This is a genomic window from Amycolatopsis sp. NPDC102389, from assembly GCF_044765885.1.
In the GTDB taxonomy this organism is placed as follows: domain Bacteria; phylum Actinomycetota; class Actinomycetes; order Mycobacteriales; family Pseudonocardiaceae; genus Amycolatopsis.
The window spans coordinates 16,605-71,974 of record NZ_JBIWKX010000035.1; the positions used below are offsets into that span (position 1 = coordinate 16,605).

At 68.9% G+C, this 55,370-nt stretch carries 52 protein-coding genes (1 of these 52 only partly in view); 29 read left to right on the top strand and 23 right to left on the bottom strand.

Going from position 1 to position 55,370, the window contains the following annotated elements:
- Positions 1–220 precede the first annotated feature (220 nt).
- The 3 genes from ACIRGA_RS26420 to gcl are packed head-to-tail and all read left to right on the top strand — an operon-like array spanning position 221 to position 3,630.
- Positions 221–1,048 carry a hydroxypyruvate isomerase family protein gene (locus ACIRGA_RS26420; RefSeq protein WP_400945485.1) on the top strand — a complete coding sequence of 276 codons (828 nt, stop codon included), beginning with the start codon at positions 221–223 and terminating at the stop codon, positions 1,046–1,048.
- A complete protein-coding gene (locus tag ACIRGA_RS26425) occupies positions 1,045–1,932 on the top strand; it encodes a 2-hydroxy-3-oxopropionate reductase (protein WP_400945487.1) in 888 nt (295 codons plus the stop codon). Before ACIRGA_RS26420 ends, ACIRGA_RS26425 begins: the two co-directional genes overlap by 4 nt.
- 3 nt (positions 1,933–1,935) lie before the next feature.
- Entirely contained in the window at positions 1,936–3,630 is a 1,695-nt protein-coding gene (gene gcl / locus ACIRGA_RS26430) for a glyoxylate carboligase (protein ID WP_400945490.1), read from the top strand.
- A 45-nt stretch (positions 3,631–3,675) separates the two neighbouring features.
- Here gcl and ACIRGA_RS26435 read toward each other — a convergent pair whose 3' ends face one another.
- Both ACIRGA_RS26435 and ACIRGA_RS26440 read right to left on the bottom strand, forming a co-directional pair.
- A complete protein-coding gene (locus ACIRGA_RS26435; protein WP_016334712.1) occupies positions 3,676–4,104 on the bottom strand; it encodes a pyridoxamine 5'-phosphate oxidase family protein in 429 nt (142 codons plus the stop codon).
- 73 nt (positions 4,105–4,177) lie between these two features.
- Positions 4,178–5,383, bottom strand: a complete 1,206-nt coding sequence (locus ACIRGA_RS26440) for a lytic transglycosylase domain-containing protein (protein ID WP_400945492.1) — start codon at positions 5,381–5,383, stop codon at positions 4,178–4,180.
- 249 nt (positions 5,384–5,632) lie between these two features.
- Here ACIRGA_RS26440 and ACIRGA_RS26445 point away from each other — a divergent pair, with 249 nt between their 5' ends.
- From ACIRGA_RS26445 to ACIRGA_RS26455, 3 genes are all read left to right on the top strand, one after another.
- Positions 5,633–6,211: an ArsR/SmtB family transcription factor gene (locus ACIRGA_RS26445; RefSeq protein WP_400945495.1), complete on the top strand. Its 579-nt coding sequence runs from the start codon at positions 5,633–5,635 to the stop codon at positions 6,209–6,211.
- 98 nt (positions 6,212–6,309) lie between these two features.
- Positions 6,310–8,631: a penicillin acylase family protein gene (locus ACIRGA_RS26450; protein ID WP_400945498.1), complete on the top strand. Its 2,322-nt coding sequence runs from the start codon at positions 6,310–6,312 to the stop codon at positions 8,629–8,631.
- A complete protein-coding gene (locus ACIRGA_RS26455; RefSeq protein WP_400945500.1) occupies positions 8,628–9,953 on the top strand; it encodes an alpha/beta hydrolase family protein in 1,326 nt (441 codons plus the stop codon). The genes ACIRGA_RS26450 and ACIRGA_RS26455 overlap by 4 nt, the downstream gene beginning before the upstream one ends.
- Before the next feature lie 107 nt (positions 9,954–10,060).
- On the opposite strand, the gene ACIRGA_RS26460 is transcribed toward ACIRGA_RS26455, so the two are convergent.
- Positions 10,061–10,861, bottom strand: a complete 801-nt coding sequence (locus ACIRGA_RS26460; protein WP_400945503.1) for a carbon-nitrogen hydrolase family protein — start codon at positions 10,859–10,861, stop codon at positions 10,061–10,063.
- A gap of 103 nt (positions 10,862–10,964) precedes the next feature.
- Between ACIRGA_RS26460 and ACIRGA_RS26465 the strand changes: the two genes are divergently transcribed.
- Positions 10,965–11,624: a GntR family transcriptional regulator gene (locus ACIRGA_RS26465; RefSeq protein WP_400945505.1), complete on the top strand. Its 660-nt coding sequence runs from the start codon at positions 10,965–10,967 to the stop codon at positions 11,622–11,624.
- A gap of 5 nt (positions 11,625–11,629) precedes the next feature.
- The gene (locus tag ACIRGA_RS26470) at positions 11,630–11,965 is read left to right on the top strand and encodes a sporulation protein (protein WP_400945507.1); all 336 of its coding nucleotides are present in this window, start codon (positions 11,630–11,632) and stop codon (positions 11,963–11,965) included.
- Here the strand turns inward: ACIRGA_RS26470 and ACIRGA_RS26475 are convergent.
- Positions 11,916–12,584 (bottom strand): TetR/AcrR family transcriptional regulator, encoded by a 669-nt coding sequence (locus ACIRGA_RS26475; RefSeq protein ID WP_400945509.1) that lies wholly within the window; start codon positions 12,582–12,584, stop codon positions 11,916–11,918. The genes ACIRGA_RS26470 and ACIRGA_RS26475 overlap by 50 nt on opposite strands.
- A 53-nt stretch (positions 12,585–12,637) precedes the next feature.
- On the opposite strand from ACIRGA_RS26475, the gene ligD reads away from it, so the two are divergent.
- The gene (ligD, locus tag ACIRGA_RS26480; protein WP_400945511.1) at positions 12,638–13,576 is read left to right on the top strand and encodes a non-homologous end-joining DNA ligase; all 939 of its coding nucleotides are present in this window, start codon (positions 12,638–12,640) and stop codon (positions 13,574–13,576) included.
- Between the two features lie 333 nt (positions 13,577–13,909).
- Here ligD and ACIRGA_RS26485 read toward each other — a convergent pair whose 3' ends face one another.
- From ACIRGA_RS26485 to ACIRGA_RS26495, 3 genes are all read right to left on the bottom strand, one after another.
- Entirely contained in the window at positions 13,910–16,294 is a 2,385-nt protein-coding gene (locus ACIRGA_RS26485; protein ID WP_400945514.1) for an ATP-binding cassette domain-containing protein, read from the bottom strand.
- A 98-nt stretch (positions 16,295–16,392) separates the two neighbouring features.
- Positions 16,393–16,956, bottom strand: coding sequence for an RBBP9/YdeN family alpha/beta hydrolase (locus ACIRGA_RS26490; protein WP_400945517.1), 564 nt, complete (start codon positions 16,954–16,956; stop codon positions 16,393–16,395).
- An 11-nt stretch (positions 16,957–16,967) separates the two neighbouring features.
- Positions 16,968–17,471: an Lrp/AsnC family transcriptional regulator gene (locus tag ACIRGA_RS26495; RefSeq protein ID WP_400945519.1), complete on the bottom strand. Its 504-nt coding sequence runs from the start codon at positions 17,469–17,471 to the stop codon at positions 16,968–16,970.
- 93 nt (positions 17,472–17,564) lie between these two features.
- On the opposite strand from ACIRGA_RS26495, the gene ACIRGA_RS26500 reads away from it, so the two are divergent.
- The 7 genes from ACIRGA_RS26500 (at position 17,565) to ACIRGA_RS26530 (ending at position 23,023) form a co-directional block, all read left to right on the top strand.
- Positions 17,565–18,749 (top strand): MFS transporter, encoded by a 1,185-nt coding sequence (locus ACIRGA_RS26500; RefSeq protein ID WP_400945522.1) that lies wholly within the window; start codon positions 17,565–17,567, stop codon positions 18,747–18,749.
- 138 nt (positions 18,750–18,887) lie between these two features.
- On the top strand, positions 18,888–19,076 hold the full coding sequence (locus ACIRGA_RS26505) for a hypothetical protein (protein WP_400945524.1): 189 nt from the start codon (positions 18,888–18,890) through the stop codon (positions 19,074–19,076).
- A gap of 45 nt (positions 19,077–19,121) precedes the next feature.
- A complete protein-coding gene (locus ACIRGA_RS26510; protein ID WP_400945527.1) occupies positions 19,122–20,264 on the top strand; it encodes a type III PLP-dependent enzyme in 1,143 nt (380 codons plus the stop codon).
- Positions 20,254–20,625 carry an adenosylmethionine decarboxylase gene (gene speD / locus ACIRGA_RS26515; RefSeq protein WP_400945529.1) on the top strand — a complete coding sequence of 124 codons (372 nt, stop codon included), beginning with the start codon at positions 20,254–20,256 and terminating at the stop codon, positions 20,623–20,625. Before ACIRGA_RS26510 ends, speD begins: the two co-directional genes overlap by 11 nt.
- A complete protein-coding gene (locus tag ACIRGA_RS26520; protein ID WP_400945531.1) occupies positions 20,625–21,485 on the top strand; it encodes a spermidine synthase in 861 nt (286 codons plus the stop codon). Before speD ends, ACIRGA_RS26520 begins: the two co-directional genes overlap by 1 nt.
- A 114-nt stretch (positions 21,486–21,599) precedes the next feature.
- Positions 21,600–22,319, top strand: coding sequence for an ANTAR domain-containing protein (locus tag ACIRGA_RS26525; RefSeq protein ID WP_400945534.1), 720 nt, complete (start codon positions 21,600–21,602; stop codon positions 22,317–22,319).
- A gap of 146 nt (positions 22,320–22,465) precedes the next feature.
- On the top strand, positions 22,466–23,023 hold the full coding sequence (locus ACIRGA_RS26530) for a hypothetical protein (RefSeq protein WP_400945536.1): 558 nt from the start codon (positions 22,466–22,468) through the stop codon (positions 23,021–23,023).
- Between the two features lie 15 nt (positions 23,024–23,038).
- Here ACIRGA_RS26530 and ACIRGA_RS26535 read toward each other — a convergent pair whose 3' ends face one another.
- Entirely contained in the window at positions 23,039–23,308 is a 270-nt protein-coding gene (locus tag ACIRGA_RS26535) for a hypothetical protein (protein WP_400945539.1), read from the bottom strand.
- A 321-nt stretch (positions 23,309–23,629) separates the two neighbouring features.
- Here ACIRGA_RS26535 and ACIRGA_RS26540 point away from each other — a divergent pair, with 321 nt between their 5' ends.
- The 3 genes from ACIRGA_RS26540 (at position 23,630) to ACIRGA_RS26550 (ending at position 29,938) form a co-directional block, all read left to right on the top strand.
- Positions 23,630–24,310, top strand: coding sequence for a response regulator (locus ACIRGA_RS26540; RefSeq protein WP_400945541.1), 681 nt, complete (start codon positions 23,630–23,632; stop codon positions 24,308–24,310).
- 77 nt (positions 24,311–24,387) lie between these two features.
- Positions 24,388–25,422, top strand: a complete 1,035-nt coding sequence (locus tag ACIRGA_RS26545) for a PAS domain S-box protein (protein WP_400945543.1) — start codon at positions 24,388–24,390, stop codon at positions 25,420–25,422.
- Between the two features lie 16 nt (positions 25,423–25,438).
- Positions 25,439–29,938 carry a HAMP domain-containing protein gene (locus ACIRGA_RS26550; protein WP_400945545.1) on the top strand — a complete coding sequence of 1,500 codons (4,500 nt, stop codon included), beginning with the start codon at positions 25,439–25,441 and terminating at the stop codon, positions 29,936–29,938.
- Between the two features lie 8 nt (positions 29,939–29,946).
- On the opposite strand, the gene ACIRGA_RS26555 is transcribed toward ACIRGA_RS26550, so the two are convergent.
- Both ACIRGA_RS26555 and ACIRGA_RS26560 read right to left on the bottom strand, forming a co-directional pair.
- Positions 29,947–30,321, bottom strand: coding sequence for a response regulator transcription factor (locus ACIRGA_RS26555; protein WP_400945644.1), 375 nt, complete (start codon positions 30,319–30,321; stop codon positions 29,947–29,949).
- A 101-nt stretch (positions 30,322–30,422) separates the two neighbouring features.
- On the bottom strand, positions 30,423–30,728 hold the full coding sequence (locus ACIRGA_RS26560; protein ID WP_400945548.1) for an ANTAR domain-containing protein: 306 nt from the start codon (positions 30,726–30,728) through the stop codon (positions 30,423–30,425).
- 187 nt (positions 30,729–30,915) lie between these two features.
- On the opposite strand from ACIRGA_RS26560, the gene ACIRGA_RS26565 reads away from it, so the two are divergent.
- Entirely contained in the window at positions 30,916–31,548 is a 633-nt protein-coding gene (locus tag ACIRGA_RS26565) for a response regulator (protein WP_400945550.1), read from the top strand.
- 15 nt (positions 31,549–31,563) lie between these two features.
- Here ACIRGA_RS26565 and ACIRGA_RS26570 read toward each other — a convergent pair whose 3' ends face one another.
- Positions 31,564–32,541, bottom strand: coding sequence for an Acg family FMN-binding oxidoreductase (locus ACIRGA_RS26570; protein WP_400945553.1), 978 nt, complete (start codon positions 32,539–32,541; stop codon positions 31,564–31,566).
- A 130-nt stretch (positions 32,542–32,671) separates the two neighbouring features.
- Between ACIRGA_RS26570 and ACIRGA_RS26575 the strand changes: the two genes are divergently transcribed.
- Positions 32,672–34,396, top strand: a complete 1,725-nt coding sequence (locus tag ACIRGA_RS26575; RefSeq protein WP_400945555.1) for a GAF domain-containing sensor histidine kinase — start codon at positions 32,672–32,674, stop codon at positions 34,394–34,396.
- Between the two features lie 6 nt (positions 34,397–34,402).
- On the opposite strand, the gene ACIRGA_RS26580 is transcribed toward ACIRGA_RS26575, so the two are convergent.
- Complete coding sequence (locus ACIRGA_RS26580; RefSeq protein WP_400945558.1) at positions 34,403–34,690, bottom strand: dsRBD fold-containing protein; 288 nt, start codon at positions 34,688–34,690, stop codon at positions 34,403–34,405.
- Positions 34,691–34,846: 156 nt separating this feature from the next.
- Here ACIRGA_RS26580 and ACIRGA_RS26585 point away from each other — a divergent pair, with 156 nt between their 5' ends.
- A complete protein-coding gene (locus tag ACIRGA_RS26585; RefSeq protein ID WP_400945560.1) occupies positions 34,847–35,803 on the top strand; it encodes an Acg family FMN-binding oxidoreductase in 957 nt (318 codons plus the stop codon).
- Between the two features lie 77 nt (positions 35,804–35,880).
- Entirely contained in the window at positions 35,881–36,840 is a 960-nt protein-coding gene (locus ACIRGA_RS26590) for a DUF6528 family protein (RefSeq protein WP_400945562.1), read from the top strand.
- Positions 36,841–37,008: 168 nt separating this feature from the next.
- On the opposite strand, the gene ACIRGA_RS26595 is transcribed toward ACIRGA_RS26590, so the two are convergent.
- The 3 genes from ACIRGA_RS26595 to ACIRGA_RS26605 all read right to left on the bottom strand — a co-directional run bounded on the left by ACIRGA_RS26595 (position 37,009) and on the right by ACIRGA_RS26605 (position 40,457).
- Positions 37,009–37,998 (bottom strand): alpha/beta fold hydrolase, encoded by a 990-nt coding sequence (locus ACIRGA_RS26595; protein WP_400945564.1) that lies wholly within the window; start codon positions 37,996–37,998, stop codon positions 37,009–37,011.
- 64 nt (positions 37,999–38,062) lie between these two features.
- The gene (locus tag ACIRGA_RS26600; protein ID WP_400945566.1) at positions 38,063–39,040 is read right to left on the bottom strand and encodes a GlxA family transcriptional regulator; all 978 of its coding nucleotides are present in this window, start codon (positions 39,038–39,040) and stop codon (positions 38,063–38,065) included.
- Between the two features lie 601 nt (positions 39,041–39,641).
- Positions 39,642–40,457 carry a response regulator transcription factor gene (locus tag ACIRGA_RS26605; RefSeq protein WP_400945568.1) on the bottom strand — a complete coding sequence of 272 codons (816 nt, stop codon included), beginning with the start codon at positions 40,455–40,457 and terminating at the stop codon, positions 39,642–39,644.
- A 107-nt stretch (positions 40,458–40,564) separates the two neighbouring features.
- Between ACIRGA_RS26605 and ACIRGA_RS26610 the strand changes: the two genes are divergently transcribed.
- Complete coding sequence (locus ACIRGA_RS26610) at positions 40,565–42,214, top strand: AMP-binding protein (protein WP_400945570.1); 1,650 nt, start codon at positions 40,565–40,567, stop codon at positions 42,212–42,214.
- Here ACIRGA_RS26610 and ACIRGA_RS26615 read toward each other — a convergent pair.
- On the bottom strand, positions 42,171–44,240 hold the full coding sequence (locus tag ACIRGA_RS26615; RefSeq protein ID WP_400945572.1) for an AMP-binding protein: 2,070 nt from the start codon (positions 44,238–44,240) through the stop codon (positions 42,171–42,173). The genes ACIRGA_RS26610 and ACIRGA_RS26615 overlap by 44 nt on opposite strands.
- A 330-nt stretch (positions 44,241–44,570) precedes the next feature.
- Between ACIRGA_RS26615 and ACIRGA_RS26620 the strand changes: the two genes are divergently transcribed.
- Entirely contained in the window at positions 44,571–45,221 is a 651-nt protein-coding gene (locus ACIRGA_RS26620) for a flavin reductase family protein (RefSeq protein ID WP_400945646.1), read from the top strand.
- Here the strand turns inward: ACIRGA_RS26620 and ACIRGA_RS26625 are convergent.
- A complete protein-coding gene (locus tag ACIRGA_RS26625; protein WP_400945574.1) occupies positions 45,152–47,707 on the bottom strand; it encodes a P-loop NTPase fold protein in 2,556 nt (851 codons plus the stop codon). The genes ACIRGA_RS26620 and ACIRGA_RS26625 overlap by 70 nt on opposite strands.
- A gap of 107 nt (positions 47,708–47,814) precedes the next feature.
- On the opposite strand from ACIRGA_RS26625, the gene ACIRGA_RS26630 reads away from it, so the two are divergent.
- A complete protein-coding gene (locus tag ACIRGA_RS26630; RefSeq protein WP_400945576.1) occupies positions 47,815–49,065 on the top strand; it encodes an MFS transporter in 1,251 nt (416 codons plus the stop codon).
- Here the strand turns inward: ACIRGA_RS26630 and folE are convergent.
- Entirely contained in the window at positions 49,055–49,651 is a 597-nt protein-coding gene (folE, locus tag ACIRGA_RS26635; protein ID WP_400945578.1) for a GTP cyclohydrolase I FolE, read from the bottom strand. The genes ACIRGA_RS26630 and folE overlap by 11 nt on opposite strands.
- A gap of 132 nt (positions 49,652–49,783) precedes the next feature.
- Between folE and ACIRGA_RS26640 the strand changes: the two genes are divergently transcribed.
- Positions 49,784–50,512 carry a helix-turn-helix transcriptional regulator gene (locus ACIRGA_RS26640; protein WP_400945580.1) on the top strand — a complete coding sequence of 243 codons (729 nt, stop codon included), beginning with the start codon at positions 49,784–49,786 and terminating at the stop codon, positions 50,510–50,512.
- A gap of 5 nt (positions 50,513–50,517) precedes the next feature.
- Here the strand turns inward: ACIRGA_RS26640 and ACIRGA_RS26645 are convergent, their stop codons facing one another.
- Positions 50,518–50,970, bottom strand: a complete 453-nt coding sequence (locus ACIRGA_RS26645; RefSeq protein WP_400945582.1) for a carboxymuconolactone decarboxylase family protein — start codon at positions 50,968–50,970, stop codon at positions 50,518–50,520.
- A 33-nt stretch (positions 50,971–51,003) separates the two neighbouring features.
- Positions 51,004–51,699 (bottom strand): SDR family NAD(P)-dependent oxidoreductase, encoded by a 696-nt coding sequence (locus tag ACIRGA_RS26650; RefSeq protein WP_400945585.1) that lies wholly within the window; start codon positions 51,697–51,699, stop codon positions 51,004–51,006.
- A 106-nt stretch (positions 51,700–51,805) separates the two neighbouring features.
- Between ACIRGA_RS26650 and ACIRGA_RS26655 the strand changes: the two genes are divergently transcribed.
- The gene (locus ACIRGA_RS26655; protein ID WP_400945587.1) at positions 51,806–52,384 is read left to right on the top strand and encodes a TetR/AcrR family transcriptional regulator; all 579 of its coding nucleotides are present in this window, start codon (positions 51,806–51,808) and stop codon (positions 52,382–52,384) included.
- Here ACIRGA_RS26655 and ACIRGA_RS26660 read toward each other — a convergent pair.
- Positions 52,381–53,757 carry a cytochrome P450 gene (locus ACIRGA_RS26660; RefSeq protein WP_400945589.1) on the bottom strand — a complete coding sequence of 459 codons (1,377 nt, stop codon included), beginning with the start codon at positions 53,755–53,757 and terminating at the stop codon, positions 52,381–52,383. The two genes, ACIRGA_RS26655 and ACIRGA_RS26660, sit on opposite strands and share 4 nt — an antisense overlap.
- Before the next feature lie 91 nt (positions 53,758–53,848).
- Here ACIRGA_RS26660 and ACIRGA_RS26665 point away from each other — a divergent pair, with 91 nt between their 5' ends.
- Positions 53,849–54,445 (top strand): TetR/AcrR family transcriptional regulator, encoded by a 597-nt coding sequence (locus tag ACIRGA_RS26665; protein WP_400945591.1) that lies wholly within the window; start codon positions 53,849–53,851, stop codon positions 54,443–54,445.
- Here ACIRGA_RS26665 and ACIRGA_RS26670 read toward each other — a convergent pair.
- Positions 54,363–55,157, bottom strand: coding sequence for a glycosyltransferase (locus ACIRGA_RS26670; protein ID WP_400945593.1), 795 nt, complete (start codon positions 55,155–55,157; stop codon positions 54,363–54,365). The two genes, ACIRGA_RS26665 and ACIRGA_RS26670, sit on opposite strands and share 83 nt — an antisense overlap.
- 2 nt (positions 55,158–55,159) lie before the next feature.
- On the bottom strand, positions 55,160–55,370 hold the 3' portion of the coding sequence (locus ACIRGA_RS26675; protein WP_400945595.1) for a class I SAM-dependent DNA methyltransferase. The gene runs 419 nt beyond the window's last position; the window shows 211 of its 630 coding nt (coding positions 420–630); its start codon lies beyond the right edge, outside the window — the gene reads right to left on this strand; it ends in the stop codon at positions 55,160–55,162.

Consider the following 55,370-nt stretch of genomic DNA (forward strand, 5'->3'; position numbering starts at 1 on the left):
GTCGGGCTCCTCCCCCACGCGGCGGGCCCGCTGTGGGGTCGTCCGCCCCACCCCCCCCCCCCCCCCCCCCCCCCCCCCCCCCCCCCCACCACCTGTACCGAACGGACACCCGCGCTCGATGCCCCTCTGCCGGTATACCGCCCGTTGACCTGGACAGGTCAGCGGGCTATTCTCGATATACGAAAGAAAGTTTCCGCAGAGCGAAATTGCAGAGGTTTCGATGGCTGATCTTGCCGGTTCGCGTCACGCGCTGCCCTACGTGCTGAACCTGTCGCTCGTCTTCACCGAGTTGCCGCTGCTCGACCGGGCGGAGGCGGCGCGCGCGGCGGGCTTCACCGCGGTCGAGTACTGGTGGCCCTTCGAGACACCGGTACCGGACGCCGCCGAGGTCGACGCGTTCGTGGCGTCGGTCGAGCGGGCGGGCGTCGCGGTGACCGGGCTGAACTTCTTCCCCGGCGACATGGCGGGCGGTGATCGTGGCCTGGTCACCTGGCCAGGTCGCGAGGACGAGTTCGCCCGCGGCATCGCGTCCGCGATCGACCTCGGCGAGCGGCTCGGCTGCCGCCGGTTCAACGCGCTCTACGGCAACCGGATCGACGGCGCGGATCCGGCCGGGCAGGACAAGCTCGGCCTGTCGAACCTGGCGCTCGCGTCGGACGCGGCCGCGCGGATCGGCGCGGAGATCGTCCTCGAGCCGTTGTCGGGGGCGGAGAAGTACCCGCTCAAGACCGCGGACGACGTACTGAAGGTGCTCGACGAACTCGGGCGGGACAACGTGAAGCTGCTGGCCGACCTGTACCACCTGGCGGTCAACGGTGACGACCTCGACACGGTCACGACCGTCCACACCGGACGGATCGGCCATGTGCAGATCGCCGATGCCCCAGGGCGCCACCAGCCGGGGACCGGAACGCTGGACATCGAGGGATACCTGGAAAAGCTGCAGACGGCGGGCTACCGCGGGCAGGTCGGCGTGGAGTACAAACCCGACGGGCCGAGCGCGGATTCGCTGTCGTGGCTGCCTTTCGAACGAAGGGGACTGGCATGACCAAGCTGGGATTCATCGGCCTGGGGATCATGGGCGGGCCGATGGCGGGACATCTCGTCGCCGCCGGCCACGAGGTGAGCGGATTCGACACGAACGCCGACGCGCTCGCGAGGCTGGAAGCCGCGGGCGGCCGGGCCGCGAACGGGGTGACCGACGCCGTGGCGGACGCGGAAGTCGTCATCACCATGCTGCCGAACCACCCGCAGGTCGAGGCTGTCGTGCTGGCGGCGGGCGGAGTGCTGGAATCGGCGAAGCCGGGCACACTGCTGATCGACATGAGCACCATCCGGCCGGAGACCTCCATCGAGGTCGCCGAGCGGGCGGGCGAACGCGAGATCCGGGTGCTCGACGCACCCGTTTCCGGTGGCCAGGCCGGCGCCGAGCAGGCTTCACTGTCCATTATGGTCGGTGGGGAGGACGAGGACTTCGCCGCCGGGCTCCCGATCCTGGAGGCGGTCGGCAAGACGATCGTGCACGTCGGGCCGCACGGCGCCGGTCAGGTCGTCAAGGCCGCGAACCAGCTGGTCGTCGGCGGAACCTACGGACTGATCGCCGAAGCCATCGTGCTGCTCGAAGCCTCCGGCGTGGACGCCGGTGTCGGGCTGGACGTCCTCGCGGGCGGCCTCGCGGGCAGCCGGATCCTCGAACTCAAGCGGAAGTCCATGGTGGCGAGGGAATTCGCGCCGGGCTTCCGGATCGACCTGCACCACAAGGACATGGGTATCGCGCTCGCCGCCGCCAGGCAGGCCGACGTCGCGCTGCCGCTCACCGGGCTGGTCGCCCAGCTCGTCGCCGCCGGACGGGCGATGGGCCACGGCTCGCTCGATCACTCCGCCCTGCTGAAGGTCGTCGAATCGCTGTCCGGCGCGGAAAACAAGGAGTGAGGAATGCCCAGAATCCCCGCCATGCAGGCCGTCGTCGACGTCCTGGTCAGTGAGGGCGTCGACACCGCGTTCGGTTGTCCGGGCGCCGCGATCCTCCCGCTGTACCACGCGATGCAGGACAGCGGCATCGAGCATCTGATCGTGCGCCACGAGGAAGGCGCGACCCATATGGCCGACGGCTGGGCGAGGACCACCGGCAACGTCGGCGTCGCGATCGGCACCTCCGGGCCCGCCGGGACGAACATGATCACCGGCCTCTACACCGCGCAGGCCGACTCGATCCCGATCCTGTGCATCACCGGGCAGGCCGACTCGCGGAAGCTGCACACCGAGGCGTTCCAGGCGGTCGACATCGTCGAGATCGCCAAGCCGGTGACCAAATGGGCGGTGCAGGTCAAGGAGGCGGCCCAGCTGCCGTGGGTGTTCCGGGAGGCGTTCCGGATCGCGCGGTCCGGCCGCCCGGGGCCGGTGCTGATCGACCTGCCGATCGACGTCCAGCGGCAGGAGATCGAATGGGACTCCAGTATCGATTCGTCGCTGCCGGTCACCAAGGCGACGCCGTCGCCGGCCAGGGTCGAGCGAGCGCTGGATCTCCTGCTGGCCGCCGAACGGCCGCTGATCCTCGCGGGCGGCGGCGTGGTGCTCGGCGACGCGAGCGACCGGCTGCGGACCGCTTCCGAATTGCTCGGTGTCCCGGTCGGCGTGACGTTGATGGGCAAGGGGAGCTTCCCCGAGGACCACGAACTGTTCGCCGGCATGGCGGGGATCCAGACCTCGCAGCGTTGGGCGAACGCCGCCTTCCTCGAAGCTGATCTCGTGCTGGCGCTGGGTGCGCGGTTCGGCGACCGGCACACCGGTGACCTCGACGTCTACCGGGGGACCCGGAAGTTCATCCACGTCGACATCGAGCCGACACAGCTGGGCAAGGTGTTCGGGCCGGACCTGGGCATCGTGTCGGACACGGGTGCTTTCCTGGACGCGCTGATCGAGGCGGCGTCGAAGCGCTCTCCGGCGCGGGATCGTGCGTGGCCGCAGCGTATCGGCGAGCTCAAGGAGACCCTGCCGCGGCGCGAGGACTTCGAGGACACGCCGATCAAGGCGCCGCGGGTGTTCAAGGAGATCAACGAGTTCTACGGCGAGGACGCCTACTTCGTCACCGCGATCGGGCTCTACCAGATCTGGTCCGGGCAGTTTCAGCGCGCGCACAAGCCGCGGCACTACCAGGTGTGCGGCCAAGCGGGCCCGCTCGGCTGGGAGATCCCGGCGGCGATCGGGGTCAAGAAGGCGAAACCGGAGGCCGAGGTCGTCGGCGTCGTCGGGGACTACTCGTTCCAGTTCCTGGTCGAAGAGCTGGCGGTGGCCGCGCAGTACGACGTCGGGTTCGTGCTGATCATGCTGAACAACGAGTACCTCGGGCTCATCCGGCAGGCTGAAACCGGCTACGAGATGAACTTCGAGGTCGACATCCACTACGACAAGATCGGCACGGACAACGTGAAGGTCATGGAGGCCTACGGCTGCTCCGGCACCCGCGTCACCGAGCCCGCCGAGATCCGGGCTTCGCTGGAGTGGGCTCGCAAGGAGGCCGAGCGGACGTCGCGGCCGGTCCTCGTGGAGATCATGATCGAACGTGAAGGGAACGCCGCGATGGGCAAGGCGCTCGACAGCGTGGTCGAGTTCGAGCCGATCGCGGGCTGAACGACGGTGTCCCGGTGGCTCGCCCACCGGGACACCGTCGTACGGTCAGGCCTTGCCCTGGTCGTTGCTCAGCCACTTCTCCGGCCGGACACGGACCAGCACGGAGTTGTCGCTGAGCGCGCCGTCGACGTACTTCGTGCCCTCGTCCTCCGGCAGGTAGCGGTGCGCGATCTTCAGCGCCTGCTCCCGGGTCGGCGGTGTGTCGTTCGCGATGACCGGACCCTCGGCCGTCACGTACTTGTACGGCAGCGTCTCCGACTGTGCGACCAGGCTGAGCCTGCCCGCCTTCTTGATCGCCTTGTCCTTGACCGAACCGCCGTCCATCCAGATCAGGAGCTCGCCGCCGGGCTCGTAGTCGTACCAGACCGGCACGGCCAGCGGGGCCCGCCCTTCCCGCTCCACGGCCAGGACCCCGATGTGGACCTCGCTCAGGAAGGCTTCCCGTTCCTCGGCGGTCATGACGAAAGACGACATCCGTGTCTCGCTTCTCTCGGTTGGTGATCTACGAGAAGCGACAACGCGGCTCGCCTTCAGGACATTCCGGGCATCACGGGGTGGGCGAGGTGGTGGTGCTGGTCGGAGACGTCTCGCCGGTGTTCCCGGCCGGGGTCGAGGACGGCGCCGCGGAAGACGTGCTGGACGGCGGGGGCGTGGAGGACGGCGGGGTGCTCGACGGCGGTGTCGAGGAAGGCGGCGTGGACGAGGGAGGCGTCGACGAAGGCGGTGTGCTGGACGGCTTCGAGGGCGAACTGCTGCTCGGCGGGGTGCTGCTGCTCGGCGGCAACGACGTGCCGGGCAACGGGGTCGGCCCCGGCGTGGTCGTGCCGGGCGGGGGAGTGCCGGGCAGGGTCGGCACCGGAACCTGCCCGCCGGGCGTGCCGGCGGCGACGTCCTGCGAGTCGGGGGCGCCGACGGGGACCTGGCTGTCCGGCATCGTCGCGACACCGCCGCGGTACGCGACCGCCCACCGGATCACGGTGTCCACATAGGACAGCGAGTGGTTGTAGCGGTACACGGCCACGCGCTGGGTCTGCTCGGACGTCAGGTCGACGCCGCCGGAGCAGAGGTAGCGACCCGAGCCCAGCGTCGCGTCGTAGATGTTGTTCGGGTTGGACTCGCCGTCGCCGTTGCCGTCGGAGGCGTAGCCCTTCCATGTGGACGGGATGAACTGCGTCGGGCCGACGGCGCGGTCCCACACCGCGTCGCCGTCGTACTTGCCGCCGTCGGTGTCGGGGATCGCGGCGAACGGTCCGGCGCCGTTGAGCTGCGGGCCGAGGATCGGTTCGAGGGTGTTCCCCTTCGCGTCCACATAACCACCGCGCGCGTGGTTGGACTCGATGCGGCCGATACTGGCGATCAGCGCCCAGTCGATATGGCAGCCGGGCAGTTCCTTCGCGAGGATGTCGGCCGCGTTCTTGTACGCCTTCATCATGCTGGCGGGGATGCCGAGCGCGCCCGACGGCGCGAACGACCCGCCGAAGTTGCCGGAGTGACCGGGGACGGTCAGCGGGTCCGGGGTGGGCGGCTCGGGGAGGCTGCCGTCGACGGCGATCTCCGGGACCGTGCCCGCCGGCGGCTGCCAGGCCGCGGCCTGGTTCTGCGGCGCCGCCGGTTTCGGCGCGGCGATCGGCGTGTCGGGGCCTGCCGACGCGGTGACCGCGGGCAGCACGGCGAGCGCGCCGCCGGCGAGCGCGAAGGCCGTCCGGTGCCGGGCGGACAACTTGTCCGTCTGTCGGGGGCGGTGCTTCGGCATGTTCTCTCCCGCAAGGTCGACTCCGGGCAAAACTATCCGATACAACCGATTTTCGGGGACGACGCAACGAAAAACCCGCGAACCTGTCGAGTTTTCGTCCGCCCGGCACAAGACCTTCGTAGTGAAGTTGTCAATTTCACGCTGAGTTCACCGAATGGCCAGCAGAATCCCCGGTCGCCTCGCGGAGTGGTCTGAACCGCGTGCAAAGAGACCTTTGCACAATCTCCTTTGCACGGCTACCTTGGTGGCATGACCGGTCCGCCGCCACCCGAAGAGATCGCCGACGCCGCCGTGCTGAAGGCGGTGATGCACCCGCTGCGCCGCCGGATCATGGAGGCGTTGGGCCGCGGCCCCGCGACGGCGACGAAGCTGGCCAAGGAGCTGGGGGAGAGCTCGGGCGCGACCAGCTATCACCTGCGAGAACTGGCGAAGTACGACTTCGTCGACGAGGCGCCGGAACTCGCGCACGGCAAGGAGCGCTGGTGGCGCGCCCGGTCCCGCGACATCCGCTGGCCCCGGCACAGTGAGCAGAACGACGAGATGCGCGCCGTGTTCGACGAGGCGCAGCGAGCCGCGTTCACCGAAGACCTCGAACAGCTGGCGCGTTTCCTCGAGCGTCGCGGTGAGCTGGGCGAATGGGGCGACGCGCTGGTGTTCTCGCGCGGCTCGGTCCACCTGAACCTCGAAGAGCTCAAGGAGTTCTTCGACGAGTACCTGGACCTGCTGCGCCGTTATTGGCGGCCGGAACCCGGCCCGGACGCGCGGAAGGTGCTCGTGCGCTGGACGGCGTTCCCGGACCCGGAGGGGGAGGTGGGCGAAGGGAAGTGAAACCCGGTGGAAGAGCGGCCACTCGGCCACCGGTATCGCGTCACCACGCCGGACGGCGTGTCTTCATGAACGACTCCACACGCAAAGGGGGGAGCAGCATGCTGCTCTGGAAGAGAATCGCGGCCGTCTGCGCCGCGGCGAGCCTGCTCGCGGCGGGGACCGCGGCGGCCGCGCAACCGCCGGATGGGGTATCCCGGCCGGACGCCACCATCCGCTACACCGAATACGGCGTCCCGCATATCGTCGCGAACGACTGGGTGAGCCTGGGCTTCGGGCAGGGATTCGCCGCGGCCAAGGACAACATCTGCGATATCGCGGACGTCGCGGTCACGACACGGGCCGAACGGTCCCGCTGGCTCGGGCCGGACACGCCGCCGACGAGCGGGGTGAGCCAGGCGAGCACGAACCTCGCGAGCGACCTGTACTTCCAAGGTCTCAACGAAAGCGGCGCCGTCGAGCGTCTCCTCTCGGAACCCGCGCCGCGCGGGCCGTACCGCGAGGTCCGCGAACTGGTCCGCGGTTACGTCGAGGGGGTCAACAAGTACCTGCGCGCCGGCGAGATCACCGATCCGGCCTGCCGGGGTGCGGGCTGGCTGAAGCCGATCACCGAACTCGACGTCTACCGGCACAGCCACGCGATCGGCATGATCTTCGGGCAGGGCGGCCTCGCGGACTCGATCAGCGCCTCCCTGCCGGGTGCCCCGCCGTCGGGCGGTGGCGGCGAACAGATGCTCGGGGAGACCGGGATCGGCAGCAACGCGATCGCGATCGGTTCGGCCGCGTCGGCGAACGGGCGAGGTGTTTCGCTGGCCAACCCGCACCTGCCGTGGCAGTTGACCGGGTCCAGGCTGTGGCAGTCGCAAGTGACGCTGCCGGGCAAGCTCGACGTCAGCGGTGCGGGCATTCCCGGCATCCCGTTGATGTGGCTGGGGCACAACGGAACCGCCGCTTGGAGCGGTACCGCCACCGACACCACCCGCACGTACACGTTGTTCGAACTGAAGCTCGTTCCGGGTTCTCCCACGACGTACCTGGTAGACGGGAAGCCCGAGCGGATGCGGCGTACCGACGTGAGTGTCCTGTCGCGTAAGGCGGACGGCTCCCTGGAGCGCGTCGTACGTCCACAGTGGACGACGAGGTACGGTCCGGTGACGACCCGGCTCGGGCAGCGGGAACTGCCGTGGAAGGCGTCGAGCGCGTTCGCCATCGCGGACGCCAACGCCACGAACCTCGGGATGACGAACTCGATGTTCGCGATCGCCCGCGGCCGGACGGCGGGGGAGATGATCGGCGCGGTCCGCGAGACACAAGGGCTGCCGTGGATGAACATCCTCGCCACCGACGACCGCGGCCGGGTGGAGTTCAGCCAGATCCACGGGGTCCCGCACGTCACCGACGAGAAGGCGGCGCGCTGCAACACGCCGCTGGGCAAGGAACTGTTCGACGCAGACGGGGTCGCCGTGCTCGACGGCTCCAAGACGTCCTGCGCCTGGGGCCGCGACCGTGACGCGCTGCGGCCGGGGGTCTTCGGCCCTTCGAGCCTGCCGAGCCTGAGCCGGTCCGACTACGTGGCGAATTCGAACGACAGTTACTGGTTGATCAACCCCGCCGAGCCGAAGACCGGCTATCCCAGGATCGTGGGCCCGGTCCGTTACGAGCAGAACATGCGGACGCGCGCGGGCGTCGTCGAGATCTCCGACCAGCTTAAGAAGGGCGGCTTCACCGGGCAGGCGATGCGGGACCTGATGTTCTCGAACCGGGACCACGCCGCCGAACTCGTGCGCGCCGACGTCATCGCGATGTGCCGCACGATGCCGGGAATGGCTGACGCGTGCGCGGCGCTCGAGAGCTGGGACGGTCGTTCGGACGCCGGCAGCCGGGGCGCGCTGCTGTTCGACAGGTTCTGGTCCGCGGTCGATCGCCTGGGGCCGGAGATCTGGAAAAACCCGTTCGACGTCAAGGATCCGGTCCACACGCCGAACACCCTGGACACGGGCAACGCGGCGATCCGCAAGGCGCTCTCGGGCGCCGTCGCCGAGCTGCGAGCGGCGAAGATCCCGCTCGACGCGCCATACGGCGACAACCATTACGTCGTCCGTGACGGCCGGAAGATCCCGCTGGGCGGTGGAACCGCGGGCCGCGGCGTCTACAACTCCTTGGGCGGGCCTTGGGATCCGGCCCGTGGCTACACCGAGTTCACGCATGGCGGGACGTACCTGCACGTCGTGGCCTTCAACGGTACGGGTTGCCCGGACACGACGACGCTGATGACCTACTCGCAGTCGGCGAATCCGAAGTCGGCGCACCATAGCGACCAGACGGAGCTGTACTCGCGCAAGCAGTGGGTCACCGAACGGTACTGCGAGAAGGACATCCTCGCGTCGCCGTCGCTCGAGGTGGTCCGGGTGAGCAGGCGATGATCGCCGCGTTGCTCGCGGCGGTCGTCGCGGTCTCGTCGCCGCTGCCCGCCGCGGCTCCGGACGGCGAAGTCTCGTTCACCAGCCACGGGGTCACCCTGCGGGGAACGGTGGTCGCGCCGCGGGGCGGTGGTCCGGCGCCGGGCATCGTCATGGTGCACGGGTCCGGCGAACACGACCGGGACGACTACCGTGCCGAGGCGGAATCCTTCGCCAAGGCCGGAATCGCGACCCTGATCTACGACAAGCGGACCGAAGGCTATTCACTGTTCGAAAGGGACTACTCGGTACTGGCCGACGACGCGCTCGCCGCCGTGCAGGCACTGCGCTCGCATCCCGGAGTGGATCCGGCCCGCGTCGGGGTGTGGGGCTTGAGCGAAGGAGGCTGGGTCGCGCCGTTGGCGGCGTCGAAGTCGAAGGACGTCGCTTTCGCGGTCACTGTCGGCGCCAACGGGGTTTCGCCGGATCGTCAGCAGGCATGGGCGCTCGAGACCTATCTACGTCGGGGCGGCGTGACCGGATCGATGGTGGACATGGTGTCGTCGACGAACATGCGGACCCTCGCCGGGGCCGGCGCGTTCCCCGAGGCGGGGTACGACCCGGTGCCGGTGCTGGAGAAGGTGCGGCAGCCGGTGCTCGGCCTGTGGGGTGAGCTGGACCGGCTGACCCCGCCCGGCGAGGCCGTCCGGATCTTCCGGGAAACGCTGGACCGAGCGGGGAACCGGCAGTACACGCTGAAGGTGTTCCCGCAGGCACAGCACGGGCTCCGGCGGACCACGGACGGTTTCGACAAGCTCGACGGTTTCGCCCCCGGGTACCTCGACCTCGTCGCGAACTGGGTGAACGGGGCGAAGAACGGGCCGTCCGCCGACCCGCCTCCGGTCCAGGCGAGCCAAAGTGCCGCATTGGCGCCGCTCGCCTGGTACGAGGAGCCGTGGATGCAGATCGGGGTCTGGGCGCTGGCGTTGCTCGCGTTCACGGCCTACCCGGTGACGGCGTTGTTCCGCCGCCGTAAGGAGGTTCCGCTCGCCGGGCCCGCACGCTGGCTGGCGTCGGCAGGGCTGCTCGGCACGGCGGGATTCCTCGTCTACTACGTCGCCCTGTCGATGGGCGCGGCGATGGCGCCGGGTCCAGTCCTTTTCGGACGGACGTTGCCGTGGCTCGCGTTGCAGCTGATCGCGGTCGGGGTCGTCGCCGCCGGGGTGGTGACCGCGGTTTCGTGGTGGCGGAAGAAGGAACGCGGGGGAGTCCGGGTCGGCCTGCTGCTGGCCGGGACCGTGCTGTTCGTCCCGTGGGCCGTCCACTGGGGACTGTTGGTGCCGTGAAATGAGCCTGGGTGCCGGGCGGCCACCCGGCACCCAGGCGAACGGAAGCCGCGTCACCACGCCCGAGGGCGTGTCTTCACGAACGGACCTCCGGGTCAGAAGATAGCTCAGGCCTTCGGGGTGACGGCGAACCGGCGCAGTTCCAGTGCCGGGTTCTTGGCGCGCACCTCGGAGATCCGTTCGGTGGAGACCTCGCCGGTCGCGGTCCCCGTGCGCTCGCCGAGCGAGGCGACGACGACGCCCATCGGGTCGACGATCATGCTGTGCCCAGAACCGGCGGGCGCGGCCTGACCCGCCGCGACGAGGTAGATCGTGTTCTCGATCGCCCTGGCCCGGACCAGGGTGGTCCAGTGGTCCTCCTTGAGCGGACCGGGCATCCACTCCGCGGGCAGCAGTACCGCGTCCGCGCCCGCGTCGACCAGGCGTCGGGTGACCTCAGGGAACCTGAGGTCGTAGCAGGTCTGGAGGCCGAAGGTGATCCCGTCGACCTCGAACGTCTCCGGCGCTTCGATGTCGCCGGGCCGGACCAGCTCGGACTCGCGGAAGCCGAAGGCGTCGTACAGGTGCAGCTTGCGGTAGAGCGCGGCGATCGCCCCGTCGGGGCCGGCCGCGACGAGCGTGTTCGAGATCCGCTCGCCGCCGGGGAGCGCTTCGTTGATGCCGGCGACGACGGTGATCTGCCGGTCCTTCGCGAGACCGCGCAGCTCGGTGACGAACGGGCCGTCGAGTTCTTCGGCCGAGGTCACGAATTCCCGGCTCATCGTCGGTACGGTGAACAACGAGTACTCGGGCAAGACGACCACCCGGGCGCCGCGGTCGGCCGCTTCGCCGACGAGGGCGGCGACTCGGGCGAGGTTGGCCTCTTTGTCGTTGCCGGGCGCGAACTGCGCCACCGCGACGTGCACCATGGGACCCCTTCCAATCAGTGGAACTCTTGTATACATGATGGATACTTGGCTGGTCCAGGTGTAGGCTCGGTCGCGGAAAGTAACGGCATAGAGGGGGAACGAGATGACTGTGACCGCCGAAGGGGGCGGCCCGGCGCGTGAGCGGGTCTACACGTGGCTACGCGACGGAATCATCTCGGGCGAGCTGGAAGGCGGCCGCTTCCTCGACGAGATGTGGGTTTCCGGCGTCGTCGGCGTGTCCAGGACGCCGGTGCGCGAGGCCTTCCATCGTCTCGCCGCCGAGCGGTTCATCAGCCTGCTGCCGCGCAAGGGCGCCCAGGTGCGCACTGTCACCGCCAGAGAGCTGGAAGAGGTCTACCAGAGCAGGCGGCTGATCGAAGGCCACGCGATCGCCACGCTGTGCGCGAACCGGGCGGGTGCGCCCGCCGAACTGCCGGAACTCATCGATGCGATGGCGAGCTCCGGCGCCGAACGCGACTGGTTCGCAGTTTCGGGGTTCGACCGCCGCTTCCATCGCGCCATCGTGAACGCCGCGGGCAACACCGTCCTGACCGAGCTGTACGACACCCTCCGTTCGAGGCAGCAGCGGGTCACGGTCCGCGCGCTGGAGGCACGCCCGGAACGGCTGACCGTGATCAACACGGAACACCGGGCGCTGGTCGCCGCCCTGAACGACCACGACGCGAAAGAGGCGTCAAGGTTGCTGGAGGAGCATTTGCGCCCGGTGTCCGAAGTGATGTCGGTGCTGCCTCAGGAAGGCTGAGCTCGATGGGACTCGAAAAGATCGTCGGTGTCATGCGCGACAACCTCACCGTCCGGCGTGTCTACGGCGAGCCGGTCGAGAAGGACGGCGTCGTGATCATCCCGGCCGCGAGCGTCATCGGCGGTGGAGGCGGCGGGCACGGCAGCGAACAGGGCAAGGAAGGCGAGGGCGGCGGGTTCATCCTCGCCGCGCGGCCCGTCGGGGCCTACGTGGTCAAGGGCGGTGACGTGCGCTGGGTGCCGGCGGTGGACGTGACCTTCCTCGGGGTGGTGTTCGCGGTCATGGCCGCGTCTATCCACCGGCGCCGGTCATCCCGGCGAGGATCAGATCGATCCCGGTGAGGAACTGCTCCCGGTCGTCGTGTTCTCGGGCCTCGTCGGCGATGGACCGGAGGAAGGGGAATTCGCCGGGGTCGAGGTCTCCCCACGCCTTCGCCGCCGCGCGGAGATATTCGGCGCGGTCCACCCCGAGCCCGAGCGCCCGGGAGTTCGCCGCGTTCTGGCCCGCGGCGCCGAAGATGTAGTGCACCAGCGCAGAGGTCGCGGTGAACCAGGTGGTTCGGGGGACGCCTAGCGCGCCGACCCGGCGGCCGACGCTCTCGAAGATCCGCGGGGTCACCGAGCTCGAAGGGCTGCGGGACAGCTGGAGGGTGAGTTGCGGGGAAAGCCACGGGTGCCGCTCGATCGCTTCGAACAGACCCAAGGCGATGGCGCGGATCTCGTCTTGGGGTGATCCCGCGGCCTCGACGGCCAGCGCGGTGGCGACGACGGACGCGGTCGCGGCATCGAGCAGGGCACCCTTGTTCGGCACATGCCAATAGATCGCCCCGGGGCCGGTGGAGAGGCGTTCGGTCAACGTCCGGAAGGTGAGCCCGCGTTCGCCGTCCGCGTCGAGAAGTCCGACGGCGGCCTCGACGATGCGCTCGCGGGACAATGCCTCCGCGCGTGTCCGTGGTGCCATGCCGTTCATCCTGGCAGAGCGCGGATCGGTGACTTTCGGGCTAGTTTCCGTGTATGGCGAAAAGCTCGGCGGTGGAGATCGAGGTCGGCGATCGGACGGTACGCGTCTCGAACCCGGATCGGGTCTATTTCCCGGCGCGGGGCGAGACGAAGCTCGACCTCGTCGAGTACTACCTCGCGGTCGGCGACGGGATCGTGCGGGCGTTGCGGGAACGGCCGTGCATGCTGCACCGGTTCCCGTCCGGGGTCTCGGGGGACAAGGTCCACCAGAAGCGGGTCCCGAACGGCGCCCCCGACTGGCTCCAGACCGTCCGCGTCGACTTCCCCTCCGGCAGACACGCCTACGAACTGTGCGTCACGCATCCCGCCGACGTGATCTGGGCGGTGCAGATGTCGACCGTCGAGTTCCATCCGTGGAACTCCCGCCGCGCCGACACCGAACGCCCCGACGAGTGGCGGATCGACCTCGACCCGATGCCCGACTGCCCGTTCTCGACCGTGCGGAAGGTCGCCCACACCGTTCGCGAGATCCTGGACGAACTCGGCATCACCGGCTGGCCGAAGACCTCCGGCGGGCACGGGATGCACGTCTACGTCCGGATCGAACCGCGGTGGGGTTTCCAGGAGGTGCGCCGGGCGGCGCTCGCCTTCGCGCACGAGGTCGAGCGCCGGCTGCCCGACGAGGTCACCACGACCTGGTGGCGTAAGGACCGCGATCCCTCGAAGCTGTTCGTCGATTACAACCAGAACGCCCGCGACCACACGATCGCGAGCGCCTACTCGGTCCGCGGCGTGCCCGAAGCCGTCGTCTCGACGCCGATCCGCTGGGACGAGATCGACGACGTCGAACCCCGTGACTTCACCATCGCCACCGTGCCCCCGCGCTTCGCCGAACTCGGCGACCTGCACGCGGGCATCGACGACACGGCGTACTCGCTCGACACCCTGCTCGAATGGGCCGACCGCGACGCCCTACCGCATTTAGAGGACTAAATGCGGTAGGGCAGATCGCGGCGAGGTGTGGGCGCCGACGGGGCCTGTCGCGTCCTGAGTGTCACAGGGGACGATTTTGGCGGCCGTATGTCCGTTTAATGCCCGTATGACCAGTCCCGCGTGGAGGCTCCAAATCGGGCAATTTGATCTGAGGAAGTGTCCCTTATGGACAGTCTCAGCGCGCCACTTTTGGCTTAGCCCTCGATAACTCACGTGATCAGGGGCGTAACTCACGTGCTTGCAGGCGTAACTCGCGTGATCGGAGACCGCACATGTGAGTGCGCTGCCCAGTCACGCGAGTTACGGCTCCAATCACGCGAGTTACGGCTCCGGTCACTTGCCGACGTAGGCCGCCAGGTGTTCGCCGGTGAGCGTCGAAGCGCTCGCGACGAGGTCGGACGGCGTGCCCTCGAAGACGATCTTGCCGCCGTCGTGGCCGGCGCCCGGGCCGAGGTCGATGATCCAGTCGGCGTGCGCCATGACCGCCTGGTGGTGCTCGATCACGATCACCGACTTGCCCGCGTCGACGAGCCGGTCCAGGAGGCCGAGCAGGTTCTCGACATCGGCGAGGTGCAGGCCGGTGGTCGGCTCGTCGAGGATGTAGACGCCGCCCTTGTCGCCCATGTGCGTCGCGAGCTTCAGCCGCTGCCGCTCGCCGCCGGAAAGCGTGGTGAGCGGCTGGCCGAGGCTGAGGTAGCCGAGCCCGACGTCGTCGAGCCTGCTGAGGATCGCGTGCGCGGCGGGAATGCGCCCTTCGCCCTCTCCGAAGAACTTCACGGCCTCGGACACCGGCATTTCGAGTGCCTCGCTGATGTTCTTGCCGCCGAAGGTGTACTCCAGCACCGAGGCCTGGAACCGCTTGCCTTCGCATTCCTCGCAGGTGGTCGCGGTACCCGCCATGATGCCGAGGTCGGTGTAGATGACGCCCGCGCCGTTGCAGGTCGGGCAGGCGCCCTCGGAGTTGGCGCTGAACAGCGCCGGCTTCACGCCGTTGGCCTTGGCGAAGGCCTTGCGGATCGGTTCGAGCAGGCCGGTGTAGGTGGCGGGGTTGCTCCGCCGCGAGCCCCGGATGGGGGTCTGGTCGACCGAGACCACGCCCTCGGCGGCCGGGATCGATCCGTGGAGGAGGGAACTCTTGCCGGAGCCCGCGACACCGGTGACCACGCAGAGGACGCCGAGCGGGACGTCGACGTCGACGTTCCGGAGGTTGTGCCGGTCCGCGCCGCGGATCTCCAGTTTGCCGGTGGGCTTGCGGACGCTGTCCTTGAGCGACGCCCGGTCGTCGAGGTGCCTGCCGGTGATGGTGTCGCTCGCGCGCAGTCCTTCGACGGTGCCCTCGAAGCAGATCGTCCCGCCCGCGGTGCCCGCGCCGGGGCCGAGGTCGACGACGTGGTCGGCGATGGCGATGGTCTCCGGCTTGTGCTCGACGACCAGCACCGTGTTGCCCTTGTCGCGCAACTGCTGGAGCAGGTTGTTCATCCGCTCGATGTCGTGCGGGTGCAGCCCGATGGTGGGCTCGTCGAACACGTAGGTGACGTCGGTGAGCGAGGACCCGAGGTGTCGGATCATCTTCGTACGCTGCGCCTCGCCACCCGAAAGGGTGCCGGACGGCCGGTCGAGGGAGAGGTAGCCGAGTCCGATGTCGACGAAGGAGTCGAGCGTGTGCTGGAGCTTCTCCAGCAGCGGCGCCACCGACGGCTCCTTGAGCCCGCGGACCCAGTCGGCGAGGTCGCTGATCTGCATCCGGCAGGCGTCGGCGATGTTGATCCGCTTGATCTTCGACGACCGCGCGAGCTCGCTGAGCCTGCTCCCGTCGCATTCCGGGCAGACCGCGAAGGTGACCGCCCGGTCCACGAACGTGCGGATATGCGGCTGCATCGCCTCGCGGTCCTTGGACAGGAACGACTTCTGGATCGTGGGGATCAGCCCCGAATAGGTCAGGTTGATGCCTTCGATCTTGAGTTTGACCGGCTCCTTGTAGAGCAGATCGTCCAGCTGCCGCTTGGTGTACTTCTTGATCGGCTTGTCGGGATCGAAGAAGCCGCAGCCGCGCAGGATGCGGCCGTACCAGCCCTCCATGGAGAAACCGGGGATCGTCAGCGCGCCCTCGTTGAGGGATTTGGTGTCGTCGTACAGCGCGGTGAGGTCGATGTCGTTGACCTTGCCCCGCCCCTCGCACCGGGCGCACATCCCGCCGGTGATGCTGAACTCGCGGCGCTCCTTCGTGGTCCGGCCGCCCTTTTCGACGGTCACGGCGCCCGCACCGGAGATCGAGGCGACGTTGAAGGAGAACGCCTGCGGCGAACCGATGTGCGGCTTCCCGATCCGGCTGAAGAGGATGCGCAGCATCGCGTACGCGTCGGTGGCGGTGCCGACCGTGGAGCGGGGGTCCGAGCCCATCCGCTGCTGGTCGACGATGATCGCGGTGGTCAGGCCGTCGAGCACGTCGACCTCGGGCCGGGCCAGCGTCGGCATGAAGCCCTGCACGAAGGTGCTGTACGTCTCGTTGATCAGCCGCTGCGACTCGGCCGCGATCGTGTCGAAGACCAGGGAGCTCTTGCCCGATCCGGAGACGCCGGTGAACACGGTCAGCCGTCGCTTCGGCAGCTCGACGGCGACGTCCTTGAGGTTGTTCTCGTTCGCGCCGACGACGCGGATCAGGTCGTGGCTGTCGGCGGGGTGTTCCTCGGGCGGCTGCGGCCGGGAGGTCTTGCGCATCGTTTCTCCATCCTCATGTGGGCCGCGTGTACGTTCCGTCAGCCTCACCGGGCTCGATCTAACCAGCTTCGAGCCGTTCGTCCTCGACGACGATCACGCTAGGTGAGTTCGGGGGACTTCCGCTTCTCGATTCCTGATCCGTCTCCGGAGAGCAGGGGCGCGACGAGCTTCTCGCCTTCGGGCCACGGCCCGTGTGCCCCCGTGAGGTGCCCGACGAAACCGATGTCCGAGAAGTCGGCGCCCCAGAGCCCGGCGAAGTACCGGGCGCGGGCCGGAGTCATCCAGCGGTCGTTCGCGCTCGCGGCGACGACGGCGGGGAAGGGGAGCCGGAGGCGGGGGATCGGGGCGAACCCGGCCAGCGCGGGCTCCGGGTTCTCCTCGACGTCGGGAGGCGTGACGAACAGGGCACCGCGCACCGGCCGGTCGCCCCCGGCCGCGAGCCAGTGCAACACCGTCAAGCAGCCGAGACTGTGTGCCACCAGCACGGGAGGGTCGGTCGCCTCCGCGAGCGCCTCGTCCAGCCGGGCGACCCAGTCCTCGCGGACGGGCGCGTCCCAGTCGTCCTGGACGAACCGCTTCGAACCCGGATAACGGTCGAGCCATACCGACTGCCAGTCCCCGGGCTCGGGACCGAACCAGCCGTCGGCGAAGAGCAATGCCATGGGCCCAGTATTCAGACGCTCCAGCCCTCGCTCTTGGTCGCCTTCAGGTAGTCCTCGACCGGCGGGCCGACCGGCCTGCCCTCGTACTGGGTCGACAGCACCACCGACGATCTGATCTCGCCGTGTTTGCCCAGCCGCTCGAAGAGGCCTTCGAGGTGTTCGAGCGATACGGCCCGCACCTTCAGCATCGTGCAGCGGTCGCCGCTGAGCCGGTGCAATTCGACCACCTCGGGGTAGTCGTCCGACTTGCTGGTGCGCAGGAGGCAGCTGCCGAGCGAGCACCGCATCTCGACGAACGCCTGCAGGCCGTATCCGGCGCGGTGCGCGTCGACCTGGGCGCGATACCCGGTGATGACGCCCGCCTCCTCCAGCCGCCGGACCCGCTCGGCGACGGCGGGCGCGGAGAGGTTCACGCGACGGCCCAGCTCCTTGAACGAAAGCCGTCCGTCGCCCTGGAGCGTTTCGAGGAGCCGCCAGTCGAGATCGTCCAGCGCCCTTTCCGATCGTAAGGTCATCGCGCCCGGATTCCTTCCATGATGCGCCCCGCACCCCCGCGAGGCCTTCGACAGCCTATTCGCCGCGGCGCCCGGAATCCCTAGGTTTGAATCATGAAACCGATGTTCGCGCTCTTCATGGGCGTCGCCTGTCTCAGTACCGCGGTCGTCGGGCTGTCCACCACGGCGGCGTTGATCGTGGTCGAGCACGCCGGCGCGGCGTGGAGCGGGTTGCCGAACGCCGTGCTGGTACTCGGTTCCGCCGTGGGCTCGCTGTCGTCGGGGGCGCTGGCCGCGCGCCGCGGCAGGCGGTTCGTCCTGGTGCTGATGTACGGCTCCGCGGTGATGGGCGCGCTGATCTCGTTCGCCGGTGTGCTCGGCGGATCCGTGCTCGCGCTGGTGGCGGGGATGCCCTTGATCGGCTTCGGCAACAGCGGGGCGCAGCTCTCCCGGTACACCGCGGCCGATCTGTCGCCCGAGCACCGCAAGGGTTTTGCACTGTCCACAATGGTCTGGGCGGGAACCGTCGGCGCGATCGCGGGGCCCGCCCTGATCGCCCCCGCCGCGGCGAGGGCGGAAGCCGCCGAGCTCCCCGCGTTGTCCGGTCCGATCGCGGCGGGGGCGATCGTCGTGGCCATCGCCGTGGCCGCCGTCGCCACCCTGCCGCGTGGCCTCGCCGCCCCGGAGGAGGGGGTGCCGAAGCGGGAGCGGATGTCCGTGCGGAACCCGGTGATCCTCGGGCCGCTCGTGGCGATGGCCGGCGCCCAGCTGGCGATGGTGGCGGTGATGACGATGACCCCGGTCCAGCTGCACGAGCACGGTCAGGGGCTCGACGTCGTCGGCTGGGTGCTGAGCGCCCATCTCGTCGGGATGTTCGCGCTGGCGCCGTTGTCCGGCTGGATCGCCGACCGCTGGGGCGGCCGCGCGGCCATCTTCGGCGGGATCGGGACGCTCACCGTCGCGGCGGTCACGGTGATCGGCGCGCCCGATTCGCATCACGTGGGAATCCCGGTCGCGCTGTTCCTGCTGGGCTACGGCTGGAACCTGGTGTTCGTCGGTGGCAGCAGCATGCTCAGCCGCGATCTCCCGGCCGCTCAGCGGGCGAGGGCGCAGGGCACGGTCGACGCCTTCGTCTGGGGCACCTCCGCGGGGGCGAGCCTGCTGGCCGGGCAGTTGTTCGGCCTGGGTGGCTACGTCCTGGTCGCCGTCGCGGGCGGGCTGTGCGCCCTCGCCCCGCTCGCGGTGCTCGGCCGCCGGGCGGTCGTGCGGGAGCCCGGTGAAAAAGCCGGGCTCCGCTGATCTGCGAAACCGGGGCGCAGCCGTCATACTGCTTCACTCCGACGCGAACGAACCCGTGATGACGCAGATCACGTGGGTGACCGATTCGGAGGGTCCTAGGGTGAAAGCAGACAAGGTGCGGGAGATCGGGGGTGCACGATGAGCGAGTTCGCGGTGAATCTGCGGGACCGGGTACGGCAGGCGAGGGAGGACGTCCAGATCGCCAAGCAGGCCTCGGACGAGGACAGGGCTTCGGCCGTCGGCGCCGATCTGGCCAACCTGGAGCGACTGGCCGCCGAGCACGGGGTGGAGCTGCCTGAGCAGACCTCGGGTGACACCCGGGCGTGACCCCGGGTTCCGTGCCGGTGATGAGCCTTTGACACCCTGGGGCGTGTGACCGAAAGCCTGAACCGGATCCGTGCCTTCCTGGCGGATCGCGAACCGCCGACACCGTGCCTGGTGGTGGACACCGACCTGGTCGCGGCGCGTGCCGCCGCGGTGTCGGCGGCCTTCCCGGACGCGCTGATCCGGTACGCGGTCAAGGCGAATCCCACGCCCGAGGTCCTGGACGCGGTGGCGTCGACCGGCGCGGGATTCGACGTGGCGGGTACGGCGGAGATCGAGCTGTGCCTGTCCCGGGGCGCGCGGGCGGCGGAACTGGCCTACGGCAACACGATCAAGAAACCGGCGGACATCGCCTTCGCCTATGCGCGCGGGGTCCGTGAATTCACCACGGACTCCGCCGGTGATCTGGCGAATCTGGCCGAGCACGCGCCCGGATCGCTGGTCTCAGTACGCCTGCTGACCGGCGGGCCGGACTCGGTCACGCCGTTCGGCCACAAGTTCGGCTGCGAACCGGCGGTGGCCGCCGTCCTGCTCCGTCAGGCCGTGGAAGCCGGGCTGCGCCCGGGAATCGCATTCCACGTCGGCTCGCAGCAGCCGGATCCGGCCGCCTGGGAGATCGGGATCGCGACCGCGGCCAAGGTCGCCGCCGAAGCGGGCGTCGAACCGGAGCGGCTCAACATCGGCGGCGGGTTCGCCACCGAGCACCGGGGGCCCGTGCCGTCGCTTGCGGACTACGCGGCGGTCATCCACGCCGCACGCCGGCAGCATCTGCCGGAGCCGGAACTGCTGCTGGAACCCGGCAGGGTGATCGTCGCCGACGCCGGGCTCATCAGGACCGAGGTCGTCCTGGTGACCACGCGCGCCGCCGCAGACGAACGCCGATGGGTCTACCTCGACGTCGGCAGGTACAACGGAATGGCGGAGTGCGAGAACGAAGCCGTCGCGTATCGGCTGGAGGCCGTGGGCGTTAAAGGTCCGGAAGGGCCCGTGGTCCTCGCGGGGCCGACCTGCGATGGTGACGACGTGCTGTACCAGCGGACGCCGTGCGCGCTGCCGGGGTCGTTGAAGGCGGGCGACCGGCTGGACATCCCGGGCACCGGGGCGTACACCGCCAGCTATTCTTCCGTCGCCTTCAACGGAATCGAGCCGTTGCGCACCTATTGTGTGGGGAGGTTCGCCGATGCCGGGTGAAGAACCACTCGTCGGCCGGTTCGCCGGCCGCCACGTACTCGCGGAGTTCGAGGGGATCGAGCCGTCGTTGCTCGACGACGCCTCGCTCCTGAAGAAGACCCTCGCCGACGCGGTGACCGAGGCGGGGGCGACGGTCTGCGAAGTCGTGTCGCATTCCTTCGCGCCGCAAGGGGTCACCGTGCTCGCGCTGCTGGCGGAATCACACGCGTCGGTGCACACCTATCCGGAGATCGGCTCGGTGTTCGTGGACGTGTTCACCTGCGGGGACCGGGCGGATCCGGAGCGCGCGGTCGCCCTGCTGGCGAAGATGCTGGGCGCGGGCACCGTCCGGATGTCCACTGTGGAACGAGGAGAGAACTGATGGCGCAGCGAGTGATCGTCGAGCCGATGGGCGCGGGGCTCACCCGGAACTGGGACGTCGAGGAGGTCCTGTTCGAGGGCCGCACCGCGTTCCAGAACGTCCTCATCGGACGGACCGCGCAGGGGATCTCGCTCTTCTGCGACGACGAGCGGCAGAGCACGGAGCTGAGTCAGCTGGTCTACCACGAGGCGCTGATGGTCCCGTCGCTGTTGCTCGCCGAACGCGTCGAGCGGGTGCTGATCATCGGGTCCAGCGAAGGGGTCGCCTCCGAGCTCGCCGTCGCGGCGGGGGCGGAGGTGGTCGACCATGTCGACATCGACGCCGAAGCGGTGCGTGCCTGCGCCGAGCACCTTCCCTACGGCTATACCCTCGACGATCTGGCCCGCGCCGAACGCGGCGAGGGGAAGGTCCGTGTCCACTACCGCGACGGCTGGGAGTTCCTCGCCGAAGCCCAGGAGCGCGGGGACGCCTACGACGTGGTCGTGATCGACCTGCCGGACGAGAACGACGATCCGGCGGCGCAGCACAACCGGTTGTACGGAACCGACTTCCTGGCCCGGTGCGCGGCGTTGCTCACGGACGGAGGCGTGGTCGGCTGTCAGGCGGGTTGCCCGACGCTGTGGCGCAATCAGACCCTGATCGCGTCGTGGCGCCGGTTCAGCGAGTCGTTCGGAACCGTTCTCTATTACGGGTCGGACGAGCACGAGTGGGCCTTCGTGAGCGGCAGGGCCGACGTGCTCGACGATCCCGGCGCGCTCGTCGCGGAGAAGATCGGCAAGGCGGGGATCGGGGAGTCCACTATGGACGAAGACGCGCTGAGCGCGAACACCGTGCCGCCCTTTTCCCTGCGGCGGCACTGAGAACCGCGTGATCGTCGTCTCGCCGACATCGGCGGTCGTCGTCGCGGATACTTGGTCACAGGATCCTCCATCTGGTCGTTGCCGGGTGTCGCGGCGCGGGCCAGAATCGCTCTGGTGGGTAGCTGGGACACGGAAATCGCCGCGAGAGCGAACAGGGAACCCGCGGTCTGCGCGGCGTTCGCGAGTTTGACCGCGAGTGTCACGGAAGACCTCGGGCCGGACAAGGTCGTGGACACCTTGTCCCACGAATGCGCGCGGCTGCTGCCGATCGATTCCACCGAGGTCTTCCTGCCGGGTTTGAAACTGCGACGCCATCCCGAGGTGGTGGAGGAAGGGCCGGTGCTCGAATCGTTCGAAACCGGGACCGACATCGCCGTACGCGACCTTTCCGCCGCGGTTTCACGCTGGCCTGGTTACGTCGCCAGGATGGCGGGGCAGGGCTATGCAGCGGTTTCCGCGCTTCCGTTGCGGGCGATGGATGAAACCGTCGGTTCGATCGCTTTCCTCAGTGCCGAAAACGTCGTCTTGAGCGTCGAAGACCGCAGGCTGGGCCGCGCGCTCGCCGACGTCGCGACCCTGTGTCTCCTGCAGCAGCGGGAATTGCGCCACTACCGGACCCTCTCGGAACAGTTGCAGACGGCGCTCGACAGCCGGGTCGTCATCGAACAGGCGAAAGGTGTGCTCGCCGAGCGCGCCGGTATCGACCTCGGCACCGCTTTCCATCGCATGCGTTCTTTCGCCCGCAGTTCGAACAGGAAGCTGTCGGAGGTCGCGCGAGGCGTCGTCGATGGCACACTGGACACCCGGAAACTTCTTCGGCCGCGAAACCGGTGACCATCGCGGAAAAGGGCGGGCAAGGCTGGTAGGGCACTTGGTCACCGGAACCGGTGACTTGTCCCCGGCGATGCGCGACCGTGCGGCCCTACTGCGTGCGGACGAAATCGGAAAGGCTTCACCCAGAAGAAAGGTGCGGTGAAGTCATGGCGCTGTTGGGAAGCCTACTCGGGAGGAGCCGGTCGGTACGGCCGAGCCTGCTTCCGTTGCTGGAGTTGAGGTCGGCGGTATTGGCACTGCGATCCGGGTACGGTCTCGCTCCGACGGGTTCGGGGGCGGTCTGCTTCGTCGCGGACGGGCGCCCCGGTGCGGAGACGGAGGCGGAGATCATCGCCGGCCTCGCCGGGGATTCCGGCCGCCGCAACCTGGTCACCCATGACGCGCACGGCCGGACGATCGTCCGGTGCTGGCGGGAGAACGGCGACCTCGGCTGGCTGCTCGACGATCTCGTCGACGTCAACGAGAGGCTGGCTCAGGCCGGGTTCGCGGCGTGGCTGTCGCATACGACGGTCGAGTTCGCCGAGCTGAGCGACATGCGGCACTCGAGGCTGACGATGGTCTATCGCCGGGAGCGCGGCACCTTCTACCCGTACGCGCCTCGCGGGAGCCGCGGCCGGGACCGGGCGATGGAGCTGAAGATCCGCTCGTCGCTGACCCGGGTCGTGCCGATGGAGGCGGATATCAGCCGGTGGCGCCCGGTGTGACCGGCGCGCGCCCGGTCAGCCGGGTACGCCGCTGAGCCAGCCGCGCAGTCGCTGGACGCGCCGGTCCCGTGGGTTCCATCGCGGGAACCGGCGCCGCGACCGGGTGGCGAGGGCCGCGCCCTCGAGCTGCCGGATGGCGGTCAGGACGTCGTCGAGCAGGCCGGTGTGCGTCTCCGGTTTCGCCTCGATCCTCGGGAGCCGCTCGAGTTCGGCGGCGAGGAGCGTCCGGCGGGCGGCGGCCTGCGTGCCGGGACGGCGGCGGGTCTCGCAGATTCTCGTGGTCACGTCCCGGTTCACCCTTCCCGTACTCACGATCGGCGAAATTCGTCACCTACGACGATGAGGTACCGAAGGCCGTTCCGGTCAGCGCCGAAGGTCGTGCCATCGAGGGCACAAAGACCCCACTCGGTCGCCGAACGGGTACGGCGGGTCACGGGTCGGCGTCGAAACGACGGGCCCGCCGGACGCGGTGGGACAATGCGCCGGCACATCCGGCGCACCGATCGGAGAATCCGCACGCGGGTGAATACGGCCGTGGGCAGGATTGATTTCCGGGAATCTGCCGGACAATGGTCCGGCGAGACCCACGATCGACGGAGAAGGTGCATGCCGAACCCGAGCTTTCCGCAGCCCATGCCCCCGGCCGCGGCCCCGATCCGGGTGCTGCTCGTCGAGGACCACAAGATGGTGGCCGAAGCCCTGGGCGCGGCCTTCGAAGAATTCCCGGAGATCGATCTGGTCGCGTCGGTGGAATCCTTGGCACACGGGATGATCGCGGCGGGGGAGCACCGGCCCGACATCGTGTTGCTCGATCGGCGGCTGCCGGACGGCGACGGGATCGAGGCGATCGCCGGGTTCCGCGAGGTCTCGCCGTCGAGCAGGGTGCTGGTGCTGACCGGCGACGCGAACAGCGCCATCGTCGCCAGGATCCTCGAGGTCGGCGGGGCCGGGCTGTTGCTGAAATCCGGTCTCCTCGACGAGCTGATCAGGGCGATCCGGACCATCGCGGCGGGCGACCTGGTCATCGATCCGGAGTTGCTCAGTGGCGCGCTGGCCATGCTGGCCGGCACTTCGGGCAGGCTCGGGCCGGTGCTGACCCTGCGGGAGCGGCAGGTACTGGGGTTGATCGCCGACGGCGCCGGGACCGACCGGATCGCCGACGAGCTGCGGCTGGCGCGGAATACCGTGCGGAATCACGTGCAGCGGATCCTGGTGAAGACCGGGACCCATTCGAAACTCGAAGCCGTGGCGCACGCACGGAAGAATGGCCTCCTCGAACGGCCGTAGCGGGGAGACGTATCCGAGTGTCAAGCTGCACTATGGCCATGCTGCCATCGGAACGGACACCTGATCACCGTAGCGCTGTGCTCTTCGAGTTGTTCATGCACAGCGTCGTCGACTACGCCATTTACCTGCTGGACGTCGACGGACGGGTGATCAGCTGGAACCCGGGGGCGGAACGGATCAAGGGATATTCCGAGGACGAGATCCTCGGCCGTCATTTCTCCGTTTTCTACACCGATGCCGACGTCGCAGGCGGGAAACCCGCGGCCGAACTGCTGGTCGCCGCACAGATGGGGAGCCACGAGGAGGAGGGCTGGCGCGTCCGCCGCGGCGGGCAACGGTTCTGGGCCAACACCGTGATCACCGCGTTGCGAGACGAACAGGGCGACCTAGTCGGTTTCGGCAAAGTGACCCGTGATCTCACCGAACGCCGGAGAATACTGGCGGAAAGGACCGAGCGGCGGCAGGCCTTCGCGCATTTGGTCCGGGCACAGGAAACCGAACGCCGGCGTATCGCGTGGGATGTTCACGACGATTCCATTCAGTCGATGATCGCGGTGAGCATGCGGTTGCAGATGCTCGCCGCACAACGGCGTGATCCCGCTTTGATGCAACTCGACGAAGCGATTCAAGGGGCGATCCGGCGATTGCGGATCCTCGTCGCCCAATTGCGCCCGCCCGCGCTGAACGACGAGGACCTGGTCGCTTCCGTCCGCGACTACCTCGACGAGGTCGTCGCCGGCTGGGGGCTCGACTGCACGCTGCGGCACGATCTCGCCGCCGACCCGCCGCCCGACCTCGTCGTCACCGCCTTCCGCATTCTTCAGGAGGCGTTGGTGAACGTGCGTAAACACGCGAACGCCGGCAGCGTCGTGGTCTCGCTGACGGAACGGGACGGCGGTCTGCTGGTGAAGGTCGCCGACGACGGCGACGGGATGAAACCGGACGGCGACCAGGCGCACGAAACGTTGTCGGGCGAGCACATCGGAATGGCGTCGATGCGTGAACGTGCGGAAGCGGCGCAAGGCTGGTTCCGGATTTCCAGCAGGCCGGGCGAAGGTACGTCGGTCGCCTTCTGGATTCCGCTGGGCCCTCCCGGGCCCGCGCGGAGCTGAACGAAGGAGCGTTTCGATGCCGGAGCCGGGAAGCAAACGCGGATCCAGAGAAGTCGTCCGCGTGGGCGGGGCGATCGACGACCAGGGCCTGCAGCGGCTGCTGGAGGGGCTGAAAGCCGTTCGCGACGGTGATTTCAGCACTCGCCTGCCGCAGGTGGACGACGTCCTCATGGACGAGATGGCGGTCGTCTTCAACGGGATGGTCGATCAGCTGGCGTTGTTCACCTCCGAGGTCACCCGGGTCGCGCGCGAGGTGGGGACCGACGGGAAGCTCGGTGGCCAGGCGGCGGTGCCCTCGGTTTCGGGGACCTGGAAGGACCTCACCGATTCGGTGAACGCGATGGCGGGCAACCTCACGGGCCAGGTCCGTGACATCGCCGAGGTCGCGACCGCGGTGGCGAAGGGTGATCTCTCGCAGAAGATCACCGTCGACGTCAAGGGCGAGATGCTCGAGTTGAAGAACACGATCAACACGATGGTGGATCAGTTGTCGTCGTTCGCGGACGAGGTCACGCGGGTGGCGCGCGAGGTCGGCAGCGAAGGACGGCTGGGCGGGCAGGCGGAAGTTCCCGGGGTGGCGGGCACGTGGCGGGATCTGACGACGTCGGTGAACTTCATGGCGGGAAACCTGACCGATCAGGTGCGGTCGATCGCCGAGGTGACGACGGCCGTCGCGAAGGGTGATCTGTCGCAGAAGATCACGGTCGACGCGCGGGGCGAGATCCTGGAGTTGAAGAACACGATCAACACGATGGTGGATCAGTTGTCGTCGTTCGCGGACGAGGTCACGCGCGTCGCTCGCGAGGTCGGCACCGAGGGCGCTCTCGGCGGGCAGGCTCAGGTGCCCGGCGTGGCGGGGACGTGGCGGGATCTGACGACGTCGGTGAACTTCATGGCAGGCAACCTCACCGCGCAGGTGCGGTCCATCGCCCAGGTCGCCACAGCGGTGGCGAAGGGCGACTTGTCGCAGAAGATCACCGTGGACGCGCGGGGCGAGATCCTGGAGTTGAAGAACACGATCAACACGATGGTGGATCAGTTGTCGTCGTTCGCGGACGAGGTCACGCGCGTCGCTCGCGAGGTCGGTACCGAGGGGCGGCTGGGTGGTCAGGCGGACGTCAAGGGTGTGTCGGGTACGTGGAAGGGTTTGACGGAGTCGGTGAATGTCATGGCCGACAACCTGACGGACCAGGTGCGGTCCATCGCCGAGGTCACCACCGCGGTGGCGAAGGGCGACCTTTCCCAGAAGATCCGCGTCGACGCCCGCGGCGAGATCCTGGAACTCAAGGACACCATCAACACGATGGTCGGCCAGTTGTCGTCGTTCGCCGACGAGGTCACGCGGGTGGCCCGTGAGGTGGGTACGGAGGGGCGGCTGGGGGGTCAGGCGGACGTCAAGGGTGTGTCGGGTACGTGGAAGGGTTTGACCGAGTCGGTGAATGTCATGGCCGACAACCTGACCGACCAGGTGCGCTCCATCGCCCAGGTCGCGACGGCGGTCGCCAGGGGTGACCTGTCCCAGAAGATCACCGTCGAGGCGAAGGGCGAGGTCGCCGCGCTCGCGCAGACGATCAACACGATGGTCGACACGCTCTCGGCCTTCGCGGACGAGGTCACGCGCGTGGCGCGCGAGGTCGGCACCGAGGGCATCCTCGGCGGGCAGGCCAGGGTGCCAAACGTCGCCGGGACCTGGAAGGACCTCACCGACAACGTCAACTCGATGGCGAACAACCTCACCGGCCAGGTCCGCAACATCGCCCAGGTGACCACCGCGGTGGCGCAGGGCGACCTCTCGCGCAAGATCGACGTCGACGCGCGGGGCGAGATCCTGGAGCTCAAGACCACCATCAACACGATGGTCGACCAGCTTTCCGCGTTCGCCGCGGAGGTCACGCGCGTCGCCCGCGAGGTCGGCAGCGAAGGACGGCTCGGCGGCCAAGCCGAGGTCGAAGGCGTTTCGGGCACCTGGAAGCGGCTGACGGAGAACGTCAACGAGCTCGCCGGGAACCTGACCCGGCAGGTCCGGGCGATCGCCGAGGTGACCAGCGCGGTGGCCACCGGCGACCTCACGCGGTCGATCTCCGTCGAGGCACAGGGCGAGGTCGCGGAGCTCAAGGACAACATCAACGCGATGGTCCAGTCACTGCGCGAGACCACGCGGGCGAACGAGGAGCAGGACTGGCTCAACACCAACCTGGCCCGGATCTCGGGTCTGATGCAGGGCCATCGGGACCTGCGGGTGGTGGCCACGCTCATCATGAACGAGCTGACCCCGCTGGTCGGCGCCCAGCACGGGACGTTGTTCCTCACCGAATCCGGCGAGAGCGGCACCCGGCTGCGGCTGATCACCAGCTACGGGCACAGCGAGGCCCTGGACGCGCCCTCGGACTTCGCGATGGGGCAGTCGCTGATCGGGCAGGCCGCGCAGACCAAGAAACCGATCGTGGTCGACCGGACGCCGCCGGGCTTCGTGAAGATCTCGTCGAGCCTCGGCTCGGCTCCGCCGGTCACCCTGATCGTGCTGCCGATCGTCTTCGAGGACCAGGTGCTCGGCGTCATCGAACTGGCGTCGTTCGGTGAGTTCACCGCCGTGCGCAAGGACTTCCTCGAGCAGCTGATGGAGACCATCGGGGTCAACGTCAACACGATCATCGCCAACGCGCGGACCGATTCCCTGCTGGAGGAATCCCAGCGGCTCGCCGAGGAACTGCAGGCCCGCTCCGAGGAGCTTCAAGCGCAGCAGGCGAAACTGCAGGTGTCCAACGCGGAGCTGGAGGAGAAGGCCGAGCTGCTCGCCAGGCAGAACCGCGACATCGAGGTGAAGAACTTCGAAATCGAGCAGGCGCGCCAGGAGATCGAAGAACGTGCGCAGCAGCTCGCGCTGGCGTCCAAGTACAAGTCCGAGTTCCTGGCCAACATGTCGCACGAACTCCGGACGCCGTTGACCAGCCTGCTGATCCTCGCGGGGGTGCTGTCACAGAACTCGACCCAGAACCTGACGCCCAAACAGGTCGAGTTCGCCAAGGTGATCCAGTCCGCGGGCACCGATCTGCTGCAGCTGATCAACGACATCCTCGACCTGTCGAAGGTCGAGGCGGGCAAGATGGACATCCACCACGAGCCGTTCCCGCTGCGCCAGCTGCTCGACTACGTGGGCACGACCTTCCGCCCGCTGACCGCGGAGAAGGGGCTCGACTTCCAGGTCACCGTCGAACCCAACGTGCCGGAGCTGCTGTTCACCGACGAGCAGCGACTGCGGCAGGTGCTGCGGAACCTGCTGTCGAACGCGGTCAAGTTCACCGAAGACGGCAGCGTCGAGCTTCGGGTGAAACTGGTCGACACGATCGGCTCGCCGTCGGGCGAGCCCCCGTACGAATCCCTGGTGGCCTTCAGCGTCACCGACACCGGGATCGGGATCGCCGAGGAGAACCTCGATTCGATCTTCGGCGCCTTCCAGCAGGCCGACGGGACCACGAGCCGCAAGTACGGCGGCACCGGGCTCGGCCTGTCGATCAGCCGCGAGGTCGCCTACCTGCTCGGCGGCGAGATCCGGGCGGACAGTGTCCTGGGGACCGGCAGCACGTTCACGCTTTTCCTTCCGGTTGCCAGGTTCGCCGCGCCCGCGAGCCTCGACGAGTCCACTGTGGACGACGCGGTGGAGCGACGGGTCCTGGTGGTGGAGAGTGAGCAGAACAGTCTGCTGACCCTGCTCGCGCGCGGTGTCGCGGCCGACATCGCGGACAGCCACGGCTCGGTCCAGGTCCGGGCGGTGGCGGATCCGGCGGAAGCGTTCGAGGAACTGAAACGCGACAGCTACCGCTGCGTCGTGCTCGACACCAGCATCCCCGGGACGAGCGCCTTGACGTTCCTCAAACGGCTCGTCGACGGGCCGGATCCCATCGAAGTCCCCGTGCTGGCGTACGCGACCCGCAAGCTCAGCGCCGCGCACGAACGGTTGCTGCACGGGCACGCGCGGGTGCATCCGGTCGAACTGCTGCCTTCGCTGGACATGCTGCGGGAGCGCATCATGCTGCACATCTCGGCGAGTGAACTCGAAGGCATCCTGCCGCTGATGCACCAGCCCGAGGTGAGCCCGGAACCGACGGCTCAGGCCACCGAACCGCCTGCCGGACCGCCGCGGCTGCAGGGACGCAAGGTCCTGCTCGTCGACGACGACGCCCGCAACGTGTTCGCGATCTCCGGGATGCTCGAACTGCACGGCCTGTCGGTGGTGCACGCGCCCAACGGCCGCAAGGGCATCGAGGAGCTGCTCGCCGACGACGGCATCGACCTGATCCTGATGGACGTCATGATGCCGGAGATGGACGGCCACGCGACGACGGCGGCGATCCGCGAGATGCCGAAGTTCGCCGGCCTGCCGATCATCACCGTGACCGCGAAGGCGATGGAAGGGGACCGCGAGAAGAGCCTCGCCGCCGGCGCGAGCGACTACGTGACCAAACCCGTGAACGCGGAGGAACTCCTGGCTTGCATGGAACGCTGGCTCGCGGACTGACGTCCCGGCTACTCGGTCCCGTTGGCGCTGTTCGCGCAGACGCGGCGGATGGCCGCGACGATCTCGGTGTTGGGAGTGCCCTTCACGAGGTACTCGGTGACGCCCGCGGACGCCATCTGGGCGATGGATCGGGTGTCGCTGTGCGCGGAGAACGCCATCAGCCGCGTGTGCGGCACCCGCCGCCGGATCTCCCGCGCCATCCACACGCCACCCCCGCCGGGGATGCGCACGTCCAGCACGGCGACCTCCGGGGCCAGCAGTTCCGCGAGCGCGACCGCTTCCCCCGCGTCCAGCGCGATGGCGACCACCTCGATGTCCGGCTCGGACTCCAGGAGCGCGCGCAGGGCGTCGCCGATGACCGGGTTGTCGTCCGCGACGAGCACCCGAAGCCTGGGGGTCGGCGGTCGGTTCATCACCCAGTCCGTGCCCGCGTGGTCTGCGGCGCCGGTGGTGGTCGCGGGCCCCCCGCCGAACATGGCGTGCCTCAGCAAGGGATCCGGCGGTCACCTTCGCTCGGCTGCTCGATGAGCGTCCTGGCGACGTCGTGGATTTTCATGTTGTTGTTGCGGCAGAACGAACGCAGCAGTTCGAACGCCGCTTCGATGTCGACCTGGTAACGCTCGGCGAGGATTCCCTTCGCCTGCTCGATGGGGAGCCGGTGGTCCAGCGCGTACTGGAGCTGCTCGGCGCGGGCCCGGTAGAAGCGGACGCGGTCGCGCATGGCCACGAGGTCGTCGGCCGGGTCGGGAGAGCCTGGTAACGGGGCAGGCGAATGCGTGGTCTCGGACATGAGGTGATCGTCGCAGCGGCGGCACTGCTCCGGGAAGAACAGAACGTCCTGACTCGAATGATGCAAATGAACCTGGTCCGGACGGCGGCAGCCACCCGAACGGGCGCCGAACAGGGCCCTTTGGCCTGTCGCAGTGACCGGTCGTGCACCGTACGCTCAGCCGGGGAGGGGAATCGTGGAGGTCGGAATGCTCCGGGTGTTTCTTGTCGACGACCACGAGGTGGTCCGTCGAGGGGTCGCGGACATGCTCGAGGAGGACGCCGGCCTGTGCGTCGTCGGGCAGGCCGCGACGTTTTCCCAAGCGCTGGCGAGGATCCCGGCGCTGCGGCCGGACGTCGCGGTGCTCGACGTGCGGCTGCCGGACGGCAACGGCGTCGAACTCGCGCGGGAGCTGAGATCCAAGATGCCGGAATTGAAATGCCTGATGCTCACGTCCTACACCGATGAGCAGGCGATGCTGGACGCCATCATGGCGGGCGCGAGCGGCTACGTCATCAAGGACATCCGCGGAATGGACCTGGTGGCGGCGGTCAAGGAGGTCGGCCTCGGCCGGTCGCTGCTGGACGCGAGGGCGGCCGCGACGCTGATGGCGAAGTTCCGTGACGACGCCGCCAAAAAGGGCCCGCTGGCGGGCCTTTCCGACCAGGAACGCACGCTGCTGGAACTGATCGGTGAGGGGCTGACCAACCGGCAGATAGCCGAGCGGATGTTCCTCGCCGAGAAGACCGTGAAGAACTACGTGTCGCGGTTGCTGACGAAACTCGGGATGCAGCGGCGCACCCAGGCGGCGGTGCTGGCCACCGAATTGCGGCGGCAGTGACGGATCCCGCCCGGCTCAAGCGGAAATGAGCGAATCGAGCAGCACGTCGTCCAGCGGGCGGCGCGGCGTCCACGGCAGGGGCGAGCCGTAGCCGACCCGCAGCAGCACCTGTGGCCACACGCCGCAGCCGAGAATCCGCCGGAGTTCGGCGCGTGCCTCGCGAACCATGATCGGCGGCGAGATGAACGACGCGTCGAGTCCCGCGCCGGTCGCGGTGAGCAGCACCCGTTGCAGGGCCTGGCCCGCCTGCAGCCGGTCGAGCCGATCGTCGGTCAGCGATCCGATCGCGACCACGAGCGGGACCGGCCGCGGATCACCGGTCGCTCCGCCGAATTCGTCGAGGAGCCAGCTTTCGTCGGCAGGGCTGCCCTCGGTCGCGTAGGAGGGCACCCCGTCGCGAGTGCCCGCGCCCAGTTCTGTCCAGCGGCCGAGTTCGGCGAGGAAGGCGGGGTCGGCGAGCTGCTTCCGACGGGCGACCGTGGTGAGGTCGCGCAGAAGCCGGCACTGCTCGGCGTCGAGGTTCGGCAGCCACGCGTGCTCGAGTTCGGTGGCGTGGCGGAGCACGGCGAGGGTGGGTTTCGGGACGACGCTGGACAGGAACGGCCGCCGGTTGGTGCGGCGGCGGGGGATCGCGCGGGCGAGCCGGGCGACCTTCGGATCGGGGGTGCGCTCGGCGAGCGGGCGGACGACGGCCAGCAGATCGGGATCGGCGCGACTCGGCATCAGGGTCGTCGCCGGATGGAAGCCCAGTGCGTGAATCGCCGTCCGGAGGGTGAAGAGGGCGGCACCGCACGACAGAACGAGTTCACGGCCGTCCGGATCCGTGACCGGCAGGATACGGCGAGGATCGGCGTGGAGCTCGATCCCGGTTCCGGTGCACCGGAAAAGCCACGGCTGGGTGTTGTGCGTCGACGGGGCCAGCATGGCCGATCGGAGCACGGAATTCACCTGTTCGGAGTTCAGGCGTCCGACCCTGGTGACTTGTATGGTCATGGTTTCCCCCGCCGCTATGCCACGGGCAAATACGGTTGTCTGATGAGACGGTCCCGCTCACGGTGCGGGGCCGGAAGAGGAGAAAGTCACCACGGCCGGAAGTCGTCCCGATCTTCGGAGGCGGAGCAGGATGTCGGCTCATGACCGGCTAAGCGGAAGCGACGACCGGATCACCGGCGCGCTTTCCCAGCTGCGGGTTCGTGAAGTGCTGCGGGATCTCCAGGATCGCATCGAGCGGCTCATCGGCACGCGCGACAAGATGGACGGCCTGCTCGAAGCGGTGCTCGCGGTCGCGTCGGGGCTGGAGCTGGACACGACACTGCACCGGATCGTGCAGGCGGCGATCGATCTCGGCGAAGCCACTTACGGCGCGCTCGGGGTGATCGCGGACGACGGTTCGCTCGCCGAATTCGTCTATCACGGCATCGATGGCGAGACGACCCAGCAGATCGGGCATCTCCCGAAAGGTCACGGACTGCTGGGTTTCGTCATCGACGAGGCGAAGCCGGTGCGGCTGGCCGACATTTCACGGCATCCCGCGTCGGCCGGGTTCCCGCCGTGCCATCCGCCGATGCGCTCGTTCCTCGGCGTGCCGATCCGGGTGCGCGACGAGGTGTTCGGGAATCTCTACCTCACGGAGAAACGCGGGGAAAGTTTCACCGACGACGACGAGGTGGTCGTCCAGGCACTCGCCGCCGCGGCCGGGATAGCGATCGAGAATGCCCACCTGTACGAGCAGACGCGGATCCGCCAGCGGTGGCAGGCGGCCACCAGTGAGGTGACCACGGAACTGCTGGGCGGCACCGATCCCGTCGACGCGCTGAACCTGATCGCGGGGCGGGCACTGGAGTTGACCGGTTCCGATCTCACGCTGCTGGCATTGCCCGGTTCCGGCAGGCTCGACGTCGGCCCGGACGGGGAGGACGAGGCCGAAGAGCTCACGATCGCGGTGTGCGCGGGCGCGCGGGCGGCGGAGCTGACCGGGGCGCGGATCAGTGTCGCCGACTCGGTGCCGGGCGCGGTCTACCGCGACCGGACCCCGCGCAGCGTTCCGGAACTGACGCTCGGCCCCGATGGAGAGTTCAGCCTCGGTCCGACACTCGTGGTGCCGCTCCGGGCGCGGGAACGCACGTCCGGAGTGCTGATGGCGGTGCGGAATCCGGACGCGGTCCCGTTCGAGCTCGCCCAGCTGCCGGTGGTGGCCTCGTTCGCCGACCAGGCCGCGCTCGCGCTCCAGCTGGCGGCGCGGCAGCGCACGGCGAGGGAACTCGACGTGCTCGCCGACCGGGACCGGATCGCCAGGGAACTGCACGATCACGTGATCCAGCGGCTGTTCGCGGTCGGTCTCGCCATGCAGAGCACGCACCGCCGGGCGGACACCCCGGAACTGCGGCGGCGGATCGGCGAGAGCATCGACCAGATGCACGAGATCGTGCACGAGATCCGCACGGCGATCTTCGATCTCCACGGCGGCGAGGCCGGGCAGCAGGGGGTCCGGCTGCGGCACCGGCTCTACGACTCGATCGCCGAACTCACCGACGAAACCCCGATCCACCCGACGATCAGCCTGTCCGGCCCGCTCGACTCGATTCCTCTCCTGTTCGCCGAACACGTCGAGGCGGTGGTGCGGGAGACGGTCGGCAACGTCGTCCGGCACGCCCGGGCGAGCAGTGTCGCGGTGAGCGTCGCCGTGAGGGACGACGTTCTGCGGATCGTGGTCACCGACGACGGCACCGGGACCGCGGGAGAGCCCGGGGAACTGCGGGACCGCGCGGAGAAGGCGGGCGGGACCTTCCGGACGGAGACCCGGGACGAGGGCGGCACCAGGGTCGAGTGGTCCGCCCCCTTGCGCTGACCCGGGTCAGTTCGCCGACTGCGCGGTGAGGACCCCGTCGACTTCGATCGAGCGGGCGACGTCGGAGGCGACGGTCTCCAGCAGTTCCGCGGTGAGATCCGAAAGCGCCCGCGTCACCGCGAGGTAGGAACCGATCTGGGAGGTTCTCAGCCCGGCCTCCGCGATCCCGACACCGACGAACTCACCGCCGTCTTCGAGGCGGAGCAACGCCTCCGCGCGCACCCGGTACGGATCGTGCTGCAGGGACACGTCGATCGTCCACTTGTCGGTCATCGTCGGCTCCGTTCCGGTCATCGAGACTCCCAGCACGGCCGTTGGTGGCACAGGGTCCAAAGTCCTCGCTCCCCGCGAATCGGGGGCGAAAGTCCTCGGAATTCGTGACCGGCGGCCGCTGCGGTCGCCGGGTACCCCGGCCGATGGTGGATCAACCCCATTCCTTCGGAGCCTGCGATGAAAATTCCGTTACCGACCCATGTCGACCAGGCGGTGGCGGCCGCCGTCCGCGCGCCGTCCCCGCTCAACACCCAGCCGTGGCGGTTCGTCGTAGACCGGGAGCGGATCGAGGTGTGGCTCGATCGCACGAGGGTGCTCCGGATCGCCGACCCCGACGCCCGCGAAGCCCGGCTTTCGTGCGGCGCGGCGTTGTTCAACCTGATCGTTTCGTTGCGGTCCAACGGCAAGACCCTTTCGGTGCGGCTGGTTCCGGACCAGGAGGAGCCGGATCTGCTCGCCGGACTCGTGCTCGGCGGCGACCGGTTCTCCTCACCGGAGGAACGGAAACTGGCCGAAGCCGTCTTCCGCCGTCACACGAACCGCCGTCCGTTCCTCGACCGGCCGGTGCCCGTCTGGGCGCGGACGACGTTGCGGGCGGCCGCGCTGGTGGAAGGCGGGCTGCTGGAACTGTTCGGCCGCGGTGACCGGGCGAACGCGGTCGCGCGCGTGTTGCACCGCGCAGAGGCCACGCAGGCACGCAACGGCGCGTTCCAGGCGGAGGTCGCGTTGTGGACGCGGCGGACCGCCACCGCGCCGGACGGTGTCCTGGCACCGACGAGCCCGCCCTCGCCCCACGGCATTCCCGCGCAGGAGTCCTTCTTCGCCGCCGACCCCGAAGGCGGCGAGCCAGTGCTCGGGGCGGTCCTGACCGCGGAGGGCGGACCCGCCGCGGATCTGCGAGCGGGAATGGTGCTGCAGCGGGTCCTGCTGACCGCGACGGCCGCCGGCCTCGCGACGTCGTTCGTCGGCAGGCCGTTCGAAACCCCGGCGACCCGGGCCGCGATGGACCGGGCGTTCGCCGACCTCGGCCGCCCGCACGCCGTGCTGCGCCTCGGATACGGCCGCCCGGCTCCGATGACGGCACGCCGTCCGGTCGGCGAAGTGCTGGTCCGGAGGTCCGAAGCAAGCCTCTGATCCCGGGTCACTTCGTCGACACCCACGTTTCCGGTCGCCGCCACCCGCCGGTCATCCTGGGCGGGTTCGGTCTCGGTATGAAGATCATGCGGAAATCCTTGATGGCGCTGGCCGTCGTGGGCCTTTCGGTCGCGGCGTCCGCGTCGGCGGTGGCGGACGCCGCCGGCCGCGATCGCGGCTCGATCGTCATCACCGAACAGGCGTCCAAACGGATCCTGGTCCTGCCCGCCGACCGGGCCTCCTGGCAGGGACGGAAGGTGAGCTGGTCTTGGGCGCCGAACGCCGCCAACGGCCTGGCGGACCTGGCCGGCTCGTGGAGCAACCCGAGCGACGCGAAGCTCGCCGAACGAGCTGGTGAGAAGTTCCTGCTGACGTCGGCGTCGGGTGGTTTCGCGGCCGTCGTGCCTTATCCGGCGGGGGACCGGGCGTACTGGGCGGCGAACGTCGGCGGGCCCGCCAACCCGCACAGCATCGAACTGCTGCCGGACGGGAACGTCGCGGTGGCGGCCAGCACCGGCGGCTGGGTGCGGATCTACACCGCTTCGCAGGGGCAGCGCTCGACGACCTACGCCGAATACCGGCTGGTGGGCGCCCATGGCGTGGTGTGGGACGCCGGACGGAACGTGTTGTGGGCCCTGGGCACCGACTCGCTCGTCGCGCTGAGCGTCGGCGGTACGCCCGCGGCTCCGGTGCTCACCGAGCAGCGGTCCGTCCCGGTTCCGACCAAGGGCGGACACGACCTCCAGCCAGTCCCGAACCGGCCGGATCTGTTGTGGGTGACGACGGAAGCGGGGGTGTACCAGTTCTCGAAGACGAGCGGCGGGTTCACCCAGCGCTACGCGGGCGCGCGGGAGATCGACCGGCCGCATGTGAAGAGCGTGTCGACGAACCCTCGGACCGGGCAGATCCTGACGGCCTCGGTCCAGGACGGTCATCTGTGCACGTGGTGCACGGACACCGTCCGGCTGGCCTTTCCACGCGCCGAGCTGGCGCTGCACGGCGCGTGGATCTACAAGGCCCGCTGGTGGATCGGTTGAGCTGAACTTCCATGTCGGTACCGGCCGTTCGGGGGGCTTTCCGGCCGGTACCGACACACCAGAGAAGAGGGACCCTCGTCGCGAGAATGACGCGCGGCCGCGTCTTTCACCTGACCGAGTGAATCCGGCCGTTCGGTGGGCGGCGTTGACCCATTCGGGGTATACACCTCACCCGAGGAAGGCGCGCAGCTCGTCGACGACCGCCCGCGGCCGCTCCTCGGCGACGAAGTGCCCGGAACCGGCGATCTTCCGCACCCGGACGTCGGTCGCCTTGGACGGCAGGACCGCGGCGAGGTAGTCGTAGTTGAACTCCGAGCCCAGTCCCAGCATCGGCGCGGTGATCTTCCCGTACGCCTTCTGATCCTCGATGTCCGCGCCGAACGCCTGGTACCAGCCGTTCCCGGCGCGGATGGCGTCCGGACGGTCATACGCGGCGGCGTAGATCGCCCGGTCCCGGCTCCCGATCGAAGCCGGGTCGGCCGCCAGGTGGTCGAACATCCAGTCGACGAGAAAGCGTGACCGGCCGGTCAGCAGCTGCTCGGGCAGCGTCGCGACCTGGTTGAAGGCGAACCACCAGACGTTCACCGGCTGCCCGGGCGGGGCCAGCATCGGGAGCTGATACAGGCTTTCGTCGGGGTGTGAGACGTCCATGAGCGTGACGGTCTTCGTCGTTTCGGGGTGGTTGGCGGCGAAGGCGAACGCGACCATGGCGCCGATGTCGTGCCCGGCGATATGGGCCTGCCGGTGGCCGAGCGTGCGCACGAGTTCGAAGATGTCGCGGGCCATCGTCTTCTTGTCGTACCCGCCTTGGGGCTTGCCCGAGCCGCCCATGCCCCGCAGGTCGACGGCGATCACGCGGTAGCGCTTCGCCAGCTCCGGCATGATCTCGCGATACTGCCACCAGGTCTCCGGCCAGCCCGGCAGCAGGATCAGCGGCTCGCCCCGGCCGCCGGCGACGTAGTGCAGCCGGACGCCGTTGACCTGCGCGTACTCGCTGCGGAAACCGCCGGGCAGCGACCGGGCGAGTTCCGCGTCGCCGGGGGCGCCGGACTGGCCCGCCTCGGCGATGCCACCCGAGGCCACCAGCGCGGCCGCGGCCCCCGCGCCGAGGGTGAGCATGGACCGGCGGTTGAGGAAGGAACGGCTGTCTTCGGTCATGTCTCGATCGTGGCCCCGTCGCGGTACCTGCCGTGAGCGGTGTTTTCGCCAATCAAGGTTTGTTTCAGGACAGGATGGGTTCCGGCACGCCCAGCCTGGTCCCGAACGTCTCCCGGTACGAGACCGGTGTGACCCCGACCTGCCGCCGGAAATGTGGCCGGAGCGCGGCGGACGAAGAGAACCCGCAATACCTGGCAATCTCGTCGACCGGGAGATCGGTGGATTCGAGCAGCTGCTGCGCCCGGATGACGCGCTGATGGGTGAGCCAGGTGCCGGGCGCGGCGCCGGTGATCTCACGGAACCGGCGGTCGTAGTTGCGCCTGCTCATATGCGCCCGCCTGGCGAGCTCGTCGACCGGGAGCGCCGTGTCGAGCCGGGTCAGCGCCCAGGCCATCGTCTCCGACACCGGGTCGCCCTCGTCGAGTTCCGGGATCGGCGATTCGATGTACTGCGCCTGCCCACCAGGTCGATGCGGCGGGACGACCATGCCCTTCGCCAGCCGGTTCGCCACCTCCGCGCCGCACCAGGAGCGGATCAGGTGCAGGCCGAGGTCCATCCCCGCCGCGCCACCGCCCGCGGTCAGGATGTCGCCGTCGTCGATGTACAGCACCGATTCGTCGAGCCGGACGGCGGGGAACCGGGCCGCGAGCAGCGGCGCCATCGCCCAGTGCGTGGTCGCGGGGCGCCCGTCGAGCAGTCCGGCGGCGGCCAGTACGAAGGCGCCGCTGCACAGCCCGGCGACCCGGGCACCACGGTCGTGCGCCGAGCGGAGTGCCTCCAGCGCAGCTTCCGGCGGATCCTCCATCGGCGACCGCCAATTGGGGACGAGCACCAAGTCCGCGTCCCGGACCGCGCCGAGGTCTTCGGGGACCGGGACGGTCAGCCCGCCGCCCCGCAGCGCGGTGCCCGGTTCACCGCCCACGACCTTGAGTTCGAGGCCGGGCAACTCCCCGAAGGCGGAAGCCATCTCGAAAACGCCGAACGCGAAGGACATCGCGCCGAGCGACGCCCCGTTGAAGACCACCACGGCCAGCCGTCTCATGGGCCGATTCTAGTGATTCGCGAGTGGTGATGACGGTTGGAACCAGTTTAGGGTTGATTCTGGGCGCCGACCGGACTCAGTGTCCACAAGGACACGTCACGATGCTTGAGTGTCTGATTGGTGTCTAATGTACGATTCTGCGCGGGGTCGTGAGTGCTAATGAGGGTTAGAACCCTCTTTGTCACTCACGACCCCCTTGCAACACCGTGCATACTACCCAAATCGGACACTTGTGGCTCGAAAAGTGTCCCTTGTGGACATTCGTGGCGCGGTCGACCCTCGTCGGTCAGCGCGGACCCAGGGTGTAAAGAGTGCGCGGCGCGCCATATTTGACTTACCCCTCAATAGAACGCTCATTAGCACTCATGACCCCGTTGTCAAACCGAGCATATCACCTAAAACGGGCGCCATGTTCTCGCAAAGTGTCCCTTATGGACAGTCAAGAGGGGATGAGCCTCGTGGGCGAGCCCGCTTCACCACGAGACGTTCTGTGACGCTCACGGTGTCCGGAACGCTGAACCACGAAGAGGACTTCACCGGGACCATGGAGGCGGCGACAAGTACTGCATCTCCTCGGTCTCGCCGGTTCCCGCAGGCTGAGTCAGGGGAGCAGGCCGGCTCGCCGCGCGTGCGTGACGGCCTGCAGCCGCGAGGTCGCGTCGAGTTTGCGCATCGCGTCCCGCAGGTAGCTCTTGACCGTCTCCGCGGTCAGGCCCAGCCGGTGCGCGATCTCGGCGTTCGTCAGCCCGAGCGCGACGAGCGCGACGGTGTCCAGCTCCCGCGGCGCCAGGCGCACGACCGGGGAAGCGGCGCCGGTGAGGTTCTCGCACACCGCGTCGAGGCGGTCACGGAGCACGCTGTCGCCGATCTGGCCGGAGAGCGCCCGTAACTCCCCGTACACCTCACGAAGCCGCTCGCGCGGCGCGGCCGCCTCATGGTGCTCGGCCAGCGGCCGCGCCTCGGCGAGCCGCTTCTCGATCTCGTCCTCGACGGCCAACGTCTGTTCGAGATCGCGCGCGGCGTGCAGGGCCGCGGTGATCGTCCGGTCGGAGAGGACGGCCTCGTCGCGAAGGCCGCCGTAGAGCACGGCACGGACGCGACGGCGCACCACGACCGGGATCGCGACCACCGAGTGGATGCCCTCGTCGCGGACCGGCTCGTCGTAGTCGTGACTGATCGTGGTGGCGCTGTGGTAGCCGTTGGCGACGACCGGCCGGGTCAGTGCGAGCGCCTTGCCGCCGAGACCGCAGCCCGCGCGGACGGACAGGCCGTTCAGCGCGGTGCCCCGGTTGCCGAGGAACGCGGTCAGCCGCATCCGAGGTGAGGCGCCGGCGATCCCGGCGAAGCCGACCGGCAGGCCGGTGTCCCGGCGCAGGTCCGAGACCGCGCCGAGGAGCTGGGCGTCGTCGACCGGCATCGGCTCACCCTCCTCGGTGATCCCCCTCGATCGGGGGTGGTGGACGGATCGGGTCCGCCCGCACGATTTCCGGAACTGTACGCCTTCGACAGGTCCCGGGAGAAACGATGACCGAAGCTCACGTCCGGCGGTTGCTCGAGGTCTACGACGACGAGCGGGCCAGTGCGGCGACGCTGTTGTGCGACCGGCATCCGGCGGACGCGGTCGCGTTCACCGTGGTCGAAGCGGATCTGACCAGTGTGGACCTCACCTACGGCGAGCTGCGTGAGCGGTCGGAACGGTTCGCCGGGGCGCTGCTCGGCCTCGGGGTCGGGCCGGGGGACCGGGTGGCGACCCTGATGGGCAAGTCGGCGGAACTGGTCGTGGCGCTGCTCGCGATCTGGCGGCTGGGCGCGGTGCACGTCCCGCTGTTCACCGCGTTCGCGCCGCCCGCCATCGCGCTGCGCATCACCGGCAACGGCACGAAGGTCGTCATCGCGGACGCCGGTCAGCGCTCGAAGCTGACGCCGTCCGCCGATCTGCCCGCCGACCCGTCACGGCGGGTGGTGGTCGTCGGCGACGGTGACGAGGGTGATCTGTCGTTCCAGGAACTGCTGGCCGACGCCGCTCCGCTGCCGGGAGCCGCTGAGACCGGCGGGTCCGGGGTCCTGGTCGAGCTGTTCACCTCCGGGACCACGGGCACACCCAAAGCCGTCCCGATCCCGCTCCGCGCGCTCGCGGGTTTCCAGTCGTACCAAGACTTCGCGCTCGACGTCCGCGCCGACGACGTCTTCTGGAACGCCGCCGACCCCGGCTGGGCCTACGGTCTCTACTACGCGATCATGACGCCGATGGCGACCGGCAGGCGGAGCCTGTTGCTGCACGCGGGTTTCTCGGCCGAGCTGACGTGGTCGGTGCTGGAGCGGTTCGGCGTGACCAACTTCGCCGCCGCGCCCACGGTGTACCGCGCGCTCCGGAACTCGGCCGCCCCGGTACCGGACGGCCTCCGCCTGCGGCACTGTTCGTCGGCGGGCGAACCGTTGACCCCGGACGTCCTGGAGTGGGCGTCGTCGAAGCTCGGTGTCGGCGTTTACGACCACTATGGACAGACGGAACTCGGCATGGTGGTCGGCAACGCGTGGCATCCGGACCTCCGCGCGGAGGTCAAGCCCGGTTCGATGGGGCGCGTCCTGCCGGGGTTCGCCGTCGAGGTGCTCCGCGAGGACGCCGATGTGATCGCGGAGCCGGGAGAACGCGGCCGCGTCGCACTGGACCTTCCCGCGAGCCCGCTCCTGTGGTTCCGAGGCTACCGCGACGCCCCCGAGCGCACCGCCGCCCGCTTCAGCGAGGACGGCCGCTGGTACTACACCGGCGACGTCGCCGCCAAGGACGTGGAGGGCTATCTGACCTTCGCCTCGCGGGACGACGATGTCATCCTGATGGCGGGCTACCGTATCGGCCCGTTCGACGTGGAAAGCGTTCTACAGCAGCATTCCGCCGTGGCCGAGTCCGCCGTCATCGGCGTCCCGGACGAGCTGCGCGGCGAGGTGGTCGTGGCGTACGTGGTGGTTCGGGACGGTGTCGCCGCGGACGACGCGCTCGTGACCGAACTGCAGCAACTGGTGAAGACCCGGTTCGCCGCGCACGCCTACCCGCGTGAGGTGCGTTTCGTGCCGGAGCTGCCCAAGACGCCGAGCGGGAAGATCCAGCGCTTTCTCCTGCGGGAGCGGCACGCTACTGACCGATCGGCCAGGTCTCGTCCCGCAGCAACCGCTTGAGCACCTTCCCGGTCGCGTTCCGGGGCAGCTCCTCGACGAAGTACACGTCCCGCGGGACCGCGAAACGCGCCAGCCGGTGGTGGATGTAGGCGCGGACGTCGTCCGCGCTCATCCGGGCGCCGCGTTTCGGGACGATGTACGCCGCGAAGCGTTGCCCGAACTCGCGATCCGGCACGCCGATCACGGCGGCTTCGTGGACGCCGGGCAGCGCGACGATGGCCTCCTCGACCGGGCGGGGCGACACGTTCTCCCCACCGGACACGATCATCTCGTCCGCCCGGCCGGTGACGAAGAGGCGGCCGGCGGCGTCCTGGTAGCCGACGTCGCCGGTCGCCATCAGGTTCTCCGCCCGGGGCACGCTGGCGCCGTCGGTGTAGCCCTCGAACAACATGTCGTTGCCGACGAAGATCTGTCCCTCCCAGCCCGGCGGGACGCGGTTGTGGTCGTCGTCGAGGATGGCGACGCGGGTGCCGGGCGGGCAGCGGCCGGCGGTGGTCGGTGCGGCGCGCAGATCCTCGGGTGTGGCGATGCTGGCCCACGAAACCTCGGTGGAGCCGTAGAAGTTGTAGAGCACATCCCCGAAGGTGTCCATGAACTCGGTGACGATCGGGCCCGGCAGCGCGGATCCGCTGCTGGCGACGATCCGCAGTGACGACAGGTCGTAGCGGGTGCGGATCCGTTCGGGCAGGTCGAGGATGCGCTGCAACATGATGGGGACGGCGAACAGCACGCCGCACCGATGTTCGGCGATGGTCCTCAAGATCTCTTCGGCGTCGAACCGGCGGATCAGCGACAGCGAAGCCCGTACGGCCATCCCGATCTGCATGCCGGCGAGCCCCCAGCTGTGGAACAGCGGCGCGGCCACGACGAAGCGGTCTCCGGAGTGGAGCGGGATCCTGTCGAGCATGGCGGCCGACGTCGAGAGTCCTTTCGGAGTCGGACGTCGCGCGCCCTTGGGCGTTCCCGAGGTGCCCGAAGTGAGGACGACGAGCCTGCCGATCCGGTCCACCGGTTTGAGTTTGGTGGCGGGCACCCCGGCGATCAGCTGATCGATCGTCGGGTAGCCGTTCTCGGTCTCCGGCCAGGTGGACAGCCGCAGGAAATCGCCGGGGATGCCGGCGATGACGCGCGAGAACTCGTCGTCGGCGAGGACCGCGACCGGTTTGTGCAGCCCGATCACGTCCGCGACGGCGTCGGCGGAAAGCCCGGTGTTGAGCAGGATCGCGTCCACCCCGAGTTTGCTGCACGCGATCAGCGACTCGACCATCGCGGCATGGTTGCGGCACAGCAAGGCGATCCGGTCACGGGCGCGCACTCCGCGGGCCGTGAGGGCGTTCGCGAGCTGGTTGCTGCGATCGGCCGTCTGCTGGAACGTCCGGACGTTGCGTTCGTCGTGCAACGCGACGTCGTCGGGCACGCGGGCGGCGTTGGCCGAGTAGCCGCCGGCGAGGGTGGCGCCCCATTGCGACAAGGAGGTGAGCTGCCGGGCGATCTTGTCCGGGCGTCCCGCCGCGAGCACGCCTGCCTTGATCAGCGTGCTCGCCGTGTGCAGCGTGGTGGCCTTGGTGTGCGCCGGTTCGTCCTGGGGTGACGCCGCCCGGCCCGAAAGGTGCAGATCGATCCGGCGGGCCGTCGCGCGGACGGTGCGTTTGAAGGACGCGGCGGAGACGAGAGCGGAGTGCGGGGCCGGAAGCATCAGCTGAGCGACGAGTTCCGTGCCGCCGCCGGGAGCCTGCCGCAGCTCCACCGAAACCCAGACACCGTCGTTCTCGACGCCGCACCACACGACGTGTTCGCCCGGCCGCCAGACCCGGGCTTCGATGTCACCGACGACGAGTGTCCCCGGCCGCGGTTCCAACCGGACAAGACATTTCGGGCCACGCCCACGCTCGGCGGGGCGCTGGATCTCGCACCAGCTGATCTCCGCGACGAACCTCGAGTAGGACTCGGGATCGCCGATCACTTCCCAAACCTGGCCGGGGGAATGCCCGAGAATCGAGCTCGCCTGGACCACATCGTCTCGCATGCGATTCGCCTCACCACGCGCGTTCGGGTGTTGACCGGGCCGCTGCCGGCGCCTCCTTCGTCCTTCAAGTTCGGCGAACCTACCAGCAATCGGCCGAACGCAATACTCCGAACGACCGCGGGTTCACGGCCGCGCAAGGGAACCGTCAGGGAAAGGGTAAGTGTTCCGGCGGCGTGACGCCGTCCGCCGACGGTGTCGATCGCGACGTCCGATTAACGCCAGCCTCCGGCGCGAGAGGCGGTGAAGCTGGCGGACGTGACAGTGACAACGTCGGCGGCCGAGACCGCGCACACCCGTATCGAGCCAGGAATCCTCTACTTCGGCACCCCGGTGGTGCTCCTGTCGACGGTCGACCAGGCGGGCATCCCGAACCTGGCCCCGATGTCGTCGGCGTTCTGGCTCGGCTGGCGGGGAATGCTCGGACTGGGCGCGAAATCGAAGACCGCGCAGAATCTCATGCGCAACCGCGAATGTGTTCTGAATCTCCCTTCCGACGCGCTGGCGGCCGCAGTCGACAGGCTGGCGCTCACCACCGGATCGGATCCCGTCCCGGCCCGCAAGTACGAACGCGGCTATCGGCACGAACCGGACAAGTTCGCCCGTGCCGGGCTCACCCCGGTCGAGTCGGAGACGGTCCGGCCGCCCCGCGTCGCGGAATGTCCCGTGACGATGGAGGCCGTCGTCGAGGCCGTCCACCCGCTCGCGGAGGACGACCCGAAACAACGCGGTGGAGTCCTCGTGTTCGAGGTCCGCGTGCAGCGTGTCCACGTCCACGACGACGTGCGGATGCCGGGCACCGAAGACCGGATCGACCCCGATCGGTGGCGGCCGCTGATCATGAGCTTCCAGAAGCTCTACGGCCTCGGCCCGCAGGTCCATCCGTCGACACTGGCGAAGATCCCCGAGCGGCTCTACCGCGGGCCCGACATCGAGCGGTCGCGGGCGAACGAGAACCGGTTCACCAACGGCAGCCAGCGCTGATAGGACCCGGCCAGCAGTGGCCACGCTTCGCCGGACAGGCCACGTTCGAGCTTCGGCCGCAGCTCGTGGTCGTTCATCGACGACACGATCTCGACGGCCTTGTCGTCCGGGTCGGTCCCCTCGATGGAGGCGAACCACCGGACGGCGTCCGGATACCCGACGTGGACCGCGAGCAGCACCAGCACCGCGCGGAACGGTGCCTCGCGGTCACCGTCGGCGAGGAACGCCGCGAGGTCTTCTCCGGCGAACCGTGCCCGCAGCAGGCGATACAGGTTCAGGAGCCGTTTGGCGGCCCGCGGTGACCGGACAAGCGGGGCCAGTGTCGGCAGGAAGTCCAGTTCCGGCGCCGAGATCACCAGCCGAGGAGGTCGTAGGTCTATTGTGGACTGTCCGGACGACGGTCGCGGTGCTTCCGCGCGAGGACGAAGACCGGTCGCGACCGGAGAGCGGTCGCCACTGGCCCGATCCGGTTCGACGGGCGTTCGCGACGGCGAGACGTCCTGGACCTCGGTGTCGGCGAGCCCGCGCACGAGCCCCGCGAACCCTGGATCGTCCATGGGGGACAACGTGAACGGCACCTGGAAGATCTTTTCGAGGTAGTTCTCGGCAAAGGTTTCCGGGTCGTCGCCGAGCATCTCCTCGTAGTGCTGCTCGACGGCCTTCTTGAGCCATCGGGAGTCGACCCCCACCACGACGACGAACACGGGCAGGGCCAGCAGGAGATGGATGGCTTCGAGGACCTGGACGACGACTTTGGGCGGGCAGCGGTCGAGGTCGTCGATGTAGAGAACGGTCCGTTCGATCTTGCCGGAACCGTGTGGCACCTCGGCGAGCATCGTCGCGAACGTTTCGAGATCCTTGCGCAACAAGGAGACCACGCCCAGATGCTCGACGTAGTCCGACACCCGGGACTCGGCGAACGACACGAGGTCCAGCCCCGGCGCGAGTTCGGTGACCGCCTTTTCGAGCCGGTCCGATTCCGCGTCGAGTTCGGCCAGTCGCCGCTCGGTCTCTTCGTCCTCTTCGGACGGACCGCCGAGTTTGCCGAGCGCCTGGTGGATCCGGTCCGCGCTGGCGCGCATCCGCAGGACGACGGTCAGCGCGGAACTCACCACCGTGAGCCCGCCGAGCACGCCGGACACCTGTGACCGGCCGACGAGCAAGGTGACCACCAGGACCGTCACCAGTCCGCCGATCAGGACCAGCAGCGGGACCGGATCCTGTCGCAGGCGTCGCCAGAATTCGGCGACGTCCGAACGCAGCCCGCCGGTCTCCTGCGCGAGGCGTTCGAGATCCTCGGCGGTCGGCTGGTCGACGCCGATTCTGGACGCGATCCACGCCTTGTCCGCCTCGGTGAGGCTGTCGAACACCGCGCGGACGTATTCGCGCGGTTTTCGTCGCCTTCGCTTCGCTTGTTTCTGCTGGGCCGTCAGGGTTCTGCGTTCGAGCCGGACCGCGCTGAGCCTGCCGAGCAGGGTTTCCTCGGTCTTGCGGCGTTCGGCGAGCAGGTCGGCTTGGCGCTGAAGGTCGTTCTCGGCGCCGCTCGCGGCGAGGTTGTCGAAGATGTGCGTGGCGAGGCTGGCGAGAAGGTTCGCCTCGCTGTAGTGCCAGGCGTTGAAGCTGATCTGGCGGACACTGGAACAATAGGAGGACACGGACTTCCCGTGCGCGCCCGCCTCGGTTTCGGCCGTCCGCGCGGAATCGGCGAGCTCACGGACACGCAGCTGCATCTGCCGCATGAAGAAGCTCTTGCCCGAACCCCAGCTGCCGAACAGGCCGATCGACAGGGGAGGGGTGATCATCCGGGAGACCACCAGGTCGGCGAGCATGCGCACGTCGGTGCCGATGCCGAGGCGGTCGACGCCGTCGTCGGTGTCGGGCCGGTAATCGGCGACGTGGGCGGCGAACGGATCCGGATCGGCGTGCTCGGAACCGATGGGATTCGACGCGGCGGCGATCTCGTCGATCGTGCGGATGGGGCCTACTCCCGGGAACATCTCCTCGGCCTTCACACGTTCCTGGGCGGAGAGGTTCGGGCCGATGTGGAGGACCGTCGGCGCGAGCTGATCGATCGCCGCGCGTAGTTCCGGGTGTTCGTACTGGCTCGCGTCGACGAGGCCTAACACTCGGCGCCGGTGATCGATCTCCAGCCAATTGGCCACAGAGATGGGGGCGCGTCCGAGGGTCTGGGGCAGTTTCTGGTCGAGCCAGAGCGCCGCCGGTCCGTGGTACCGGTCCGACACGAGGTCGTCGATCTCCGGCTCGATGATCAGTTCCATTCCGGGGTACGTCACGGTCAGGGCTTGCAAAGCCGAGCGCCTCGCGCCCGAGTAGACCTCGTGGACGACGAGCGTGACCCGGCTATCGGAGGTGAGCGCCGTGATGAGCCGCTGGTCGATATCCCGTGGCAGGTAAGGGCCCGGTTTCGTGCCAGGCGCCTTGTGCATCAGCAGGATCGACGGATTGACATCGCGTACCAGCACCATTCGTGGTCCCCTCCCAAGGCCGAACGGAAGGGCAGTCTAGAGGCCGAGCGCTCAGCTGTGGGTGAAACTCCGCCTCCGCTCGGTCACCGCTCGCTACGTTTGATCTCATGACGGGGGAGCGGCTCGACGGCAGATACGTGAAGCTCTGGGCGGCGAGTACGACGTCCGCGCTGGGCAGCGGTCTCGCGACGGTGGCGGCACCGCTGCTGATCGCGTCCCGCACCGACGAGCCGCTCGTGGTCTCGGGCGGATTCGCGGTGGCATGGCTGCCTTGGCTGCTGTTCTCGCTGCCGGGTGGGGTGCTGGTCGACAGGGTGGACCGGCGGAAGCTGATGATCACCCTCGACTGGATCCGCGTGCCCGCCGTCGCGCTGCTGGCCGTTGCGATCACGTGGGGGAACGTCAGCATCGCGTTGTTGTACGCCGTCCTCTTCGTGATCAACGCGAGTGAGGTCGTGTTCCGCACGGCAAGCGGGGCGATGCTGCCCGCGATCGTCCCGAAGTCGTTGCTGGAGCGGGCGAACGGGCGGCTGTACGCCGGGACGACGCTGGCCCACGGCATGCTTTCCGGGCCGCTGAGCGGATTCCTGTTCGGCGTCGCGGCGAGCATCCCGTTCTACCTCAACGCCGGCACGTACGCGGTCAGCGCCCTGCTGCTCGGGCTGATCGCGGGTGCGTACCGGTCGCGGCCCGGTGACGATCACGGCGAGCCGGCCGCGCGCCGCTCGGTGCGGTCGGAGGCGGCCGAAGGATTCCGGTGGCTGGCCGGGCAGCGCCTGCTGCGGACTATGGTCGGGTTGATCGGCATGCTGAACCTGACGCTCGTCGCGGCCACCTCGGTGCTGGTGTTGCTGGCGAAGGAGCGGCTCCAGCTGGGTTCCGTCGGATACGGCCTGCTCTTCACCTGTATGGCGGTGGGCGGGCTGCTCGGCTCGGTCACGGGAGATCGGCTGATCGCGTGGTGCACGCCGACCTGGACGTTGCGGATCGGGCTGCTGATCGAGGCCGCGACCCATCTGGTGCTGGCGACGAGCACGAACGCGCCGGTGGTCGGGGTGACGTTGTTCCTGTTCGGGGTGCACGGCGCGCTGTGGGGCATCGTCGCCAGCTCGCTGCGGCAGCGGCTCACGCCGCCGGACATGCTCGGCCGGGTCGGCAGCACCAGCCTGTTCATCGTCGCGGGCGGCAACTGTGTCGGCGCGGTGCTCGGCGGCGCGGTGGCGTCGAAGTTCGGGCTGACGACGCCGTACTGGGCCGGTTTCGTGGTGGCTGTGATCGTCTCCGCGCTCACCTGGCGGGTGTTCGACCGTGCGATCGTCTCCGCGGCCTACGCGGAAGGAGCCGCTGTCAGCCGTTGATACCGGTGAGGGCGAAGAATTCCTGCCGCGAGCGGGCGTCTTCGCGGAGCGTGCCGAGCAGGGTGGAGGTGACGGTGCTCGACCCGACGGCCTGGACTCCGCGCAAAGTCATGCACGAGTGCTCCGCTTCGATCACCACGCCGACACCACGGGGTTCGAGCTGCTCCTGGAGCCAGTCGGCGACCTGCTTCGTGAGCCGCTCCTGAACCTGCGGACGACAGGCGAAATGCTCGACGATCCTGGCCAGCTTCGACAGGCCGAGGATCCGCTCGCCCGGCAGGTAACCCACGTGCGCGACGCCGACGAACGGCAGCAGGTGGTGCTCGCAGACGGATCGGACCGGGATCCCCCTGGCAAGGACGAGTTCGTCGTAGCCCTCGTCGTTGGGGAAAGTCGTGAGGTCGAACGGCCGAGGGGAGAACAGCTCGGCGTACGCGCGCGCCATCCGGCCCGGCGTGCCGCGAAGGCTCTCGGAGTCCAGCGAAATGCCCAGTGCGGTGAGGAGATCGGCGGCCGCGGCCTCGGCGGCCTCCAGGTCCGGCCCCGGCCCGGTTTCGTGCACGACGCGCAAGGCGGGAGTGGACATTGGGCCTCCTAGGCTGAGCGCGATCCCCAGTGTTATTAAACCAAGACTTTTGGGTGTTTTTCCACCCGCGGGCTCATCTTACATGGTAGATCCGTGATCCAAGGTGTTCCGCCGGTTGAGATAGGCGATATCGTGGTGTACGTGACAGTGCCCGACCTGCCCGACCCGGACGGCCTCGACGCTCCCTCCATCGCCGCGGTGGCGGCGCTCGACGACGACCTTCGCCGGGGTATGTACGCCTACGCCCGGCGAGCACGGCGCCCTGTCACGCGGGACGAGGCGGCGGCCGCGGTCGGGATCTCCCGCAAGCTCGCCGCCTTCCATCTCGACAAACTCGTGGCGGCCGGGCTGCTCAGATTCGGTTTCGCGGCGGGCCCGGTGGTGAAGGTCGGGCGGAGGCCGAAGGTCTACGAACCCGTCGACGAGGCCATCCAGGTGCAGCTTCCCGTCCGGCGTCACGAGATCCTGGCCGGCATCCTCGCCGAGGCCGTGCTCGCCGAAGAGACCGGTGAGACGGCGAGGGAGGCCGTGCGCCGGGTGGCGGGGGAGCGTGGCTTCGCGGCGGGTGAGGAGGAACGCGCGCGGACGCGGCCCGGCAGGCTCGGCGCGGAACGCGCGCTCACCGTGGCTGAAGGAATGCTTCGCCGCTACGGCTTCGAGCCGAGCCGGGACAGCAGGACCTGCGTCCGGCTGCGGAACTGCCCGTTCCACCCGCTGGCCGCGCAGGCTCCGGACCTGGTCTGCGGGATCAACCAGGCCTTCTTGACCGGTTTCCTGAACGGCGTGCGCGCCGGGAACGTGGAAGCGGCCCTCGTTCCCGGCGCGGCCGAGTGCTGTGTGGAGCTACGGCAGGCCGAATAGCCCGGTCAGGCGGCGCCGGCGATCTGCCGCGTGGCGACGTTGAGCCGGTTCCAGGTGTTGATGGCGGCGATGGAGAGGACCAGGCTGGAGAGCTGCTTTTCGTCGTAGTGACGAGCGGCCTCACTCCAGACCTCGTCGTCGACCGGGTCGGCCCGGTCTGCGATGCGGGTGAGGGCCTCGGCCAGCGCGAGTGCCGCGCGTTCGGCTTCGGTGAAGTAGGCGGTGTCGCGCCATGCGGCCACGGTGAAGATCCGTTCGTCGGATTCGCCCGCCTTGCGCATTTCCTTGGTGTGCAACTCCAGGCAGCCGCTGCAGCCGTTGATCTGGCTGGCGCGGACGTGCATGAGGTAGTGCGTGGTCTTCGGGACACCGGTGTCGCCGGTGGACTCGGCCAACGCGATCAGGGCCTTCAACGTGGCCGGGTTCGACAGGGCGGGGTTCGGGATGCGGGTTTGCATGCTGCTCTGACGGATCCCGGAGGGGAGATGTGACTACCAGGGCACGACCTTGCCGTAGAGATCGAGGAACTGGAGGCCCGGCGCACCGGCCTGTGCTTCGAGGACGTCGACGACGGCGGGCATGCTCTCCTCGGGAGTCAGGGGAGCGCCTGGGCCACCGAGCGGAGTTTGGTTGTGGCCAGGGTGGATGAGGAGCTTGGTGTGCCCGTCATCGGCGTACCGGGTGGCGTAGCTGCGCATCAGCTGGTTGAGCGCGGCCTTGCTGGCCTTGTAGGCCTCGAACCCCGGCCTCGTGTTCAGCGAGATGCTGCCCTGCCTGGACGACATGACCGCGACGGTGCCACCGGGTACGACCAGATCGCGAAGGGCTTCGAGGGTGCGCAGCGGACGCAACGCGTTGGTGATCATGACTTCGGCGAAGGTCTCTGTCGAGACCTCGGTGATCGGCAGATTCCCGCGGTCGATCGCGGCGTTGACGAAGAGCAGGTCGAGCTTGGTGCCGTCGAGCCGGTCACGCAGGGCGGCGAGCTGCTCGTCGCTGGTCATCTCCAGTGATTCGACCCGCAGCCGCCCGTTCGAGGCGTCGGCCTTCTCCTGAAGTTCGCCTCCGCTCTGGCGCGTCGTGGCGACGACCTGCCAGTCGCGCCGGGTGAGCTCCTCGGCCAGGACCAGTCCCAGCCCTCGCGAGGCGCCGATGACGAGAGCGCGGCGATCGGATGTGTCGGACACGAAAACTCCTTGGGAATCGGATTTTGTCTAGACGCGACGTCGCGTCTAGACAGTAGCACGGACCCTGTCGCCCGGGATCGGCCGTGACGGCCGGTACTGTGACCGCATGCCAGCCGTGAATTCGCAGCCCCGCAGGGCGCGCTCCGGCAACCAGCGCGACGAGGCCGCCCGCCTGGCCGTGCTCCACGCCGCGGACGACCTGCTCGTCGAGCACGGCTTCGCGCGGCTGACCATCGAGGCGATCGCGCGGCAGGCGGGCGTCGCCAAGCAGACGATCTACCGCTGGTGGCCGTCGAAGGTCGAGATCCTGCTCGACACGCTCATCGAGGACAGTGAAAAGCGTTTCCCGGTCCCGGCGAAGGACGGCATCCGTGACTACTTTCGCGGCTACGCGCGGTTCGTCACCCGCGACCCGGCGGGCAAGGTCCTGCTCGCGCTCATCGCCGAGGCCCAGCACAGCCCGGAAACCGCCAAGAGCCTGCACGACCGCTATCTCGGTCCACGCCGCGAACTCGAACGCGAGCTTCTGGCGCGCGGCATCGAATCCGGCGAGGTCTCGACCGCGCTGGACCTCGATGCCGCGCTCGACGCCGTCATCGGCCCGATCGTCTATCGGGCGCTGACGGGAGCGAATGTTCCCCGCGCCCTGGTTGACGCCTTCTTCGACGGAGTGCTCAAACCCTAGGCGGACACCGTCGCCCGGTCGCGGAGCGAGACCTGCAGTTTGAAGCCCTCCGGCTTGAGCGTCAGCAGCTCCTGCACCTTCAGCCGGTAGGACGGGTCGCCCCGCAGGTCGTACCGGCTCAGCAGCATGCCGAGCACCAGCGTCGCCTCGTGCAGAGCGAACTGCCGTCCGATGCAGGCCCGCTCGCCGGTGCCGAAGGGTTTGTAGACGTGCGCCGGGCGGGCACGGTTGCGTTCCGGGGAGAAGCGGTCCGGATCGAACGATTCCGGATCGTCTCCCCAGACGGGATCGCGGTGCAGTGCCGGGATGAGGACCAGGGCCCACTGTCCCTTCCGCATCGGGTATTCACCGCCGACGACGGTGTCCACCTGGGCTTGCCGCGCGAACGCGGGCGCCGTCGGCCAGAGCCGGAGCGCTTCGTCGAGCACGCGGCGGACGTAGCGCAGCTTGGCGACCTCCTCGTAGGACGGATCCGGATTCTCGCCCCAGACCTTGTCCACTTCGGACTGCGCGCGGGCCAGGACGTCCGGATTGCGGGCGAGGTAGTACAGGGCGAACGACAGCGCGCCCGACGTGGTTTCGTGCCCCGCCACGAGGAAGGTGATGATCTGGTGCCGGATGTTGTCCTCGTCCAGCGCCGCGCCGGTGCTCGGCTGGGTGGTGTTCAGCATGAGCCCGAGCAGGTCTTCGGTGCTCGGATCGTTCCGGCGCGCCTCGATGACGTCGGCGACGACGGAGTGCAGGAACGCGAGGTCGGCTTCGTTGCGCTGGTTCGCTTTACGGCTCAGGAGCGGGCCGATGACCGGCGGCTGGATCGCCGTCCGCTGCGCGTGCCGAAGCGTGCGCACCATCGCGGCGACGAACGGATGGGGTTCGGCGCGTTCGAACGACGAGAAGCTGTAGCCGAAACCCGTCCGGCCGATGGTCTCCAGCGTCAGCTTGGTCATGTCGTCCGCGACCTCGACCTCGCCACCACTGTCCCACGCGTCCAGCAGTTCGCGGGTGATCGCCAGCATCGTGGGGTGGTAACGCTGCATGGCGTTGCGGCTGAACGCGGGCGCGAGGATCTCGTGCGCCCGCCGCCAGTTCGGCTCTTCGTTGTGCGCGGTGAACAGCCCGTCGCCGCCGAGCGGGCGGAGGTTCGAGATCGCGGGCGTGACGTGCTTCGCGAACCGCTTCTCGTCGGAGAGGTCGGCGACCATCCCGGCGCCGTGGACGAACACGATGCTCCGGCCGAACACCTTGCGCTCGAAGACCGGGCCCAGCTCGGCCGCGTGCCGCATCGAGTCCTGGACCGGCGTCTTCGGCGAAACGCCCAGCACGTCGCCGATCAGCGGGATCCGTCGCGGGGGATGGGGGAGAGCGGTGGCCATCGAGCCCCTCCAGAGTGAGCGCTGTTGAACCGGCATCCAATAGCGAGCGTGGCCTGTTACTGAACCCGTGTCAAGTAAGTACGATGCCCGGATGGCGCCGAGCACTTCAGGGAAGCCCCGCAGCAGGCTGACCACCGCCGAGCGGCGGGAGCAACTGCTGCGGATCGGTGCCCGCCTGTTCGCGGAGCGGCCGTACGACGACGTGTGGATCGAGCAGGTCGCGGACATCGCCGAGGTGTCGCGAGGGCTGCTCTACCACTACTTCCCGACGAAACGGGACTTCGTCACCGAGGTCATCAAGGCCCAGGGTGAACGCCTGCTGGAGATGACCAAGTCCGATCCGACGCTGCCGGTCGAGGAGCAGCTGACGGCCGGCCTCGACGCGTACCTCCGCTATGTGGAAGCCAACGAGGACGGCTACCGGGCGCTGCACTCGGGCACGTCCATCGCCGTCGACGGCGTCCGCGAAGTCCTGGACAACAACTTCGCCGAGCAGGGACGCCGCATCCTCGAGGTGCTGTGCCCGGACGGCGAGCCGCCGGAGGCCCTGCGGGTGCTCGTCCGCGGTTGGCTGGCCTTCGTCGTGGCGGTCTGCCTCGACTGGCTCAAGTACCGGAGACTGACCCGGGACCAGATCCGGGATCTGTGCGCGAAGGCGTTGCTCGACATCGTCGACCTGCCAACATGACCTCCGCGCGCTCCTCGATCAGTTTCATCCGCGCGAGCCGCTCGCCGTCGTCGTTGTGCGCCGCGGACCTGGTGACCTGTCCGGACCACTTCCGGTAGAACATGCCGCACGTGGCGATGAAGTAGCCGTCCGAGCAGGCGTTGGCGGCGAGGACGAGCCCGGTGTCCTCCGACGCGGGCAGCGCCATCCAGCCGCCCAGGTCCAGCAGCAGGTCGCGGCGGATGCACAAGGTCCCGGCGACCACCGAGGACACGTAGCCGTTGCGCTGCCAGTGCCGCAGGATCGCGCCGCGCTCGATCCGCCCCTCCTCCGGATCGCTGTCGACGCCGGCCGTGGTCCCGTCCGGGAGCAGGTCGAGGACCCGGCAAGTGGTCCAGCCGATCGCGGGATCCTCGAGCGCGGCGATGTCTCGCGAGAGCGCGCCAGGGGCCAGAAGGTCGTCCGCGTCGAGAGCTTTGATCAGCTCCCCGGAAGCGCGGGACAGGGCCATCATCCGCGCGACCCCGGGGCCGCCCCGGCGACCCGAGCCTGGCAGCACTCGCTCGTCCTTGGGGAGGGCGCCGTCGAGCAGACCGGTCTCGCCGTCCTCCTGCACCAGCCATTCCCAGGTCCAGCCCGGCGGGAGATCCTGTGCGGCGAGGGACTCGTACGCCTCGGTCAAATACGGCAGGCTCGGCGGGTGGACCGGGGTGATCACGCTGATGATCGCCATGATCAGACCGGGCGTCGAGCGGTGATCAGGAGGTGCTCCTCCGGCGGTGTGCCCGGCTCGTCCGCGGTGAAGATCTCGGAGTGGGTGCCGGTGACCTCCAGTCCGGCCGCCTCGACCCGCCGGACGAGGTCGTCCGGCGCGAAACTGGTCACGAGGAGGGAGCGGCTGAAGAACTCCGCCGGCGCGTTCTCGGCGTCCTTCGGAACGGTGACC

Excerpts from the sequence above, each read along its gene's own strand:
- ACIRGA_RS26420 (WP_400945485.1), top strand. The coding sequence starts at position 221 with ATGGCTGATCTTGCCGGTTCGCGTCACGCGCTGCCCTACGTGCTGAAC.
- ACIRGA_RS26425 (WP_400945487.1), top strand. The coding sequence starts at position 1,045 with ATGACCAAGCTGGGATTCATCGGCCTGGGGATCATGGGCGGGCCGATG.
- gcl (WP_400945490.1), top strand. The coding sequence starts at position 1,936 with ATGCCCAGAATCCCCGCCATGCAGGCCGTCGTCGACGTCCTGGTCAGT.
- ACIRGA_RS26435 (WP_016334712.1), bottom strand. The coding sequence starts at position 4,104 with ATGTCGTCTTTCGTCATGACCGCCGAGGAACGGGAAGCCTTCCTGAGC.
- ACIRGA_RS26440 (WP_400945492.1), bottom strand. The coding sequence starts at position 5,383 with ATGCCGAAGCACCGCCCCCGACAGACGGACAAGTTGTCCGCCCGGCAC.
- ACIRGA_RS26445 (WP_400945495.1), top strand. The coding sequence starts at position 5,633 with ATGACCGGTCCGCCGCCACCCGAAGAGATCGCCGACGCCGCCGTGCTG.
- ACIRGA_RS26450 (WP_400945498.1), top strand. The coding sequence starts at position 6,310 with ATGCTGCTCTGGAAGAGAATCGCGGCCGTCTGCGCCGCGGCGAGCCTG.
- ACIRGA_RS26455 (WP_400945500.1), top strand. The coding sequence starts at position 8,628 with ATGATCGCCGCGTTGCTCGCGGCGGTCGTCGCGGTCTCGTCGCCGCTG.
- ACIRGA_RS26460 (WP_400945503.1), bottom strand. The coding sequence starts at position 10,861 with ATGGTGCACGTCGCGGTGGCGCAGTTCGCGCCCGGCAACGACAAAGAG.
- ACIRGA_RS26465 (WP_400945505.1), top strand. The coding sequence starts at position 10,965 with ATGACTGTGACCGCCGAAGGGGGCGGCCCGGCGCGTGAGCGGGTCTAC.
- ACIRGA_RS26470 (WP_400945507.1), top strand. The coding sequence starts at position 11,630 with ATGGGACTCGAAAAGATCGTCGGTGTCATGCGCGACAACCTCACCGTC.
- ACIRGA_RS26475 (WP_400945509.1), bottom strand. The coding sequence starts at position 12,584 with ATGGCACCACGGACACGCGCGGAGGCATTGTCCCGCGAGCGCATCGTC.
- ligD (WP_400945511.1), top strand. The coding sequence starts at position 12,638 with ATGGCGAAAAGCTCGGCGGTGGAGATCGAGGTCGGCGATCGGACGGTA.
- ACIRGA_RS26485 (WP_400945514.1), bottom strand. The coding sequence starts at position 16,294 with ATGCGCAAGACCTCCCGGCCGCAGCCGCCCGAGGAACACCCCGCCGAC.
- ACIRGA_RS26490 (WP_400945517.1), bottom strand. The coding sequence starts at position 16,956 with ATGGCATTGCTCTTCGCCGACGGCTGGTTCGGTCCCGAGCCCGGGGAC.
- ACIRGA_RS26495 (WP_400945519.1), bottom strand. The coding sequence starts at position 17,471 with ATGACCTTACGATCGGAAAGGGCGCTGGACGATCTCGACTGGCGGCTC.
- ACIRGA_RS26500 (WP_400945522.1), top strand. The coding sequence starts at position 17,565 with ATGAAACCGATGTTCGCGCTCTTCATGGGCGTCGCCTGTCTCAGTACC.
- ACIRGA_RS26505 (WP_400945524.1), top strand. The coding sequence starts at position 18,888 with ATGAGCGAGTTCGCGGTGAATCTGCGGGACCGGGTACGGCAGGCGAGG.
- speD (WP_400945529.1), top strand. The coding sequence starts at position 20,254 with ATGCCGGGTGAAGAACCACTCGTCGGCCGGTTCGCCGGCCGCCACGTA.
- ACIRGA_RS26520 (WP_400945531.1), top strand. The coding sequence starts at position 20,625 with ATGGCGCAGCGAGTGATCGTCGAGCCGATGGGCGCGGGGCTCACCCGG.
- ACIRGA_RS26530 (WP_400945536.1), top strand. The coding sequence starts at position 22,466 with ATGGCGCTGTTGGGAAGCCTACTCGGGAGGAGCCGGTCGGTACGGCCG.
- ACIRGA_RS26540 (WP_400945541.1), top strand. The coding sequence starts at position 23,630 with ATGCCGAACCCGAGCTTTCCGCAGCCCATGCCCCCGGCCGCGGCCCCG.
- ACIRGA_RS26550 (WP_400945545.1), top strand. The coding sequence starts at position 25,439 with ATGCCGGAGCCGGGAAGCAAACGCGGATCCAGAGAAGTCGTCCGCGTG.
- ACIRGA_RS26560 (WP_400945548.1), bottom strand. The coding sequence starts at position 30,728 with ATGTCCGAGACCACGCATTCGCCTGCCCCGTTACCAGGCTCTCCCGAC.
- ACIRGA_RS26565 (WP_400945550.1), top strand. The coding sequence starts at position 30,916 with ATGCTCCGGGTGTTTCTTGTCGACGACCACGAGGTGGTCCGTCGAGGG.
- ACIRGA_RS26570 (WP_400945553.1), bottom strand. The coding sequence starts at position 32,541 with ATGACCATACAAGTCACCAGGGTCGGACGCCTGAACTCCGAACAGGTG.
- ACIRGA_RS26575 (WP_400945555.1), top strand. The coding sequence starts at position 32,672 with ATGTCGGCTCATGACCGGCTAAGCGGAAGCGACGACCGGATCACCGGC.
- ACIRGA_RS26580 (WP_400945558.1), bottom strand. The coding sequence starts at position 34,690 with ATGACCGGAACGGAGCCGACGATGACCGACAAGTGGACGATCGACGTG.
- ACIRGA_RS26585 (WP_400945560.1), top strand. The coding sequence starts at position 34,847 with ATGAAAATTCCGTTACCGACCCATGTCGACCAGGCGGTGGCGGCCGCC.
- ACIRGA_RS26590 (WP_400945562.1), top strand. The coding sequence starts at position 35,881 with ATGAAGATCATGCGGAAATCCTTGATGGCGCTGGCCGTCGTGGGCCTT.
- ACIRGA_RS26595 (WP_400945564.1), bottom strand. The coding sequence starts at position 37,998 with ATGACCGAAGACAGCCGTTCCTTCCTCAACCGCCGGTCCATGCTCACC.
- ACIRGA_RS26600 (WP_400945566.1), bottom strand. The coding sequence starts at position 39,040 with ATGAGACGGCTGGCCGTGGTGGTCTTCAACGGGGCGTCGCTCGGCGCG.
- ACIRGA_RS26605 (WP_400945568.1), bottom strand. The coding sequence starts at position 40,457 with ATGCCGGTCGACGACGCCCAGCTCCTCGGCGCGGTCTCGGACCTGCGC.
- ACIRGA_RS26610 (WP_400945570.1), top strand. The coding sequence starts at position 40,565 with ATGACCGAAGCTCACGTCCGGCGGTTGCTCGAGGTCTACGACGACGAG.
- ACIRGA_RS26615 (WP_400945572.1), bottom strand. The coding sequence starts at position 44,240 with ATGCGAGACGATGTGGTCCAGGCGAGCTCGATTCTCGGGCATTCCCCC.
- ACIRGA_RS26625 (WP_400945574.1), bottom strand. The coding sequence starts at position 47,707 with ATGGTGCTGGTACGCGATGTCAATCCGTCGATCCTGCTGATGCACAAG.
- ACIRGA_RS26630 (WP_400945576.1), top strand. The coding sequence starts at position 47,815 with ATGACGGGGGAGCGGCTCGACGGCAGATACGTGAAGCTCTGGGCGGCG.
- folE (WP_400945578.1), bottom strand. The coding sequence starts at position 49,651 with ATGTCCACTCCCGCCTTGCGCGTCGTGCACGAAACCGGGCCGGGGCCG.
- ACIRGA_RS26645 (WP_400945582.1), bottom strand. The coding sequence starts at position 50,970 with ATGCAAACCCGCATCCCGAACCCCGCCCTGTCGAACCCGGCCACGTTG.
- ACIRGA_RS26655 (WP_400945587.1), top strand. The coding sequence starts at position 51,806 with ATGCCAGCCGTGAATTCGCAGCCCCGCAGGGCGCGCTCCGGCAACCAG.
- ACIRGA_RS26660 (WP_400945589.1), bottom strand. The coding sequence starts at position 53,757 with ATGGCCACCGCTCTCCCCCATCCCCCGCGACGGATCCCGCTGATCGGC.
- ACIRGA_RS26665 (WP_400945591.1), top strand. The coding sequence starts at position 53,849 with ATGGCGCCGAGCACTTCAGGGAAGCCCCGCAGCAGGCTGACCACCGCC.
- ACIRGA_RS26670 (WP_400945593.1), bottom strand. The coding sequence starts at position 55,157 with ATGGCGATCATCAGCGTGATCACCCCGGTCCACCCGCCGAGCCTGCCG.